This window comes from Tardiphaga sp. OK245 (genome assembly GCF_900108575.1).
In the GTDB taxonomy this organism is placed as follows: domain Bacteria; phylum Pseudomonadota; class Alphaproteobacteria; order Rhizobiales; family Xanthobacteraceae; genus Tardiphaga; species Tardiphaga robiniae.
The window spans coordinates 510,336-564,834 of the sequence record NZ_FNWZ01000003.1; the positions used below are offsets into that span (position 1 = coordinate 510,336).

Here is a 54,499-nt window from a genome sequence, read left to right on the forward strand (position 1 = left end):
TCGGCGAAATCGGGGAAATCGAGATGACAGTGACTATCGACAAGCATCGTTGAACTCAGGTCGCGGCGGCGGGCTCGACATAGCGCGGGAATACGCCGGTGGGTGTCGGCAGCTGCGTGCCCGGCCTAATGCGGGTCGCAATTGCCGTGAAGTCGCGCTCGCTTTCGGGGATCCCGAGCACGTCGAGCAGCTTCGCACATGACGCCGGCATTACCGGCTGCGCCAGGATCGCGACCTGCCGCACGACTTCGGCGGTCACGTAGAGCACCGTGGCCTGCTTCTTCGGATCGGTCTTGGCGAGCGCCCACGGCGCCTCGCCCGCAAAATAGCGGTTGGCTTCGGCGACCACGGCCCAGACCGCATTCAGCGCCTGATGGATCTGCTGCGTCGCCATCGCGGTACGCGCGAGCTCCAGCATTCCGTCCGCCTGCGTCAGGATCGCCTTGTCGTTCTCGCTGTAATCGCCGGGCTCCGGCAGCACGCCGCCATACTGCTTGGCGATCATCGACAGCGAGCGCTGCGCGAGATTGCCGAGATCGTTGGCAAGGTCGGCATTGGTCCGATTGACGATGGCTTCGTGATTGTAGCTGCCGTCCTGCCCGAACGAGACTTCGCGCATGAAGAAATAGCGCATCTGATCGACGCCATATTGCTGGGCCATGCCGATCGGGTCGACCACGTTGCCGACCGACTTCGACATCTTCTCACCGCGGTTGAGAAGAAATCCGTGACTGAAGACGCGATGCGGGACATCGACCCCCGCAGCCATCAGGAATGCAGGCCAGTAAACCGCGTGAAAGCGAACGATATCCTTGCCGATCACATGCAGGTTGGCAGGCCAGTAGCGCTTGAAGTCGTCGCCATCGACATCCGGATAGCCAGCTGCAGTGATATAGTTGGTGAGCGCATCGATCCAGACATACATCACATGACCGGGCGCGCCCGGCACCTTGATGCCCCAGTCGAACGTGGTCCGCGAAATCGACAGATCCTGCAGGCCGCCCTTCACAAAGCTCGTCACTTCGTTCAGCCGCTCGCGCGGCAACACGAAATCCGGAACGCGCGCGTATAGATCGAGCAGCTTGTCCTGATAGGCGGACAGCCGAAAGAAATAGGTTTCCTCTTCGGTCCACTCGACCGGCGAGCCGAGCGGCTCACGCCGGACACCATCGTCGCCGAGCGTCGTTTCCGCTTCGTCGAAATAGGCTTCCTGACGAACCGAGTACCAGCCGGCATATTTGTCGAGATAGATGGCGCCGGCCTTCTCGAGCGCGACCCACAGCGCCTGAACGGAGCGCTCATGGCGCTTCTCGGTGGTGCGAATGTAGTCGTCATAGGAAATGTTGAGCGCAGCATCCATCTCGCGGAAGCGCTCCGAATTCCGGTCAGCCAGTTCGAGCGGAGTCAGGCCTTCCTTGACGGCGGTCTGCTGCATCTTGAGACCATGCTCATCCGTTCCGGTCAGGAAACGGACGTCATAACCGTCGAGCCTCTGGAAGCGGGCAATCGTGTCGGTCGCCATGACCGTATAGGCATGACCGATATGCGGCACGCCATTGGGATAGAAGATCGGCGTTGTCAGAAAATACGCCGGTCGGGTTGCATCGGTTGCAGATGTCATGGCTGACTTTACGGACCTTGAATAAGACGATCTTGGTGAAGCGCGGATCGGCTGAAACCAGTCTCGCAGCGATCAGCGCGTTGCTTCCGCGAGCAGTCCAAACACCGAGAAAACCAGCGGTTTTCGCTCGAGATTGTAGGATTCGGTCTCGCGCGCGGCTCGGTTGATCTTTTCCCACACCTCCGCCAGCCGCGCAAGGCGGGGCAAATTGGCGTTGGCATTGGCATCGTCGGCCCGCATGCGCTCGCCGATCCAGCGGTCGACACTGTCGACAAAGGCGCCGAGCGCGACACGGTCACTGGTCCCCAGCGCATCCCCCAGCGCATGCAGCTCGCGCGGATCGACATGGGGCAGCGTGTTCAGGAGCGAGGCGGTGCGCTGGTGCAGTTTCAGCGCGCCGCCGCCCAGCAGATTCAGAGCGCGCGACACACTGCCTTCGGAGGCTTCAGCGACCTCTTTGAGCAAGGGATCGCCGGTTTCGATCTCGGCGGCCTGCGACGTAGCGCGGGTCACGTCGGCAACGGACAACGGACGCAGCGCCAGCTTGCGACAACGCGACTGGATGGTCGGCAATACGCGCGCCTGCGCATGTGTCACCAGCAGGAACAGCGAACGCAACGGCGGCTCTTCAAGCACCTTCAGCAGCGCGTTCGCGGCATTGGCGTTCAGCTCATCGACGGTGTCGACGATGCAGACGCGCCAGCCGTCAATAGCAGCGGTCGAGCCGAAGAACGACACGGTCTGCCGGGTCTCATCCACGGTGATCACCGTGCGCATCACGCCCTTGTCGTTGAGCGAACGTTCCAGTGTCAACAAACCGCCATGGGATTCGGCGGCGACCTGGCGCACGACCGGATGCATCGGATCGAGACCCAGCGATGTTGCGGATTGCACTTGCGGTGATGCGGGATCGCGATGCGCCAGTACGAAACGCGCCATGCGATAGGCCAAAGTCGCCTTGCCGATGCCCTGTGGGCCGCCGATCAGCCAGGCATGCGGAATGCGGCCGCCGCGATAGGCATTGAGCAGCGTGGCCTCGGCATCCTGATGACCGAACAGCGCGGTCGTCTCGCGCGGATGCGGAACCGAGATCGTTTGCTCGGACGACTTTGCGCTCATGCCGAAGTGACCTCGTGGTTCGACGGCGTTAGAAGGCGTCGGCGCAACACGCCCCAGATATTGTTCGATACGATCTTTGGATCTGCATTGGCGTCGATCAGTATGCAGCGTTGCGGTTCATCGGCTGCGATCTGCCGGAACGCGTCACGCAGCCCTTGATGAAAGGCGATGCCCTCGGCCTCGAATCTATCGGGCACATCATTGCCACGCCGCGCTGCTGCGCGCCGCATGCCGATCGAGACCGGGATATCGAGAATGACGGTGAGATCCGGTTTGAGCCGTCCGATGGTGACGCGCTCCATCGCATTGAGCAGTTCCGGCGAGACATGCCCGAGCCGGCCCTGATAGGCCCGCGTCGAATCCGAGAAGCGATCACACAGCACCCAGATGCCCTGCTCCAGCGCCGGCGCAATCACCGCATGAACATGGTCGTCGCGCGCCGCGGCAAACAGCAGCGTCTCGGCTTCGGGGCCGAGCAGTTTGCCCATGCCCGACAGCACCACATGACGGATGATCTCGGCGCCGGGCGAGCCGCCGGGCTCGCGGGTGACGATGACGCGCTTGCCTTCGGCCTCCAGCCGGTCAGCCAGAATCTTGATCTGGGTCGATTTGCCGGCGCCCTCGCCGCCCTCGAAACTGACGAAGCGACCGCGCGGCGGCGGTGTCGTGGGCGTGTCCGTCATGTCAGAGCTTCTCGGCGCCGGCGCGGAACAGTCCGATCACCAGCTCACCGGCGCCGTCGACGGCGCGCCGCATGGTCGATCCCGTGCCGACGGCGGCCGCCGTATAGAGCGGCGTTTCGACGGCGATATTGGCGCCGCGCCAGACCTTGATCACGCCGACCGGCTGACCGGGCTCGATGGGTGCACGCACGGGGCCTTTATAGACGACGCGAGCGATCAGCTTGTCGGTGCCGTTCTTCTGCACCATCACCTTCACCGGCTCCTTGGCCGAGAGCGCGACCGAGCGGCTCTCGCCGCCAAACACCTTGGCGAAGCCGACGGTCTGGTCGGCTGCGAACAGCGTGCGAGCCTCGAAATTCTTGAAACCCCACTCCAGCAGCTTCTTCGCCTCGGTCGCACGATCGTCCGGATCGTCCAGACCGTTGATCACCACGATCAGCCGCATGCCGTCGCGGATGGCCGAGCCGACCATGCCGTAGCCACCATCCTTGGTGTAGCCGGTCTTGAAACCGTCAGCGCCGTCCAGCGTCGCCAGCAACGGATTGCGGTTCTGCTGGCGGATCTTGTTCCAGGTGAATTCGCGCTCGCCGAACAGTTTGTAGAATTCGGGATAGGTGCGAACGATATGTCGGGCGAGCAGACCAAGCTCGCGCACCGTCATCTTGTTGCCAGGGTCCGGCAAACCATTGGAATTGGCGAAGGTGGATTTCGGCATGCCGAGCGCACGCGCCCGTGCCGTCATCTTCTCGGCGAACGCCGCCTCGCTGCCGGCGATGCCCTCGGCGAGGATCATGCAAGAGTCGTTGCCGCTCTGGATGATGGCGCCGCGCAAGAGATCGGCGACCGGCACACGGCTGTTGATGGCAGCGAACATGGTCGATGCGCCTGCCGGCGCGCCGCCCTTGCGCCAGGAATTCTCGCTGACGCGATATTCATCTGTGAGCTTGATGACGCCGCGGGTCAGCGCGTCAAACACCAGTTCGACGGTCATCAGCTTCATCATGCTGGAGGGCGCGCGGAGCTCATCCGCATTCTTCTCGAACAGCACGCTGCCAGAGCCAGCCTCGATCAGGATCGCGGTCGGCGCATCGGTGTCGTAACCGCCGTCCTCGACGACCTTCTTGGCGCCCTGCACGCTCTGGTTCGCAGCCTGCGCTGTTGGGCCGAGGACGACGCCAAACGCCACCAGCGCAGCCAGCAGCGTTCGCCAGCTCCGCGCGGCGAATTGCGATCGTTTCAAGGGAATGGAGCCAGATGCCATGTGCTGTCCTGAGTGCTCTGGTCTTAACAGGATCAACGGAGGCAAACAACGCGGCAAGGTGCAACGCGGATTAGGGCGCCATGCTGCACCCGTCTGGTGTCGGTCGTGAACGACGAACCGGCTTAGTAGAGACCGCGACCGGACAGGATCGCCTGGGCGCCACGCGCATCGACCGTGCCGTCATCCGGCTCGGCAGGCGCAGCATAAGCGGCGTTGCTCTCATAGGACACCGCGCGATGGTTCTCGCTCATCCGCGGCGCCGATGCCGTGCGCATGCGGCTGGACGCCGACATTTCCGACGTCGAACGGATCGACGCCACATCGGCCGAGGTATTGCCGAGCGAATACGGGCGGCCCTCCGGCAGAGGAACATCGCGCGAGACAACACGACCACCCTGCATGTCGGGCACGAAGGAGCGCGCCGAGGCGACACGTACCAGCGATGGCGACGGTGCCGGCTCACCGGTGCGCAGCGTGGCAACGAGCTGGCGATCGTCCGACCCTTCCAGCGGCGCACGCCCGACATATTCGACGCGAACCTTGGCGGTGCCGTTACCCTTGAATTCGAGCAGTTCGGCGGCCTTGTTCGAGACGTCGATTAGGCGGTTGCCGTGATACGGGCCACGATCATTGACGCGAACGATCAGCGACTTGCCGTTATAGACGTTGGTCACACGGGCATAGCTCGGGATCGGCAGCGTCGGATGGGCCGCCGTGAGCGAGGCCATGTCGAACACTTCGCCATTGGCTGTCAGACGGCCATGAAACGCGTCGCCATACCAGGAGGCGATGCCTTCAGCGCGGTAATTGATGTTTTCTTCCGGCACATAGAGTTTGCCGGCGACGGTGTAGGGCTTGCCGATACGGTAGGTGCCGCCGCCCTTGGGAACCGGCTCGCCCATCCCGACGACCCGAGGACTGCTCGAGACGCCATATTTCGGATCGAGGCGGCTGAAGCTGGTGGTGGAGGAGGAACAATTGGCCAGCGCCAGACAGGCGCTGATGGCCGCTGCTGCCTGAACAGCCTGGCCGAGTCGGTTTGACCCACGAATCCCCATACGCCCCAATACCATTCCAGCGGCCGCCTGCCCATCTCCGGGCATCCCCACGGCCAAAATCCCGATGCGGCCCACTTCCGCATCAAGTGGTGAATATATCGCAGCCGGATCGCGGCGGAAATGGGGAGAGCCCCCGTATGGTAAACAGAGGATGTCGTATTTTGGCCCGTACAACGGGTGATCATCTCGCGCTGCACACACCGCGCGGCGCGCGGTGTTCTCCCTCAAGTTGCGCCGTGCACGATCAATCGTACCACTCGCGGCGGATATAGGGGCCGTACAACACGTCCTGACGCCAGCGATAGACCTGCACCAGCAGGCCGCCGACACCGGCAACGACACTCAGCAACAACAAGGTCTCGATCACCACAAAGCCCCCGGCATTCTCGTTGGGCACAGCAATACATGATGATTTTTAAGATCCCCGCTGCGGTTTGTTTTGAATTTGCGGCCCGCCGCTAACGGAGATTAATTTCCGCAACTGGCTCCCCGTCCGTTTCAACTATTTGTTAGTTGAACGATCGCGCATGATTTGGATTTGATAGCGGAACGCGCTGACGCGATTCCTGGCGGGACTCTTGCGGCGGGATGTTGGGGATGGTGATGGACGTTTCAAGGACGGACTGCGGCGGGATCACCGGTGCGGGAGAGTACAGGTTTCGCGATGGCCACCTGATCGTGACGCTCTACCAGATCGCGATCTGGGCCGAACATCCCGAAGCCATCTTCACCGTCGTTACATCGCGCTTCCACAACAGCATGAAGCTCTATGTGCTCGGGTCGTGGCGCCTGCCGAATGCTGCAGCGTCGAGTGAGCAGCCACCTGTTCCCGCTAGTGCGGAAGGAATGTCGCTGCATTGATCACGGTGACGACCGCGAAAGCCATCACCCATAGCGGCCAGACGGGCGCCTGCGCCCGCGGGCGGAACTGTCGGGGAACGCCGAAATTGCGTGCCATTGCCTGCTCCATGCATCGACCGAACGACACTGAATGTGAGCATGCATTCTGTTAAAATTGCGTCGTGGCTTCGGCTATAATTTGTGCGTCCACGGCAAGCATAGCCTCGGCGCGCGGCGCTTCGTAATGACGCGGAGTGAGCTGGCAGCAAAGCGGGGCACCATCGCATCGTGACGATGGATAGCGACCAATTATCAGACGCACATGCTGCCGGTAAGGTTGATTGGTTAGGTTAAACCGGTAATTGCATTGACCGCACCTGCAGCCTTGCTCAATTGCCGGCATGATCGACGATGACGACAGCTATGAGTTGAATGACCAGGGCATCCGGGTGCTGATCGGGCTGACCGTGGAAGAGACTGCGGAATTCACCCGCCTTGACGGCACCATCGGTCACGGCCGCCCGCCTGGGATCTCGCTCGAACAATGGGCCCATGCCGAAGACCGGCGCTGGCTCGAACTCTATCAGAAGCACGAAAATGCGCGGCAGCCGTTCTTGCAGGCCGGCAAGACCAGGCACTGAGCGCACGGAAGCGCCATTCTCCGACACTACAAACTGGAAGCACTCGGCAAATTAAAAGCCGCGCCAACCCGAAGGTTGACGCGGCCATGGCCGTTCTGTTGCAAGGTGGACCTACCCCGAACGGTTACGCCGCGAGGCGCACTTCGTTCATGCGAACGTTATCGTTTGCATTTAGGTTTTGACCCGATAACGGCGGTATCATGCCGAGCACAATTCACAACTTCTTCGCGGCCATCGATCCTGTTTCGCCCCCGCCTGAGCAGCCCGTGCATTTCACCGTCCGGCGAAATCGACCTCACCTGGATGAGATCGCGAGCTAGCTGCTGAGGTGGAGGCGCCGGGTACTGCCCCCGGGTCTGCCCGCAGTCCATTGAGAGGTTCAGCGCCATCGTCTTGCGACGAACCAGATATAGGCGCGATCTCAGGCGAAATCTAGGCTCGGTCCGCCCTGCATTCCGGGCGGAATGCCGCTAGCCCTTCTTGGCGGAACTCTTTTTGGTGGCGGTCTTTTTGGCGGCGCCCTTGGCCGCTTCCGCCTTGGCCGGCTTTTCTTTAGGTGCCTTGGTCTTTGCAGGTTTGGCTTCGGCAACCGGAGCTTCGACCGGCAGCACTTCCGCAGCCTGAGGCCCTGAACCCTGCGTCTCGACCGCCGGAACCTCGACAGCCGCCTTCGCGGCAGCCACCTTCTTCGCCGCAGGCGCAGGCTTGCTCTCCGCGGGCGCGGCGGCCTTGCCGGCCTCCTTGATCAGCCGCTGCGCGGCTTCGAATTTGGCCTCGCGCATCGCACGCAAGGCGTCGGCGCGCGGTGTCGGGTTTGCCATGTTGCTCTCCGTCCTCAGAATCGTCAGGCTTTGCTTAGCACGCCCGGCGCCCGGCACCGACCGGCCCAAGGGAATCCCCGTGCCGATGATTTCAGCCCCGGACAGCCGCCCCGGCGCAATCCTCTCTTTCCCTCGGCAGGCCGCTTTGCTAAGCGCTGTCCCACGACGGAAAGGTGGCCGAGTGGTTTAAGGCAGCGGTCTTGAAAACCGCCGTGCCTGCAAGGGTACCGTGGGTTCGAATCCCACCCTTTCCGCCACCGCCGCATCATCCTCTGTCGGACGACATGATCGATCAATCCGAGCCAACGACGCCCGCTGAAACACTCGGCGCTCTCAAGCCGCCGCGCTGCGCGATGTGCCGGGCGCGGATGGCGTTGCTGCGAAGCGAGCCGGATCCCGGCGGCGGCGACAAGTGCACCTTCACCTGCCCGAAATGCGAATTCGTGAAGACCAAGGTCATCGGCGGGCCGCCCGATCTCAGCCGCCACAGGCCGCCCAAAAAAACACGACGGCCCCAGACACGTTAGGCCGCCTGAGGGATTACCGCGGCGGCTGTGTTGCTGCCGGGAGCGGAGCGCCGCCGACCGAGATGGCACCGGCGGGACGATCGGCTGGACGCTTGCGCGGCGCCGTGGGTGCCGGGCGCGCGGCCACTGGCGCAGCCGGAGCTGCGGCCATGGGCGCTGGCGCCGCAGCGGCTGGAGCCGGCGGGGAGAGAACGCCCCTGCCCTGCAGCGTATCGATCTTGGCGGTTAGTCCAACGACCTGGGTCGTGAGGCCCTGGATCTGATCGGACAAGCGCTTCAACTCCGTCTGCTGCGCCGTCAGCAATTCGGTAGCAGCCTGGATCGAGCTTCCGGTCTGCTGCTGGAACGCCGCGAAATCAGTCGCGCTGACGCCGCCCTCCGCCGCGCTGGCCAACACCGGGGCGCTATCTCTGGGACCAGTGCTTCCTGTCACTGCCTGTGCCATGTCGGTCAGTGCGTCGTGGTAGTTCAGCCAGAGATATCCACCGCCGCCAGCGAGGATCAACAGCACGGCGACAACTCCGAACGGGCCGAACGACCTGCGCTTGCGCAGCGGCACAGGGGGCGGCCCGACATTGATCTCGTTATTGAACGTATCGGCCACTGGAGATCCTCACTTGCGACGTCCGATCCTGCGGCTCGGGGAGCGAGACAACCGGCGCGATTCCTTGAAGCGTATGTAAGCAAAAAATCCACTGAGGTGAACTGCTGCGACTCGGTCATCCCCCATGTCGCCTCATCATGCCCGCGTTGATACGCCTTCAGCGCCCGTTAACCCTGCGCCGGGCTGGCATCGCCTCGCCGGCGCCGCATTGTCATCGCCGTTGCGCCGCGATCGCTCCTCGCAACCGCGTAAAATGTTGCAACGACGCATCACTACAGCTCCGAATGAAAAGCCGACCGCGAATCTCTTTGACTGTGCGGCCCCCCGTGCCGTCTGTAGTTCGCGGGGGAATAAGGACCACCACGATGATTGAGACCGTCACTGCACTCTTCGGATTTCTCAGCGCCGGCATTCTGGCCGCTCACGCCTATGACGGTTACCGCGCCCGCTTCTAAGCACGCGACGATTTCGCGACACCGCCGCTCAGCCATCTCGCAACTCAGCTAGTCGGTGCGCCTGCAGCCACTGCGCTGCCCTGATCGAGAGACACGGCTTCGATGAAAGCTGTCTCCGACGAAACAAGACTGAAACACGATTCTCCAGAACCGCTTTGAACGCGCCCGACGAGGGCAGCGACTGATGGGCAGGGACACAGCAAAGCGCTCGCGCGCCCACCCAATGGAGAAGATCTATGTTTCGCAAAGTAACCCTCGGACTGATCGCTGCAGCCTCGCTCGGTGCGGCCGCCCTCGCCCCCAGCGCTGCATCGGCCCATAGCTGGCATGTCGGTGGCTGGCACGGTGGATGGGGTGGCTACGGTCACCACGCCTTCTATGGCGGGCCCACCTTCTATGTCGGCGGCCTGACCGACGGCTGCCTGCAGCGCCGCGTGGTGGAAACCCGCCGTGGGCCGCGCGTCCGGACCGTCAACGTCTGCGCCTACTGATCGCATCACGTTACGGAAAGCCCGGCCGCCCAACGGCCGGGCTTTTTGCTGCCGTACTCAGGTATTGTTCTGCTTCTGTTGCCCCCCGGTGACAGCCAAGGTCAGCGTTTCCAGCTAAAGCTTGTGTCGAATTCGCTCAATATCTTCAGAGCGATGGAAGGTCCTGGATGCGAACGCTTTGGCTGGCCGCGATCATCGCAGCGTCGGGCGCGGTGAATGCCGCTGCTGCCGACCTGCAGCCGCGCGTCTGGACCAAGACGCCCGCGACGACCGAAGCAGGCTATAGCTGGGGCGGCTGGTATGTCGGCGGCAACGCCGGCGGTTCCTGGGGCCAGAGCAACGTCTCCAACGCTTTCGTCAATGGCGCCGCGCCGATCGCAAACCAGCAGGCAATTGCGGCTGCCTCGCCGCGGCTCAATCCCGATGGCTTCACCGGCGGCGGTCAGGTCGGCTACAATCATCAGGTGGACCGCTGGTTGTTTGGCGTCGAGGCCGACGCGAACTATTTCGGCCTGAAGCAGTCGCGCGGTTTCACTGCGCCTTTCCCGGCCGGCGGTTCGTTCACCACCACAAACTCCGTCACGAGTGATTGGCTGGTCACGCTGCGCCCGCGCGTTGGTTACACGGTCGATCGTACGCTTTTCTACGCAACCGGCGGCCTCGCGCTCACCGAGTTGAATTTCGCCTCCTCGCTAACCGACACGACTGGCCAGAACGAAACCGCGTCACTGTCAAAGACCGTGGCAGGTTGGACCATCGGCGCCGGTATCGAACACGCGTTCACCAAAAACTGGTCGGCGAAGGTCGAATATCTCCATACCGATTTCGGCAAGCAATCGGTCTCGGCTCCGACCTTCACCGGACCAGGCGCTGCAACCGGTATCATTGCCCACGATATCGACCTGAAGACCAATACGGTACGCGGCGGACTGAACTATCATTTCGGTGGCCCGTCGGTCGCGCGCTACTGATCGCTGCAGAACACATCCAAACAAAAAGCCCTCGCTAGCGAGGGCTTTTTGTTTGGATGTGCGCGCGCCGATCAACCGGTCATCGCCAGAACGCGGCTTTCGACCGGATACGGCTCCACGGTGATCGTCCAGCGCAGTGGCCAGCAGGTCAGATCGGGACGAACGGCGTGAACATAGCCGTTGACGAAAACGCTGTCGGCATCGTCGCTGAATCGCTCGTCGATCAACTCGCCATGAAGATGCGCCATCCGGCAGCGGCGCATCTGCGCGTATTTCGTCGTTTCGTATTTGGCCAAATCGGGCCTCCCCAACGTCGCAATGTCCCCATCGGGAACTCTGGGCGACTCGCGGTTAACAAAGCCTCAAGCGGATCCGCGACGGTATCGGGCTGGAGTGCGCGTATCAAAAATGCGCAAAGCCCCCGACTTTCGTCGATTCGATTCACGGCTGCTTCAAGAATGCAGAACAGTGTGGCGCCAATATTATTGGAGCGTCCCATGTTCATGATCGCGAGCATTCTGACGGTCGCTGCCGGTGTGTTTTACGCAGCGAGTATCAACAACAGCAGATGGGCGATGCAGGTGTGCCACTACGGCGACATATTCTGCATGAACCCGTCATGGCTTGTCATTGCCGCCGTCCTATCCATCATCTGGGCATTCTTTTTGCGCGTCGACCGACTGTAGTCGTTCGATCAGCAGACGACCTGGTCCGCAACGAGTTCAGCGGGCTTGAGGTGTTGCCGGCGCGGCGCCAAACGCAGCGATTTCGACGTGGCACAATGTGGACAGCCAAAGGTGCGAATTTCACCGCCCTCGTCGTCCGTCTCGATCTTGATCAGATAAACTTGGGTCCTGCAGCCCGAACATTTCAGATGTTCGGTGCGAATGTTATCGTTCAGATGAACTCTGCGGGTGCCGGACATCTGCAGTCTCCGAAAACCGATGACAGCCTGCCCAGACTATCGCGTTTTCACGCGTGCCGAGCGCCGAAGCAGACAACCTGTAATTGCTTAAAAGAAAATCTACGCCCTTAAGGAATCGGCGCCGTATTGAGCTACCTTGTTCCGGCAGGATTATCCAGATTGCGGGTTCCACGCGATACGTCTTTTCACGCAGTTTAGAGTACATCTAAATTCTTCGATTGCGGTTCATCGTCACACAACTATAGATATTGATGGATCGATCTGCTCGACGACCCTGGAATGTCGCAATGCACAAGCGATATCAGCCGCTCAATATCCCCATCGAGATCGTTCGCACTGTGGTGGCGATCGCGGAAACCGGCAGCCTGACCAAGGCCGCCGAACGGCTGGGCCTGAGCCAACCCGCTGTCAGTTCCCAGATCAAGCGCATTCAGACCATGGTGGGAGGCAACCTCTTCACCAAAACGGTCAACGGCACGACGGCTACCCAGCTCGGCAAGCTGGTGCTGCATCAGGCCAGACGGATTCTGGAAGCCAACGACCAGATGTTGCGGATTGGCGGCGTGGCCAATCTTCCGCAGCCGATCCGGTTTGGATTGAGCACCCTGTTCGTCCAGGATTTCTTCAGCCATCAGACCTCCCAAAGCCTGGCCGATCTGGTCATTCACACTGACAACTCGGTGGGCATCACCAAAGGCCTGATCGACGGCTATATCGATATCGCCTACATTCTCGAAAATCCGGAAATGAGCAGCGAGATATCGCACCTGATCGTCAACGAAGCCGATGAGGAGTTCGTGTGGGTGCGCGCAAAGGACTTCGTCCTCAGTCCGGGCGCACCGATCCCGATTCTGACCTGGCCGGGCGACGATCTGATGATCCGGACGCTGACGCGCCACGGCCTGTCTTACAAGATCGTATTCAACAGTCCCGATTATCACGCCAAGTTGGCGGCTGTGGAAAGCGGCATCGGCTTCACCGCGATTCCGAAGCGGATGATCCCGCCTGCACTTGTCTGGGCGCAGGAATATTATCTGCCACACCTGCCGCCCGTCAAAGCGTTGCTGTGCGCGCGTTCGAACCTGGAAACAATGCAGAGCACGGAATTGCTCAACGCGATCTCGTCACGCTTTTTCAAATCGCCGGCCATGGTGAACCTGTAGCTCAGCCATGATCGTGAGCCCGGCCGCAATCCTTATCAGCAGTCAGCGTGGCACGAGATAGTGTTCGTCCCATTCGCTACGCGGCACCTCGGTGCCAAGCTGATAGGCAAAGGATTTGACGTCGAGCCCGTCAGGAGTGGTCTCGCAGACGTAGGACAGCTTGTACCACTTGCCCCCGCTGCGGATGGCACCGCCCGGCGCTTTGATCTGGTTGCCTCGAATGACCGGATCGGCAAACGCGTAGGCAACGAACTCGTCCGGTTTGTATCCCTTGTGCTCGCGGCCCACGGAGCCCATCGCACGCGCATCGCAACGCTGCTCCAGACGGGTTTCCGGCGACAGTTTGAGCATCTGATCGGTCCGGGACGACGCTGCATGTAGGGGAGACTGCGCAGCGATGCAGGCAAGAGCCAAGATCGCGAATGCCATTTTTCTCATCGACTTAGGCCAATTACCTTATGTGAATTAGGAGGATTCTTCGGCGCGAACCTATCATGTTCGCACGTGCAAAAAACCCCGCTCGTGTTACCGGCGGGGTTTCAAATTTGGGATCGTCAGCCGATCCGTTTGAACGTCAGCAGTTGATGAAATTCCGAGGGCGAGAACCGGCGGCCGCCGAGACCAGAGATACTGACCCGCCACCCCGCATCATTGAGCGTCCGGGCCTGCGCGACGGCAACGTCCGGAATGATCCGGTGCGTCACCATGCTCTGATCATTGCGCGTCGCGTGGATGGTGAAGATATCGCCCCGCCGTGAAGCCGCAGGGATATCGGCTGCTTCAAGATCACTGTCAGAGAACACGGTCGCCAACGCCAGCCTCCATCATCAGTCAAAGCCCGATGTGATTGTGCAGCGCACGTGGTTAACTAATTATTACAACAGCGCACGCGCCGTCAGGATTTGAAGACGCCCGTGATCTTGTTCCAGAGCGATGAGCCGTCGTCGTTATCGTGTTTCGACCGGTCAGGCTGCGTCACACTCACAGGATCCGAAGCCGGGAAACTGTCCTTCAGGCCGGTCTTGAGTTCCTCAGACGTTTTGCGATCAGCACGCGCTGCCTCCTTCACGCCAACAGCGTATTTATCGTGGGGTGCGGGATCGAATTTCTCGGCCATGATCGTCTCCTTCATCTGATGAAGGAAAAACGTCCCCGTGGCCAAGAGGTTCCTCTCTGCGGCGATTAGTCGAGACCGCGCTCGCGGCTGAGGCCAACCATCTCCTGAATGAACAGCGCCTTCTGCTTGTCATCCAGCGTAGCGAATAGCGGCTCCGCGGCATCGGCAACGGCGCGCTGATCGACGGCCCGGTCGTTGAGGAACTGAGCCTCGTTGCGCATCTGCTCGATGATGTCATCCGGCGGATCGCGCTTGGCGCGGGCGATACGCAGTTTCAGGCGCTCCGCGCCGTTATTGCCGAGCGTATGCATGGCGTTGCTAAAACCAGCCCAGTTCTTTTCCTGCTCCGGCGTCAGGTTGAGCGACGTCTTGATACGGCTAGTGTTGGCGTCGCTACTCGCGACGATCTGCTCGGCGGTCAGTTCCGGCTCCGCCGCGGGTTGAGCGCCCTTCTTGCCCTTCTTGGCCGCCTTGGTTTGTTTGGCACTCGACTGCCCGCCCACGGGACCGCGAACATTGCTGTTCGAAGGCACACCCAGGACGCCGCCGACAACGCCCACGACGCCGCCGATCGCACCACCCAAAACGCCGCCAATCGGCCCGGCCGCACGATTGCCGTCTCTTGCACCCTGCTGCACGCCCTGTACCAGCCCCTGCGCATGGACCGCTGCGGAATTTCCGAGCAGCAGAACGGCGGCGACGCACAGCACATGGCGCAGTGGTCGATGCGTGCGCTTGGGCAAATTCATTCTGGTCATCATCGTCTCCTCACCGCAATTTCGCGGCGCAGCAAATCACTTGTGATCATCAGCAACCATAGTGGCTTCAACACGGCCAAGTCCACACACCACGTCTCCGCCAATGGTAGACCTCATCGAGCCAAGCCTGTAGATAACGCCCGCGCGGCCATTGGCAGGTGCGCAACAACGTAGAATGCTTCAAGGGGTGGAAATGGCGACCAACAAAAAGAAACTTCTGATCACCGAGTCGATGTCGACCCAGGGAATGGACCTGTTCAATGCACGCGATGACATCGAAGTGGTCAAGTTCAGCAATCTGATTTCCGCTGCCGACTACATCAAGCTGATTGAGCAACACGCACCGGTGCACGGCACCGCGCTCGGCGCCACGCGGTTCGGCGAGTCCGAACTCGAAGCCTGCAAGGACATGAAGGTGGTGGCGCGCATCGGCGTCGGCTACGACGCGGTCGATGTGCCGGCGCTGTCCAAGCGCAAGGTGCCGCTGATGATCGCTGGCACCGCCAACTCACCCTCGGTTGCGGAACAGGCGCTGTTCATGATGCTGACGCTCGCCAAGCGCGCAGTCGAACTGCACGCCATGGTCAAGGAAGGCAAATGGGCGTCGCGCTTCGGAGCGCTGCCATTCGACCTGTTCGGCAAGACTGTGCTGGTGGTCGGCTTTGGCCGCATTGGCACCCGCACCGCCAAGCGCTGCCAGGCGATGGAAATGAACGTGCTGATCTATGACCCCTATGTCTCGGCCGATACAATCAAGGCTGCCGGCTGCGAGCCTGTCAGCGATCTCGACGCGGCCCTGCCCCGTGCCGACTTTGTCAGCCTGCATTGCCCGAAGACTCCGGAGACGACCGGCCTGTTCAACGCTGCGCGGATCGCCCGCATGAAGCCGTCGGCCTATCTCATTAACACCGCGCGTGGCGGCATCATCGTCGAAGCCGCGCTGCATGACGCGCTGGTCTCGGGCAAGCTCGCCGGCGCTGGCCTCGACGTGTTCGAGGCGGAACCGCCGCCGCTCGGTCATGCGCTGTTCGAACTGCCGAACGTGATCATCGCGCCGCATGTCGCCGGCGTGACGCGTGAAGCGCTCGACCGCATGGGCGCGCAAACCGCTCGCAACATGCTCAGCGTGCTCGACGGCGAGCCGATCAAGCAAAATGCCGTCAACGCGGACGTGTTCGGCTGAACCGTCGATTGCTGGCGCGGATGATTGATCCGCGCTAGCACGTCCGCAGTCCTCACCAGAGTACCCCGCGATGGCATTCAAGGAATACGGCGATCACGACGCGCTCGGCCTTGCCGGGCTGGTGCGCAGCAAGCAGGTCAGCCCGCGCGAACTGCTCGATGAGGCGGTGGCGCGCACCGAGCGCGTCAATCCCCGGATCAACGCTGTCGTGGTGCGCCATGAGGACTATGCGCGGCGCCAGATCGACGAGGGGTTGCCCGACGGGCCGTTCACCGGCGTGCCATTCCTGCTGAAGGATCTCGAACTCCTCGACGGCACGCGCACGACCTTCGGGGCCAGCCTCTACAAGGACTTCGTCGCCGATCACACCGGCACCCTCGCCCAGCGTTTCCTCAAGGCCGGCCTGACGATATTCGGCAAGAGCGCGAGCCCCGAATTCGGGCTGATGCCGACGACCGAATGCCGGCTGCACGGGCCGACGCGCAATCCGTGGAATACCGATCATGCATCGGGCGGCTCATCCGGGGGCGCAGCCGCTGCCGTGGCTGCACGGATCCTGCCGGTCGCCCATGCCAGCGATGGCGGCGGTTCGATCCGTATTCCAGCCTCGGCCTGCGGCGTGTTCGGTCTGAAGCCGACCCGCGCTCGCAATCCGACGGGTCCTGACAAGGCCGAAGGCTGGGGCGGCTTTTCCTGCGGCCACGTCGTCAGCATCAGCGTACGCGACAGCGCCGCGATGCTCGATGCTGTTCACGGGCCTGAACTGACCAGCCCCTATATGGCGCCCGCACCGGAACGTCCCTTCCTCGATGAAGTCAGCCGTGGTCCCGGCAGGCTGCGCATCTTCTTCACCGACAAGTCGCCCTATGGCGATGCAATCGATCCCGAAGTCGCCGCCGCCGTCCGCGATGTCGCCAGGTTACTCGAAGCACAGGGGCATCATGTCGAAGAACGCGCGCCGGCGTTGCCGCTGGACCCTGCACAAGTGATTGCGGCGATCGTGTCGGCCAATACGGCGGTTACCGTGCAGTTCGCGGAGAAGAAGTTCGGCCGCCCGATGACCTCGGATGATTTCGAGAAACTCACACTCGGCAGCGCACACAATGGCCGCAAGGCAAGCGCAGTCGACTACGTGACAGCACTGCAGAACGCATTCCAGATCTCCCGCAGTGTCACCGAATTCTTTACCGGCTGCGACATCTTCCTGTCGCCGACGCTCTGCACGCCGCCGATCAGGATCGGCGAGATCGATACGATGTCGGACGATCTCAGCCATGTCGCGCCTTTGCTGCGCCGCTACATGCCAGGCACCAGTATGGCCAATATGACCGGCCAGCCGTCCATGTCGGTGCCCCTGGCCTGGAGCAGTAAAGGCCTGCCGATCGGTATGATGTTCACGGCGCATTTCGGCGACGAGGCCATGCTGTTCCGTCTGGCCGGGCAACTCGAGCAGATCCGGCCCTGGAAAGACAGGCGTCCGCCGATCTCTGCCTAAAAACAGCCACAGCGATTACCAAAATGAAACCACAGCCGATTAGATTATCGGCGGTATGTGGACGTTGCGTAATTACGGGGAGGCGCATTTCAATGACCCAGAACGATCCGACCGATCACGCCCTCGCGGCCATTGCGAGCATTCTCGACCGCAAGGAAGCGGAATCGCAGGTGGCCGAACACGGCGACACCGAGCCCGCTTCGATTACCGTCGTCACTGAAACCGTGGTCACCGAGACTGTATCCGTCATGGTCGCCGCCGAACCCGAAGCGCCGCTCGTCGAACACGAGTCGCCCTCCACGGTTCCAGAGGCCCTCGAGGTCGATGGCTACTCTCGTCTCGGCCCCGGTCCGCTCGATGCCATCCGCTTTCGCTGGACCGCACGCCGCGACGACGATGGCCAGTATTTCGTCGATGAAACCATCGGCAGTTCACGGCCGATTTCGTCAGGCCCGATGCCGCGAGACGAAATCATCGATTTCATCGATGGGCGCGAGCGCGCCGCCCGCGATCGTTTCGAGACGCTGAAGAGCCAGATGACCGTGGGCAGCAGCGCCTCGCGTTACAGCGACTACTGACGAAAGCCAGGCTTCAGGCGACGCCGCCGTCCAGCGGCGGCGTTGGGGCCTATCACGCTGCCTCAAACGGAAGATGTCCGGCGCAGGATTGAACCACTTCTTCAGTCGGCGCCACACACCAAAGCAATTGCAATTCCCCCTGAGTGACGCGGATCAAGCGTTCGGGCGCATCCGCGGCTCGGTTCAGGGTCAGGATTTCAACCGCTTTGGAGGACACATGAAGCCGCTCTTCGCCCTCGCCGCCATCCTGCTGACCAGCACCGCCGCTCAGGCCGGCGACAGCTACTCGTTCGACATCGGTGGCCGCACCATTACCATCGAAGCGCCAAGCGACTGCAACTCGACGGACTGCATCTCGGTGTCCATTCCCGGCGTCTACGAATATGGCACCAAGCGCAGCAAGCGCGAGCGTGACCGCGAGACGCGCGAGCAGGCCCCCAACACTCCGCGATCCGAACAGACGGCCAAGCCTGTGGAGACGCAGAAGCCTGTCGTCGCCCCAAAGGAGGCGGCAACTCCGGCGACACCTGTCACGCCATCCGTCGCGGTGGCCCCGCAGCCTGCCCCGGCTCCCGCGCCTGCCGAGAAATCTGCGCCCTCTACGGTCATCGCCAACGCACCGCCCACAGATCCAGTCAACAAGCAGGATGCGCCCGCACCGGTTACGCCCGCCGCCGCGGCAACGCCGCTCGGCATCTGGATGACCGAGAAGAAGGAAGGCAAGGTTCGCATCGAACAATGCGGCGCCAATCTGTGCGGCTATTCGATGAATGCCAAGACCGAGGCCAATGGGGAGAAGGTGCTGATCAACATGAAGCCCGGCAACAACAAATGGGCGGGAAAGATCTTCGATCCGAACAGCGGCAGCACTTATGATTCGACTATCGCGCTCAAAGATAGTGACACGCTGCGCGTCCAGGGCTGTGCCTTCGGCGGCATGTTCTGCGGCGGCCAGACCTGGACGCGGGTGAACTGATCCCAGCGACGCTGCTCATCGATTGAAAGGTCCAACATCCCCTGTAAGCTGATCGTAACGCGGTGCGCCCCTGAACGGTGCGCTTCGCGATACAAACGGGGGAGACGTCATGATCCGGATCACCGCCGCCTGGCTTGCGGCCTGCCTGCTGCTTGCCGCGCCCTTGCATGCACAGACGCCAGTTGCTGCGCCCTCACCGTCCCGCCTCGACGATATCATCGCCCGGGGGACGCTGCGTGTTGGATTGACCGGCGACTACATGCCGTTCAGCGCGTTCGATCCGACTACGACATCGTTCAAGGGCTTCGACGTGGAGATGGCGGAGGCGCTCGGAAAGGCGCTCGACGTCAAGGTCGACTATGTGAAGACCAGCTGGCCAAAACTGTCGGCGGACTTTGCGGCAGACCGGTTCGACATGGTGATGGGCGGCGTGTCGATCACCCTCGACCGGCAGAAGAAGGGTGTGTTCTCGATCCCGATCATGCGCGAGGGCAAGACGCCGATCGCGCGCTGCGCCGATGCAGGGAAATTCGGCACCCTCGCTGAGATCGATCGGCCAGGTATCAAGGTGATCGTGAATCCGGGCGGCACCAATGAGCGCTTTGCACGGGCGCATATCAAATCAGCCGAGATCACCGTCTTCAACGACAATACCCGTATCTTCGACGAGATCGCACTGGGCCGTGCCGACCTGATGATGACCGATGCGTCAGAGACCCGCTATCAGCAGAAGCTGCATCACGGTGTGCTGTGCGCCGTGCATCCCGACACGCCGTTCGATTTTGCCGAGAAGGCCTATTGGCTCCAGCGCGATGTGGCGCTGAAGGCCTTCGTCGATCAGTGGCTGCACATCATGCAGGAAGACGGCAGTTTCCGCGCGACCGTCAACCGCTGGTTCGAGTGACCGGAGGCAATCGGCGCGCCGGCTGCAAAGCCGGCGCACGCGATGTGACAGCCTCTATCCATTACGGAACGCGTAGCCATATCCATTCAGCGCCGGCGCGCCGCCGAGATGTGCATAGAGCACCTTGGATCCTTCAGGGAAGTAACCCTTCTGCACGAGGTCGATCATCCCCTGCATCGATTTTCCTTCATAGACAGGGTCGGTGATCATGCCCTCCAGACGCGCGCAGAGACGGATGGCGTCCTTAGTCTCTTCCGATGGCACGCCATAGACGGGATAGGCGTAGTCCTCGATCAGCACCACATCATCCGCGACGAGGTCTTTGCCTAATTTGACCAGCTTGGCGGTGTTCTGCGCAATCTCAAGTACCTGCGCCTTGGTCTGGACCGGCGTGAAAGATGCGTCGATACCAATGACCCTGCGCTGGCGGTCGTCCTTGGCGAAGCCCACCAACATGCCGGCATGGGTCGAGCCGGTCACGGTGCAGACGACAATGTAGTCGAACGCGAAGCCGAGTTCCTTCTCCTGCGCCCGGACTTCTTCGGCAAAGCCGACATAGCCGAGCCCACCGAATTTGTGCACGGAGGCACCAGCCGGAATGGCGTAGGGTTTGCCGCCCTTAGCCTTCACATCCTCGATCGCCTCTTCCCAGCTATGGCGGATGCCGATGTCAAAGCCTTCGTCAACGAGCTGCACATCCGCGCCCATGATCCGGCTGAGCATGATATTGCCGACACGGTCGTAGACGGCGTCCTCATGCGGCACCCAGCTCTCCTGCACCAGCCGGCACTTCATACCGATCTTGGCTGCAACGGCCGCGACCATGCGCGTGTGATTGGACTGTACGCCGCCGATCGATACCAGCGTATCGGCGTTCGACGCGATGGCATCGGGGATGATGTATTCGAGCTTGCGCAGCTTGTTGCCGCCATAGGCTAGCCCGGAATTGCAGTCCTCGCGCTTGGCGTAGAGTTCGACCTTGCCGCCGAGATGGGCCGAGAGCTTCTCCAGCTTCTCGATATAGGTGGGTCCAAAGGTGAGCGGATAGCGTTCGAAGCCTTCGAGCATGTGACACCTGTTGTCGTGAAAACTGGCGCTACAGCTAGCATGTTCGGTGCGGAAGGTGCTTTCAAAGATATGGCTGTGATCTGCTATATATCGTATCATACCAATCAAAACTGGAAGTAAGACGCATTAAGTTCCAAAAATTCGGAAGATTCTTTCATGGCAGAAAATCTGGATAAAATCGGACTTCGCATGCTGCATTTGCTGCAGAAAGACGGGCGTTTGAGCAATGCCGATCTGGCGGCGAAGGTGAATGTCAGTCCCGCCACCTGTCATCGCCGCACGCAGCAGCTGTTTGACGAAGGCTATATCAGGAACACACGTGCCATCATTGCGCCCGAGAAGGTCAACCGCGGCGCGCTGGTCATGGTCGGAGTCGTGCTCGATCGCTCGACGCCGGAAAGCTTTGCAGTGTTTGAAAAGGCGGTGGCCAAACTGAAATTCGTTCTCGATTGCCACCTGGTCGCCGGCGACTTCGACTATTTCCTAAAAATCCGCGTCGGCGACATGGCCGATTTCAATCGTATCCACGGCACGCAGCTCATCGCACTGCCCGGCGTCCGTCAGACCCGGACCTTTTTCGTCATGAAAGAGGTGGTGGACAATGCGCCGCTAGACTTTTGAACCCAGCGTCGTCCTCGTACCCGGCAATGCCTAGCCGTGCTAGCCGACCGGCTTCGCATATTGTTCGTCGCTGACCTTTTCCATCCAATCCGCGGTCTTGCCGTCGAGCGCTTCCTGCATGGCGATATGGGTCATGCCAGTGGTCGGCGCCGCGCCGTGCCAGTGTTTCTCGCCCGGTGGAATCCAGACGGTGTCGCCCGGCTTGATCTCGACGACCGGCTCGCCCTCGGTCTGAAAGCGCCCAACGCCCGCGATGACATAGAGCGTCTGCCCGAACGGATGGGTGTGCCAGGCGGTGCGTGCGCCGGGCTCAAAGCTGACGCGGAATGTCACCAGCCGCGCCGGCGCTTCGGCGACAATGACCGGGTCCTGCCAGACCGTGCCCGTGAAGTATTCCTCTGGCGCCCTTTTGGTCGGGCGCGAACCTGCGGGGAAAAGCTTCATGGCACGGTCTCCAATCTCTGGCCCTCATGGTGAGGAGGCGCGCAGCGCCGTCTCGAACCATGAGGGATGAACACTCCCTCGCCCTTCGAGACGCGGCCAAGCGGCCGCTCCTCAGGATGAGGGTATTGAGTTGGTTGATTACTTCTTCGACGCGGCGTAGCGCGCCTTGGTCTCGGCATTCATCGGATACAGGCCGGGCAGCGTGGCGCCGTTGTTCACCTCGTTGACGATCCAGGCTTCCATGCGCTCCTGCTCGGCGCCTTCGGCGAGGATGAGATCGAGGAAGGCCTTCGGGATCACGACAGCGCCGTCCTGGTCGGCGACGATGACGTCGTCCGGGAAGATGGCAACGCCGCCGCAGCCGATCGGTTCACCCCAGCCGACAAAGGTCAGGCCGGCAACCGACGGCGGAGCAGCATAGCCGTCGCACCAGACCGGCAGATTGGTGCCGAGCACGCCCTCGATGTCACGCACCACGCCGTCGGTGATCAGCGCAGCGACGCCGCGCTTCTGCATGCGGGCGCAGAGGATGTCGCCGAAGATGCCGGCGTCGGTGATGCCCATGGCGTCGACCACGGCGATGCAGCCTTCCGGCATGGCTTCGATGGCGGTGCGGGTCGAGATCGGCGACGACCACGATTCCGGGGTCGCGAGATCCTCGCGCGCCGGCACAAAACGCAGCGTAAAGGCCGGACCGACGAGACGGGGCTGACCGGGGCGCAGCGGCTTGGCGCCGCGCAGCCAGACATTGCGCAGGCCCTTCTTCAGGAGAACGGTGGTGATGGTCGCGGTGGTGACCTTCGACAGGGTGGCAATGGCTTCGGGTGTCAGGGACATACGCAGGGCTCTTCAGGTCAGAGGGTGCAGGACGTTGGACTTACGGCGGCGCATCTTGCGGTGGAATGCCAGCGCGTCAAGGGCTGCTGCTTCAAAGCGCCATGCAATGTGATGAAACCTCTGCGATCAGTACGGCTTATCGCCAACATGCGTATTAATTTATTGAAGATGCACGGCTATTTTCAGATTGCGAATTCCACTCGCTGGTAAAACGCGCTATGCATGATTGTCCAATACTGACGTTGTGAGGCCATGGTCGCAGCTCTCTCCCCGCCCCGCATCCTCCCCAGTGGCGATGCTGCCATCACCGTCGAATTCAGCCGCACCATCGACGAGGAAGCCAACCGCCGGGTGCTGGCGCTCGACAAACTCGTCGCGTCGGCCGGCCTTGCTGCCGTCACCGAAACGGTCCCGACCTATCGTTCGCTGCTGGTGCATTACGATCCCTTGCAGATCGGCTTCGACGCTTTGGGCGAGAAGCTGACCGAACTGGCACTGCAGCCGCTACCCGAGGCCAAGGCGGCCCGGCGCTGGCGCATCCCGGTCGCCTATGGCGGCGAAAACGGCATCGATCTCGAAGACGTCGCGAAGGCGCTCAACATAACGCCGGACGAAGTGGTCGCGCGCCATGTGGGCGGAGACTACAAAGTGGCGATGATCGGCTTCACGCCGGGCTGGTCCTATTTGAGCGGGCTGCCGGGTTCGATGCAGATGTCACGCCGGCAGAATCCCCGGCTGCTGACGCCGCCCGGAACGATCTCCATCGGTGGCATCCAGACCGGCGTGCAATGCCTTGCCGGCCCCAGCGGTTGGCATCTGCTCGGACGGACCGCCGTGCGCACCTATCAGCTCGGCCGCGATCCCATCTTCCTGCTTGAACCCGGCGACGCCATCACCTTCGCCGCTGTCGACGAGAAGACATTTGCCGAGCAGGACCGCGCGGCCGAAGCCGGTGCATTCGTCGCGGAGCTGATCGCGTCATGAGCAAGCTCATCGTCACATCAGTCAGTCCCGGCACATCCGTGCAGGATGTCGGCCGCTTCGGCGCACAGCGCTATGGCCTGGTGCCATCGGGCGCCGTCGATCGACTGGCGATGGCCGCCGCCAATGCCCTGCTCGGCAACACGCTGTTCGCCGCCACCATTGAACTCGGCCCGCTCAATTCAGTCTTCACCGCCAAAGGCGGCGCCGTGCGTGTGTCGCTGACCGGCGCGACACGGCCGGCCGATATCGCGGGCACCCCCTTCAACGTCAATACATCCGTCACGCTGGCTGATGGCGAGAGCCTCAATCTCGGCGTCGCCCGCGCCGGCACCTTCGGCTATCTCGCCATCGAAGGCGGCGTGCGCGGCGAACCGATGTTCGGCAGTCTCGCCGTGAATGCCCGCGCCGGTCTCGGCAGTCCCTATCCGCGCCCGCTGCAAGCCGGTGACGAATTGCTGGTGGCGGCTGCAAGCAGCGCCAACGAGAAGCGCATCGATTTGCCTGCGCCGGCCGAAGGTCCAATCCGCGTGGTGCTTGGACCGCAAGATGACGAATTCGGTGACGCCAAGGACCTGTTCCTCAGCAGCGAGTGGAAGATCTCCGCGACCAGCGATCGCATGGGCTATCGCCTTGAAGGCCCCGTCATCAAACATCTGCACGGGCACAACATCGTTTCCGACGGCACAGTCAATGGCAGCATCCAGGTCCCCGGCAACGGCCAGCCCATCGTGCTGATGCCCGACCGTGGCACATCAGGCGGCTATCCGAAAATCGCGACCGTGATCTCGACGGATCTCGGCCGGTTCGGCCAGACCCAGCCGGGCCGCGCTTTCCGCTTTAAAGCCATCTCCATGGCCGAAGCGCAGGCGGAATACCGCGCCTTCGCAGAATTGCTGCAGAGCCTGCCCGGTCGTGTCCATGATTCCAACATCCTGATGTTGGACATCAAGGCGCTGCTGTCGGCCAATGTCGCTGGCACCGCAGTCAGCGCGATCGACGTCGAGACGTGGCAGGCGCCGCAGCCGGCAGACGCGCAAGACTGATTTCGAATCCTACTCACGAAAGAGCACGACCATGGCGACCATCGATCTGAACTGCGACCTCGGCGAAAGCTTCGGCATGTGGGAGATGGGCAACGACGCCGCGATGATCGACCTCGCGTCCTCGGTCAATATCGCCTGCGGTTATCATGCCGGCGATGCCGACGTGATGCGCAAGACCGTGCAGCTTGCGAAGGCACGCAATGTGAGGATCGGCGCCCATCCCGGCTATCGCGATCTGCACGGCTTCGGCCGCCGCCCCATCGTCGGTCTCACCGCGCTCGAGATCGAGAACCTGATCGCGTACCAGATCGGCGCCTTGCAAGCGATCGCGGCCATGGAAGGCTACAAGGTCACCCATGTGAAAGCGCACGGCGCGATCTCCAACGTGGCCTGCGAGGACGACATGACCGCCCGCGCCATCGCCGCCGGCATCAAGGCCGTCGACCGCAATCTGACCTTCGTGGTGCTGGCGAATTCCAAGCTCGTGACCGCAGGCGAAGCCGCCGGCCTCCCCTTGGCACATGAAGTGTTCGCCGACCGCGCCTATGAGGACAACGGCAATCTCGTCTCGCGCAAGAAGCCCGGCGCGGTGCTGCATGATCCGGTGATGGTTGCTGATCGTGTGGTGAAGATGGCACAGACCGGCGAAGTCATCTCGATCACTGGCAAGGTGATCAAGATGAAGATGGACACAGTGTGCATTCACGGCGACACGCCGGGAGCCGTCGAACTTGGCCGCCATGTACGAGATGGGCTGAAGGCGGCGGGGATCGATGTGGCGCCGTTCAAGACGGCGCTTTAGAACTCCACCGTCATTCCGGGGCGCGTGCGACTTCGCGCGCGACCCCGGAATCAAAATGTTCATCACCTCTAACATGACGGGGGCGGACAGTGGGGACTCATCTTGAGATTCCGGGTTCGCATGCGCAAAGATGCGCACGCGCCCCGGAATGACAGTGAATTCATCACCGATCGTTCAACATCCCCTCATGCGGCAGTCCCTCGATCGGGCATTCCTCGACACCGACCGTCGGCCGCGTGAAGGCTTCGACATTCTCCCGCGCCTTGTCGGGATTGTTGACCCAGTTCGCATAGAAATCGAACGGGCACGCCGCGACACCCTTGTTGCTTTCGCCGGAATTGATCGTGCCGGTATAGCCGCGATGCAGCAGCTTGAAGAGATGGTTCTCCGACTGTCCAGTGCGGCGCGCATCGCGGATCAATGATTTCGACAGCGCCGCATATTGAATGCCGTAATCCTCTTCGCCGCATTCGCCGAGCGTGCGGCCATCGAAACCGATGATCGCCGAATGGCCGAAATACGAATAGACGCCGTCGAAGCCTGAGGCATTGGCAACGGCAACATAAGTGTTGTTGGCCCAGGCCATCGCCTTGGCCATCAGCACCTGCTGGTCTTTCGCCGGATACATGTAGCCCTGGCAACGCACGATCAGTTCGGCGCCCTTCATGGCGCAGTCGCGCCAGATTTCGGGATAGTTGCCGTCGTCACAGATGATCAGCGAAATCTTCAGGCCCTTCGGCCCCTCGGAGACATAAGTGCAATTGCCGGGATACCAGCCTTCGATGGGCACCCATGGCATGATCTTGCGATATTTTTGAACGATCTCGCCCTTGTCGTTCATCAGGATCAGCGTGTTGTACGGCGCCTTGTGCGGATGCTGCTCGTGTCGCTCGCCGGTCAGCGAGAACACGCCCCAGACCTTGGCCTTGCGGCAGGCCTCCGCGAAAATCTCGGTTTCCTCGCCGGGTACGATCGAGGCGGTCTCGTACATTTCCTTGGAGTCGTACATGATGCCCTGGGTCGAATATTCCGGGAACACCACCAGATCCATGCCGGGCAGACCGATCTTCATGCCGACGATCATGTCGGCGATCTTCTGCGCATTGGCCAACACCTCGGCCTTCGTGTGAAGCCGCGGCATCTTGTAATTCACGACGGCGACGCCGACCGCGTCCTTGCTGGATGAAATATCGCCGTGATGCATCTGCGCTGGTCTCCGTTGCCGGGCGATGGTGGGCCGACGGAGGGAGACCGGGAATACGTGGATTTACGGATGTGGGTGGTGCGGCAATCTCCGCCTGTCGTCCCCGCGAAGGCGGGGACCCATAGACACCACTGTCGCGATCGGAACACTGCGGAGAATGCCAGCTTAAGCTACGGACTCGGAGGCTATGGGTCCCCGCCTTCGCGAGGACGACGGTCAAGAGTGCAGAGGGATGCTACAGCCCCGCACCCTTCCCGATGGCATCGTTGAACGATCGATCCACGATCGCATTGGCATCGAGCTTCTGCTTGATCAGTCCGCTGCGCAAATAGAGATCGATGGTCTTCTGCTCATCCGCGGCGACGCCATCGTCGATCGGTGCGATGCGGATTTTTGCACGTGTCAGCCAGTTCAGCGGCACCGACGGCGCCACGTTCATCAGCTTGCCCCAGGTCTGCGCGTAAGCATCCGCGTTCTTCAGCGCCCAGGCGCGCGCCGCAGTGAGGCGGCGGAGATAGTCCTCGAGTTCGGCATGCTTGTCGCGGATCGCATTCGGCGTCGCCACGACAAAGCTCAGCCCCGATGTCAGGCCCTCGGCATTCAGCAGGACGCGCGACTGGAACAGCACCTCTTCCTGGCTCACATAGGGCTCCCAGGTCGACCACGCATCGACTGAGCCACGGGTATAAGCGACCTTGGCATCCGACGGAGCGAGGAACACGATCTGCACATCGCTCGCCGTCCAGCCCTTTTGTTCCAGCGCGGCGAGAATGAGCTGATGCCCGATCGAGCCGCGGCCGGTGGCGATTTTCTTGCCCTTCAGATCGTCGAAGCTCTTGATCGTCGAGTCCTTCGGTACCAGCACGGCGAGGCCGTCGCCGGTCTGCCGGATCGCACCGATTGCCTTGACCGGCACATTGGCCGCTGCGGCAAAGGTGAAGGGCGCATCGCCGACCAGCCCGCTATCGAGTGCGCCGGCACCGAGCGCTTCCAGCAGCGGCGCTGCCGCGGCGAACTCCTTCCACTCGATCTTGTAAGGCACGTCCTTCAGCACGCCGGATGCTTCCATCACGGCGCGCGCATTGCCCTTCTGGTCGCCGACAATCAGTGTCGTCTCAGCGCGAGCGGAAGTTGCGAAGGCCGCGAGGATCAGGCCGGCGGCGAGGATGAGCCGTTTCATGCTGCGACAACTCCCTTGGCGGCGTCACGCGCCGCAATCAGCTCACGGGTGCGCGGGATCAGTTCGCGGCCGTAATCGATGGCGTCGATCAGGGGATCGAAGCCGCGGATCAGGAAGTGGCTGACGCCAAGATCGTAATAGTCGGCGAACACTTCGGCGACCTGTTCGGGCGTGCCGACCAGCGCAGTGGTGTTGCTGTTCGCGCCGGTGAGCGCCGCCATCTCAGTCCACAGCCGCTTGTCGATGCGGGTGCCCTGCTCGGCCAGCGCCAGCAGACGCTTCGCGCCGGCGGTAGCGTGGCCATCGGCCGGCTTGCGATAGCCGGTCTTGTCCTGCAGCGCGGTGGCGCGGGCGAGAATGTCATCGGCCTTGGCCCAGGCTTTCTCCTCGGTGTCGGCAATGATCGGGCGCACCGACAGGCTGAAGCGCGGTGCCGGACGGCCGTATTTCGCAGCAGCAGCGCGTACGCGGCCAGTGACGTCGCGCACCTGCGCATAGGATTCACCCCACAGCGCGAACGTATCGGCATGCTTGCCCGACACGTCGATGGCCGCATCCGACGCGCCGCCGACGAACACGTGGATCGGCACGGTCGGCTTCACCTGCGAGAACCCGCCCTCGACCTGATAGTATTTGCCGGCATAGTCGAACGGCTTGTCGCTCGTCCACTCCTGCTTGATGATGTCGAGCCATTCGCCGGTGCGGGCGTAACGCTCGTCCTTGTCGTCGAGCGTATTGCCGTCCTGCCGCAGCTCCTTGGCATTGCCGCCGGTGATGACATGCAGCGAGACGCGGCCATGGTGGAAATTCTCGATGGTGGCGAGCTGGCGCGCCAGCACCGTCGGTGCGGTGAAACCCGGACGCTGCGCGATCATCACCTTCAGCTTTTCGGTGACACCGAGCGCATGCTGGGCAACCTGCAGGCCGTCCGGCGAGGTCGAATGGAAGGCGAGCAGCGCGCGGTCGAAGCCCGCGAGCTCATGCGCCTTCGCGACGGTTTCGATATAGCTGGGATCGAGCACCGGGCCGGAGCGGACGCGGGTTTCGGATGCGTCATTGTTGGTGATGAAGCCGATGAATTCGACGGACATGGGTCTCTCCACTTCCTGCTGTTGTTCAGATGCCGAGCGCGATGCGTCCGGCGGAAATCCTGGTGCTGTCGTCTTGCGGCGTGTGCACGCGGCCACACAGCACGTCGCGATAATGCCGCTCCAGCGGATTGGCGCGGGTGAGACCGTGATTGCTGGTCAACGACAGCGCGTCTTCGACGACAGCCACGGCATTGTTGGTGACGGTCAGTTTGAGGATGTTCGCCTCGATCGGCGTCAGTGCGACGCCGTCATCGATGTCCCGTGCGAAAGTGTCGAGCAGGCGCGCATTGACTGCGAGCTTTGCCTCGATGCCGCCCACGATCTCCTGCGCCCGCGGCAGAGTCGCCAGCGGCGCGCCGAGGCTTGAGGGCGTGCGGGTCTTGAGAAAGTCGATCAGCCAGTCGCGAGCAGCGCGTGCAACGCCGTCATAGACGGCGCCCACCAGCACAGCCTGGATGGTCGCCTGCGACACATCCGGCGCACCCCAATCACTGGGACGGCGCAGATCCACTTCATGGTCGAGCGGAATGAGCACGTCGTCGAACACGACGTCGTGGCTGCCGCTGGCGCGCAGACCGAGATGATCCCAGGTCTCGACGATCTCGGTGCCCGGCAGACCCGCCGGCACCAGAAAGACGCCGACCCGTACGTCGGGCTCGTCCGTCTTGGCCCATACAGTGTACCATTTGAGGATCGGCGAACCCGTGGAATAGATCTTGCGGCCGGTCATGCGCCAGCCTTCAGCCGTGCGCTTCGCGGTGGTTTGAGGCAGACCACCACGGGATGGCGATCCCTGATCGGGCTCGACGCGCAACGCGTTGATCAGCGCCAGACCATTCACGGCGTCGCGCGACACGCGCTGCGCCAGATGCGCAGGCCAGTTGCCATTCCGCGTGATGACCAGATGGTGGATATAGTGCATGGCCAATACAAGCGCGGTCGCGGCATCAGCCTTACCGACCGCGTTCACGACGCGCGCAGCCTCGCGCACCCCGGCGCCCGCGCCGCCCAGCGCCTTTGGCACCGGCAGCGCCAAAAGGCCCGCCTCTGACAGTTCTTGAAAATTCTCGAATGGAAAACTTGCCGCACGATCATGCAATGGCGCACGTTCCGCAAAGCCCGGAACGAGCAAATTAACTCTGTCGACAATGCTGGGAACCGCGTCCATATCGTATTGCTTTCGGCTTCTCTAACTCTAGAGAATGCCGTTCGGCAGGCGTTACAAGCGGTACCCGGAAATAACGACAGCGGGACTGATGGGCATCAGAGCCACAGGTGAAAATTCTCTCCGGTGACCTCAAGCGAGAATTTTATTCGCGCGTTTTTGAAGCCAGATTCAGGAATCTGCCGCCTTGCCCCGACTGCCGGCGATATGGCTGGTGAGCTTCTGCGTCACCTCGCGCCGCAACGCGTTGAATTCAGGCGATGCGACGTCGCGCGGGCGCGGAAGGTCGACCTCGATTTCGCAATCGATCCGGCCCGGCCCCGCCGACATCACGATCACGCGATCCGCTAACATCACCGCCTCTTCGACCGAATGCGTCACAAAGATCACCGTAAGGCCGGTGGTGCGCCAGATCTCAACGAGTTCTTCCTGCAGCTTGCTGCGCGTCAGCGCATCCAGCGCGCCGAACGGCTCATCCATCAGCAGCACGTCGGTGTCGTTGCTCAGCACGCGCGCGATGGCGACGCGTTGTTTCATGCCGCCGGAGAGCTGGTGCGGGTAGCGATCGGCAAAGGCCGTCAGCCCGACCATGGCCATGAACTTGTCAGTGAGCTCGCTCACGAGTTTGGTGGCGAGACGACGATGCTTCGGCCCGAAGCCGATATTGTCGCGCACGGTCAGCCACGGAAACAACGCGTAATCCTGAAACACCATGCCGCGATCCGGGCCCGGCTTGTCGACGGGAAAGCCATACATGGTCACGGAACCCATCGTCGCCGTCTCAAAGCCGGCGACGATGCGCAGCAAGGTGGACTTGCCGCAACCGGACGCGCCGAGCAGGCAAACGAACTCGCCCTTGCGGATGGTGAGATTGACACTGCGCAGCGCTTCAACCGGGCCGTTGGAGGCCTGATAGATTTTCCCGACGTCGCTGACCTCGAGGATATCAGGCGCAATTGTGGTTGGTCGATCAAGCATGATGCTGTGGGCTCCAACGAAGGAAGTAGTTGCTGAGCATCAGCAGGATGCGATCCGACACGAAGCCGGTGATGCCGATGATGATCATGCCGGTGATCACGAGATCGGTGCGCGACAGTGTGCGGCCATCCATGATGACAGCGCCGAGCCCTTCGGGCACGCCGGTCATTTCGCCCACCACGATCAGTATCCAAGCGAAACCGGCACCGAGACGAAGGCCGTTGAAGATGCTCGGTAGCGCTGCCGGTAAAACGACGGAGCGGAACTGCTGCGCGCCGCTGCAGCCGAGCATTTCCGCAGCCTCGAACAGCCTGACATCGACGGATCGCACCCCGAAAACCGTATTGAGCAGGATCGGAAAGAACGCGCCGAGAAACACCAGGAAGATAGCCGCGCGCGGACCGAGACCAAAGAAGATCATCGACAGCGGCAGCCATGCCGTCACCGGGATCGGTCGCAGCAATGACAGCGTCGGATCAAGTAATTTGCGCAGCAGTGGCATGCGCCCGATCATCAGGCCGAGCGGAATGCCGATCGCCGCCGCACAGAGAAAGCCGCCATAGACACGCTGCACGCTTTTCCAGAAATGGATCGGCAGGCTGGCGCTGTAGGCGTCGTCATAGATTCCGCCGAAAGCGAAATCCCACATCATGATCGCGACGCCATATGGTGACGGCACCAGCCGCGTGCCGGTCCAGCGCACCATGACGTCCCAAATCACCATCAAGCAGACCGGCACGATCAGCGCGAGCGCAACTGTGCGCGCCCGCTGCACGCCCTGCCCGCGCTTCCCGGCCGCAGGCAACGGCGGGATTTCCGCTGCCGGCGCAAGCTGTACGCTGTTGGACGTATCGTCCATCGTGCTTTGCAGGCTCACAACGCGCTCACGTGGCCGCCAGCGCCTTCACGAAGCTCGCATCGATGAAGGTCTTGTAGTCAGGCAACTGCCGGATCTGCTTCTTGGACAGCATCTGGCCGCCGTAATATTCCGCCTGCTTCATGAACTGGTCGTCGATATTCCAGGTCAGCTCCACATTCGGTGCGGCCTTCTCGATCGACGGCTTCTGCTGGCCGAGCTTCTGCATGGCGATGGCGATAAAGGCCTCGCGGTCTTTCATGGCATATTCGCTGGCCAGGCGGTGGGTCTTGAGCAGCGCCTTGATCAGTTCCGGATCTTTCTCGATCAGTTCGCGGCGCGTGGCCAGCACCATGTTCAGCGAACCGGTCGGCGTGGTGTAGGGATATTCGACGATCTGGCCGACGCCATTGGCGAGGCTGATGCCCGGACCGGGCTCGGCGCCCACATAGGCGTCGATGTCGCCGCGGGCGAGCGCCGGCGCCATGTCGCTGAACGACAGACGCACGGACTCGACGTCCTTCACCGTCATGCCTTCGGCGGAGAGACGATCGAGGATCACGACTTCCTGGGTCGAGCCCGGCAGGATCGCGACTTTCTTGCCCTTCAGGTCCTTGATTGTATTGATCCCGGAATCCTTCTTGGCGACGACCGCCATGCCACGATTGCAGGCAGATGCGATGACGACGACCGGCTCACCATTGGCGCCGCCGAGCGTCGCCGCGGCAAAACCGAAGATGCCGAAATCGACAGTGCCGGTGACGACGGCGTTCTTGCCGTCGGTCGGGGTTTCAAACGGGATCACCTCGAACTTGACGCCATCAGGCGCAAATTTGTCGTAGAAATACGGCGTGACGCCGTGAATGAGCTTCAGCGTTCCGATCTTGACCACGCGGTCGGCGGCAAACGCCTTGATGCTGGTCGTGGACAGCGCCGCGGCAATGGCCGTCAGGCGGATGAAATCACGTCGGTTGGTGCTGTACATGTCGTTCCCTTGGGCTGAACCGTGTGCCAGCCCAAAAGGAATGCAATAACCATGCCTCGTATACAGCTATCGGTGGAGCGTGCCCTCGCCCGCAACGGACCATATTCGGGACGAGCTCACCACGTCGCGTCCAGCCCGAGCAGTCCCAGGATCTGCCGTCGCAGCTCGGCCAGATGCGGATCGCCGCGATGGCGCGGATAGGGCCGGTCGACCGTGATATCCGCCGTCACCCGCGCGGGACGATCGCTGAACACGATGACGCGGTTGGCGAGAAACAACGCCTCCTCCACGTCATGGGTCACCAGCAGTGCCGTGAAGCCGTTGCGTTGCCAGAGCGACACCAGCTCGGCCTGCATGGTGATGCGTGTCAGCGAATCCAGTTTGCCGAGCGGCTCGTCGAGCACGAGGATGCGGGGATCGTTCGCCAGCGCCCGCGCCAATGCCACGCGCTGCGCCATGCCGCCCGAGAGCTGATGCGGATAGGCTTTCTTGAATGCGCCGAGACCGACGAGATCGATGGCTGCATCGACACGGTGACGCTGTGTCTTCAGTACCCCCTGCGCTTCCAGCCCGAGCGCGACATTGTCCCACACCGTCCGCCACGGAAACAGTGTCGGGTCCTGAAACACGACGACGCGGGATGGATACGGCCCGGTGATGGCCACGCCATCCTCATCCAGCGTGCCGGCACGCGGCGGCTCGAGACCCGCCACCAATCGGAGCAGCGTGGACTTGCCGCAGCCGGAGGGGCCGAGCAGTGCTACGAATTCTCCGGGCGCAACGCTGATGCTGACGTTGTCGAGCACCGGCAGCACGTTGCCATCGATATCGAAGGCATGGCTGACGGCCTTGACGTCGAGCGACGCGCCCGTCGCTGCGGGCTGAAACGGCTTTGCCAGCGCTACCATTTGACGACACCCTTCTGCCAGACCAGCAGCCGGTCACGCACCTTGAACAGCAGCGTGATCGCGCCGGAGCAGAGCAGCGACATCACGATCAGCGCCGCATACATGTTGTTGTAGGACGCCCAGCCCTGCGCCCATTGCAGATAGAAGCCAAGCCCGGCCTTGACGCCGATCATCTCGGCCACGACCAGCACCGCGAAGGACGCACCGAGCCCCATGAACAGGCCGACGAACACATGCGGGAGTGCTGCGGGGATTGCGACCTTGGTCACCAGGAAAGACGGTTTTGCGCCGAGCGTTCGTGCGACGTCGTAATAGGCTGTGCTGACGCTGGCCACGCCCGACCAGGTCAGCACTGTCACCGGAAAGCCGGTGGCCAGCGCGATCAGGAACGTGCTGGCGCTCCAGGCGGACGGGAACGTGAAGAACGCAATCGGCAGCCAGGCCGTCGCCGGCAATGGTCCGATGAAGCGCAGGATCGGATGCACCCAGTAACCCGCGAGCCGCGACCAGCCGATGGAGACGCCGGTGAGGAAGCCTACGGCGGCGCCGATGAAGTAGCCGCCAAGCTGCAGCTTCACCGAGGCGAAGGCGCTGTCCAGCAGTTTCGGCAGGTCGTCGGTATAGACCTCGACGATCGACTGCGGCGGCGGAAAGAACGGCAGCGGCAGCCAGCCGAATTTTGCCGTGGAAAGCTCCCACAGCGTCAGGAACGCTCCCAAGGCAAACAGCCAGGGCGCGCGTCGCTGCACGCCGTCGCCGAACTTGCCGAGCGCTGCCTGCGCTGTGGTTGCAATCGCGATGCCGCCAGCAATCGCGAATGCCGTATAGGCCACTGCTTCGGTGCGTGGCCAGTCGCCGATATCCGGCCATCGCAGGCACGACAGGCCGAAAGCCAGCCAGGCGAGCCCTGCCCCGATCCCCGTGATGCTGAAACGAAGCTTGTTGACGAATTGAAGTCCACCATCGCCAGCAATAAGCGCGGTCTCGCGGTCACCGCCAAGCGATGAGATCTCAGACGCGGAATACGTCGGCATAGATGCGCTCCGCGAATTTGGTGGTGTCGGTTGACGGCTTGAACACGGAAACCGTCTTGAGATCGTCGGCGTAGGATTTCAGCTCACGCTTCAGTGCATCGCCCACGGGGTGATGATGATGGGTGTGATACTTCACCATACCCAGCAGATCTTCGACGGTGGCATTCTTCGGCGCATAGGGCTGGAACGACTTTGCAGCTTTCTCCGGATTTTGCGATGCGAACATCGCAGCATCGAGCAGTGCCTGCGTCAGACCGCGTGCCACCAGTGGATCGTCACGCAGCAGGCTGCCGCGCACGCCGACGATGCAGCAGCTGATATCCTTGTAGGGGCCATCGAGGTTGGAGCCGACTTCCTTCAGCTCCCCATCCTTGAGCCAAAGATAGGCCAGCGGATCGGATGCCAGTCCGATCTGTGCCTCGCCCTTTTCCACGGCGAGCCGCACCAGGTTGCCGGGATATTGCCGCCACTCGACGTCCTTGTCCGGATTGAGTCCGGCTTTCGCGAGCTGGATCGAGAAGAAGTTCTTGTCCGGACCGGCCATATCGCCGACGGCGATGGTCTTGCCCTTGAAATCCGCGACGCTCTTCACCTCCGACTTCGCCGGCGCCAGCGCGCGCAGGCAGCCGCCATGGGTGCCGGCGACGATCTTGACGTCGAAGCCTTGCTCGAGCGGCTTCAGCCAGCGCAGCGCCATACCCAGGCCCGCATCGGATTTCCCCGTGGCGATGGCTTCGAGAAGCTGGTCCGTCGAACCGCTATAGTTCACCAGCTCGACGTCAAGGTTCTGCTTCTGGAAGAAGCCATGATCAATGGCGACCGGCAGCGGCGCAAGGCAGACCGCGCCGGCATTCCAGGAGAGCTTCAATTTGCGCGGTGCACCGGTGAGCACGGGCGCCTCCGATGCGGTCCTGCAGATCGGAAATTCGGAAAAATCGATGGGTGGCGCCTGCCGAAACGGAAACGCCTGCGCGCCCCATACGCCGAGTGGCGCGGCCAGTGCGGCTGCAGCGCCGCCGCGCAGCAACGACCGGCGATCCATCAGCGGCTTGCGGTTGTGATCATCGTTCGACATCTGGTCTCCTTGCGATCGGCGCAGCGCTGCCCATGGCCGCAACGCATGGTGTTGCAGCTCGCGCTGATGCGATGATCAATGTGTTGAGTGGAAGCTCAGCCGTGAGAGTCCGACGACTCCCGTCCCTGTGATTTCAATGGTACGAGGATGCGCAGCGCGGCGGCTTCGGTCAATAAAATGGAATTTTGAATGTCGCGCAGGATGGAGAGATTATCTCCAACGAAAGCAGCGCCGGGAGAGAACGCAATTTATCGCTGAGGAAGCGTTCTACTGATGACGCAGTTGAAGCAAAACAGTTCTCTCGCAAACGCGCGCTCCCCTCATGGTGAGGAGGCGCGAAGCGCCGTCTCGAACCATGAGATGCCGGCGCTTCAAGTCTGCGGCCATCCTTCGAGACGCCCGCTAACGGCGGGCTCCTCAGGATGAGGGGTAGAGATATCAATATACGTCGAGCTGAAAACGTCCCTTCTTCTTCAGCTCGCTGACGAACATCACCGCTTCATCAGTCGATCGCGCGCCATGCTGGGCGGCGATATCGACCAGAGCCCTCTCCACATCCTTCGCCATGCGCTTGGCATCGCCGCAGACATAGACATGGGCGCCTTCGGCGAGCCAGGTCCAGACGTCGCGGCCGACCTCGCGCATGCGGTCCTGCACGTAGAACTTCTCGCCCGCGTCGCGCGACCAGGCCAGCGATAACCGTGTGAGGAAGCCTTCGGCCTTCATGCCATTGAGTTCGTCGGCATAGAAGAAATCCGACCCGCTGCGCTGGTGACCGAAGAACAGCCAGTTCTTGCCCGGTGCCTTGGTGGCCTTGCGATCGTGCAGGAACGCCCTGAACGGCGCGACGCCGGTGCCCGGCCCTACCATGATGATCGGCGTCTCCGGATTGTCCGGCAGCGCAAAACCATGCGCCTTCTGGACATAGACCTTGAGTTCGTCGCCGGGCTGGATGCGATCGGCCAGGAAACTCGAGGCCAGACCGTGGCGCTTGCGCTTGCCGACCATGTAACGAACGATATCGACGGTAAGTGACAGTTTTCCGGGCGTCGCATTGTGCGATGACGAGATCGAGTAGAGCCGCGGCTGCAGCGGCTCAAGCGCCTCGATGAAAGCTTCCGGATGCGGACGCACGCGGGAGAATTTCTGCAGCGCCGCCATCACGTCGAGCGTCGCGGCATCGCCATCGGGATCTTCGCCCTGCGCCAACGCGCGTGCCTTGGCGCGTTGCGCCCCGCCAGTGAGATAGGACATCAGCTCGAACAGCGAGTCCGGTGCCGGGGCCAGTGAGACGTCGTATTGCAACACCTCACGCAGCGTCTTGCCGCACACTTCCGTCGTATGCGACGCGCCGAGCAGAGCGATGATCTGGTCGACGTGACCGAGATCGTTCGATGCAAAGATGCCGAAACTGTCGCCGACCACGTAATCGAGGCCGCAGCCCGACAGATCGAAATCGATATGCCAGGTCTCCTTCTCGGAGCCTTTGCCATTGAGCAGGCGGCGACCGAGAAACACGGCGGGGGCGGGATTGTCACGCGAGCGGCCGAGCGTCGAGGGATCCGGCGCAGCAGCTTCGACCGGCTCCGCAGCAGCAGGCGTCGCTGCTGCCGCGGGCGCAGCCCCGGCCGGTGCCATGTCGAGCTCCTCATAGAGCGACTTCAGCATCCGCGCGGTCTCCTTGCCGCCGGGCACGCAGAGATTCAGCCGCGCCTCGGCCTTGGAGGCAATCGCGTCGGAATAGTCATTGCAGTTATAGCCGCACTGGCCGCAATCCTGCTGCGCCATCGCCGCCATCATCTTGCGACGAACCGGCTTGCCTTCGGCGAGCTTCATGCGATCGGCGATCGGCATGGTCTGGTCATGCCACGGCGCGCCGTCGTCCTCTTCCATGATGGCGGCGCCCTGCTCTGCAGAGAGCGGCGTCGCCGGTGCGTCGGACAGCAGGCCGGCGAAGAAGCCGTTCAGCCAGGAGCGTTGCGCTTCCGAGAACGGCGCGGAGGCCGGAATGATCTCGAGTTTGGGCGGCGGCGTCATCTGGTTCATGCGGACACCTGTTCATCAGCGAGCTTGCGCAACGTAGCCGCATCATGACGGCGCGAGAATGTGAGGAAGGTCTCATCGGGCGACGCGCGGTTGGCGAGATAGGCTTTCAGCAGACGCTCGACGACGACAGGCGCGTCTTCGGACTTGACGTTCTGATAGATCTCCTGCCCCACATCGGCCTGCGGGCCAAAGCCGCCGCCAGTGAAGATGTGGAAGCCGTCCAGCGTATCGTCGCTGTCATCGACGGGGATACGCGCGCCGATCATGCCGATGTCGCTGATATAATGCTGCGCGCAGGAATGATGGCAGCCGGTGAGATGGATGTTGACCGGCGTATCGACCTCGACGCGGGTATCACACCATTCGGCGATGTTCGTTGCCGTGCGTTTGGTATCCGCATTGCCGAATTTGCAACCGGCGCGGCCGGTGCAGGCGATCAGGCCGGCGCGTATCTCGGTGGTCTTGATGGCAAGGCCGAGGGCTTCGATGGCCGCAGTCGCCAGCGCGACATTCGCGTCTTTCACACCAGGAATGAGCAGGTTCTGCCACACTGTCAGGCGGATATCGCCGTCGCCGAGATCGGCCGCAATCTTCGAAAGCCCCCGCATCTGATCGGTCGTCACCTTGCCCAGCGGCAACACGACGCCGATCCAGTTCAGGCCATCCTGCTTCTGCTTGTGCACGCCGATATGCGCTGTGCGGTCGAAGCTTGGGCGCGGCAGCAACGCGTCCGCCGGAACGCGGGTAAACGGCGCGCCGAGCTTCTCCTCGACGATGGTCAGAAACTTCTCCATGCCCATGCCGTCGATCACATACTTCAACCGCGCTTTAAGCCGGTTGGTGCGGTCGCCGAGATCGATGAAAACGCGCACGATGGCGTCGGACACCTTGGTGGAGTCCTCCGGTCTCACGATGACGCCGGTATCGGTGGCGAAATCCTTGTGGCCAGTGATGCCGCCGATGCCGAGCTTGAACCAGACGCCGGGCGCGGCGCCGAAACCATCTTTCACTTCGACTGCCTGGAAGGCGATGTCGTTGGTGTCCTCCAGCACGGCGATCTTGCCGGCGCCGTCGAAGGCAACGTTGAACTTGCGCGGCAGGCCGGTGAGCGTGCGGTCATTGAGGATGTGATAGTGCCACTCGCGCGCATAGGGGCGCGTGTCCAGCAGTTCCTGCGGATCGATGCCCGCGGTCGGCGTGCCCGTGACGTTGCGGATGTTGTCGGCCCCGGAGCCGCGTGAGCACAGACCGAGATCCTGGATACCCTCGATCAGTTTCACCGCATTTTTCGGCGGAATCTCGCGCACCTGCAGATTGGCGCGCGTGGTCACATGCGAGAACGGACCGCACAACTCGTCACTAAGATCGGCAAGACCCGCAAGCTGCCAGTGCTTCATGATGCCGTTCGGGATCCGAAGCCGGCACATATAGAAGTCCTGCGTCGGACCCACATAGAAGATGCCGTAATAGCGCCACCGAAAATTGTCCGCCGGCGATGGCCGCGCATCGATCGCGGCCTGATCGCGCAGCCGCGGATAAGCGTCGAACGGATGTTCCTCGCGCTTCCATTTCTCCTGCTCGACCAGCTTCTTGCCCGATGCAATCGTGCGATCCTGCGCCCTGATATGCGGCGCATCCGGTCCGGTCGGCTCCGCATTGGCTTTGGCTGATGCGCCGCCGCCGAGACCCTTGCCGACACGGTTGATCTGCAGCCCCGTCGAGAAGCCTTCGAGGTAGCGCTTCTGTTCGTCAGTAAAGTCGATGGAGAGCGTTTCAATTTTCATGCGGGACGAAGCTCCTGCGGGCCACAGCGTGGCTTCAACGGGGATAAGGATCGCGGACCGCACAGGCTCAGGTCAGCGCGTCGCGCCGGCTTGAAGTCTGGAAGCGATCCGATCAGCCTCGTTGCTGCGGAAATCCATCTGAACTGGCCGGCGGGCATCAGCGAACGCCGGTTGACTAAAGACATTCAAGTCTCGTGCCAGATCGCCATCGGAGGAAAAACGTCAAGAAATCAGGGGATTGAGGTCGAGATCGGGCCGAACCCGGCCGTTTGGTGCCAGCGTTTGTGCACCGCACGCTCAATAATTAGACGGTGGGAACGTCAATGGCAGCTCGTTGCGAAGGCCCCGCGCGACGAAGCCATCCAGCCTGGGCTCGTGGCCATTCGGATTGCCGCCTCGGTAAGAGGAAAGCTGGCGAACCAGCTTTCCTTGACCTCATCATGAGGTGCAAAAGTGAGCGCGGGCCTAAGCCGTTAGACCGCCTCGAACGCCGCCAGATCAGCGGTTCCGTCGTCCAGCACTTGCGTCTGCCGCAGCATGTCCTCGATGCCATCTATCGCGCGACCCACATCGACCGTCGACGTGTCGATCCGCAGCTCGACCGTCTCCGGCGCCTGATAGTCGTTGGCGATACCGGTGAAGCCCGGCAGGTCGCCGGCGCGGGCCTTGGCGTAATGCCCCTTGGGATCGCGCTGCTCGCAGATCTCTGCCGGAGTCGCGACATAGATCTCGCGAAATGCGGTATCGACCGCGCTGCGGGCCTCGGCGCGGTCGCCGCGCGAGGGTGAGACAGCCGCAACGATGGCAATATGACCGTTGCGGGCGAGATGGCCGGCCATCTCCGCCAGTCGCCGGACATTCTCGCTGCGATCGGCGGCGGAGAAGCCGAGGTCGCGATTGAGTCCGGCGCGCAGCGTGTCGCCGTCGAGCAGGATCGGCGAACCGCCTTTGGCGAACAGACGGTGCTCCAGCGCCCGCGCCAGCGTCGACTTGCCCGATCCCGGCAATCCCGTGAACCACACAACTGCGCCTTGATGGCGATAGCGCGCCGAACGTTCCTCAGGCTGCAGTGCCGACTGCACCGGCACGATGTCCGATGACACGACGCCTTGGGCAGCATCGATGGACAGGACGAGACCGCCACCGGCGATCCGGCCGCCGACCTCGATCACGAGACGTCCGGTGCGCGGATTGTCGACATAGCGATCGGCGGCGACCGGTTGCGACAGTGCGATCTCGATTTCACCGACGTGGTTGCGGGCGATCTGCTTGGTCTCGACACTGGCCAGTTCACCGGGATCGATCGCCTTCTCGATCGCGACCACACGGCCGCGCACTTCGCGCACGCCGAGCCGCACCAGGATCGACGATCCCGCTGTCAGCGGCTGATCGTGCAGCCAGAAGATCCGCGCCCGCAGTCGTCGTGTATCCGACGGCACTGCGCCCACATGCGCAATCACGTCGCCGCGCTCGACGAACAGTTCGCGGTCGAGCGTGATACCGACGGATCGCCCCGCCCCGTGCTCGCCTTCCAGCGGCGTCGCCGACCAGCGCTCCACGCTCTTGATCTTTGCTCGCTTGCCGGCGGGCATGATCACCACGTCGTCGCCGACAGCCAGATGCCCGGCCTCGATACGCCCGGCCACGATGCGGCGGTCGTCGAACTTGTAGATCGCCTGTACCGGTAGCCGCAGCGGCAATTCATCAAGCGCGAGTGCCGGCTTCAGCGCATCGAGCGCCCCCACGACGGTCGGCCCGCGATACCAGCCAATACGGTCGGTATGGGTGGCGACGCCATCGCCATCCCGCGCCGAAATCGGAATCACCGCAGCAGGCGTGACGCCGAGTTCGATGAGATGCGCCGAAATTTCATCGCTGATCGCCTGGAAGCGCACAGCGCTGAAATCGACGCGATCCATCTTGTTGACGACGACGGCGACCTGCTTCACGCCCAGCAGATGCAGCAGATAGGCATGGCGCCGGGTCTGATCGCGAACGCCTTCCAGCGCATCGACGATCAGCACGGCGCCATCGGCCTGCGATGCACCGGTGATCATGTTACGCAGAAACTCGGCGTGGCCGGGCGCGTCGATCAGAATGACGTCGCGCAATTTGGTGCGGAAGCGGATCTGCGTGGTATCGATGGTGATGCCCTGGTCGCGCTCGGTCTGCAGTGCATCGAGCAGGAACGACCATTCGAACGGCATGCCGCGCCGGGCGCTAACCGCCTTCAGCATCTCCAGCTTGCCATCCGGCAAGCCGCCGGTCTCGTGCAGCAGGCGACCGACCAGCGTCGACTTGCCATGGTCCACATGGCCGACGATGACGATGCGCAATTGCGGGCGCGTGGTGCCGTTGGGCATTCCGAGCGAGGTCGGATTGACGGGTTTGGTCATGGCATCACCTCTACAGATAGCCGGCGACGCGCAGTCGCTCGAAGGCGTCTTCGGTCTCGTGATCGAGTGCGCGGCCGGCGCGCTCGGGAATCGTGGTGCCGTCGAGCTCAACCAGGATTTCGGCGATCGTGCTGGCGGTGGATGCGACGGGATTGGTGATGTCGGCATCGCCCAGCGAGCGGTAGCGCTTGCCGTCCTTGGCCAGATAGAGCGGGATGATCGGGATGTTTTCGCGCGCCGTGTAGGCCCAGATGTCGGCTTCGGTCCAATGCAGGATCGGATGAATGCGCAGATGCGCACCGGGCGGCGGCGAGGCGTTGAACTGGTCCCAGAATTCTGGTGGCTGGTCGCGCACGTCCCATCCGCCCTCGACACCGCGCGGCGAAAACACACGCTCCTTGGCGCGGGTCGCCTCTTCGTCCCGCCGAATGCCGGCGATCAATCCGTCGAAGCCGTGCTTCGCCAACGCAAGTTTGAGACCTTCGGTCTTGCGCGCTGCGGAGCGCGCCGCTGGCGGCAGTGTCGGATCGACACTATCGATCGACGGGCAATATTCGACGGTGAGGTCGAGTCCCCACTCCTTCGAATAGTGATCGCGGAATGCGTACATCTCCGGAAACTTCTTGCCGGTATCGACATGCAGCGCGGGGAACGGTACGTGGCCGAAGAACGCCTTGCGCGCCAGCCAGATCATGACATTGGAGTCCTTGCCGAGCGACCACAGCAAGGCCAGCTTCTTCAGCCGGGCGAAGCCCTCGCGCAGGATGTAGATGCTCTGCGCTTCCAGTTGATCGAGGTGGTCCATCGATACCACGTCCGATCGGACGCGTTCGAGATTGGTCGACGTCATACGCCTTCTCCAGGTCCTCAAAACCGCCGTGAGATTCGCCGTTGCTCACGAAGCGGATACGCTCGGAGAAAGTGCATCTCTGGAACTCGATTTATGGGGTCAAAAAATCTAAACTGCGCTTCTCAAATAGAAAGAATATTTTTCTATTAAGTGGCGACAAACAACTGATATATAGAATCTTATTCCAGTCAAGCTGGATGTGTTGAGGAGTTCGAGATGTTGTTGCCCAGAGCAGTCGCAAGTGCTGTCCAATACGATCAAGCGCTGCAATCCGCCTCGCCCGCCGAGGTGATTGCCGCGGCGCTCGATGTCGTGGGCCGCGATGGACTCGCGCTGGTATCGTCGTTTGGCACGGAGTCCGCGGCGTTGCTGAAGGTGATGGCCGATGTCGATCCCGCCATCCCCGTACTGTTTCTCGACACCGGCTGGATGTTCGAGGAGACACTCGCCTATCGCGACCAATTGATCCTGACGCTGGGCCTGCGCGACGTGCGAACGATCCGCCCCGCAGTAGATGCGCTTGCCGCTCACGACAGCGATGGGGATTTGTGGTCGTCCGATCCCGACACCTGCTGCCGGATCCGGAAGGTCGAGCCGCTGGCGCAGGCACTCACCCCGTTCAGCGCGTGGATCAACGGCCGCAAACGATTTCAGGGCGCATCGCGCGCCGTCATTCCCGTCGTCGAGGACGATGGTTCAAAATTGAAATTCAATCCATTCGCCAATGTCACGCCGGACGAGATCGGGCTGATCTATGCGTCGGCGAAGCTGCCGCCGCATCCGCTCATAGCCTCAGGCTTTGCATCGGTCGGCTGCATGCCCTGCACGTCCCGCACCGCGCCTGGCGAGGACCCCCGCGCCGGCCGCTGGCGCGGCCGCGCCAAAACGGAATGCGGCATCCACACATAGGCGAACTGACGCCGCCGCTACGACTTCATATGCGCGATTTCGAACGCGGCGAGATGGGCAGCGATGTTGCTCGGATCGAATGGCGGTCCAGCGAAGGCGCCAACCGCGTCGGGCACATCAGTCAGAGCGCTCCCGGTGATACCGAGCGCGGCATCGTAGAGGTCGGGGCGGAACACACCCTGTGCGATCTTCAGCGCCTCGGGGCTGATCGCGGCCTGTCCCCAGCGCACCATCTGGGCATAGAGCCAGGCGGCCTGAACCGGATCAGGACGCCCGGCTCCTTCGCGGCCGACCAGCAGATAGCGCCCGCTCTCGCGGATGGTGCCATCCGGTGAAATCTTCAGCCGGCCATCCAGCGTCCGCAGCAGGACCTCCGGCGAGACGCCGATATATTGGGGCTTGGCGAGAATCGCGGCAATCTCATTGCGGTTCTCCGGGGCCTCGATGAAGGCAGCCGCGCTCACATGCGCCCGGGTGAGTGCCGCCACGGTGTCCGGGTTCTTCTCCGCCCAGTTCTGCCTCATCGCCAGCACCTTTTCGGCAGCGCGCAGCAGGATGTCGGAGACGAAATGCAGGATATGGCCGACGCCGAGATCGACCGCGACAGAATTCCAGGGCGCGCCGACACAGAACGCATCGACGTGACCGTTGGCGAGGCTGTCGACCATGTAAGGCGGCGGCAACACCACGAGGCGGACGTCCTCATCGGGATCGACGCCGCCGGCGGCCATCCAGAAACGGAGCTGGTAATTATGCGTCGAGAACGGAAAAGTCATGCCGAAGGTCAGGGGATCGGCGCCGGCACGGGCACGCGCGACGACCACGCGGCGGAGCGCCTGCGCGGTGGCCATCGGATCGGTCGGGTCACCGTCGAGTTCCGACATCAGCGCCGCATGTAGCGCCGGCGAGACGGTAATGGCATTGCCGTTGATGCCGAGATTGAACGACGCCACGATCGGCACTTTCACATGCCCGAGCCCGAGGCTGGACGCGATGGCAACGGGCGCCAGCAGATGCGCCGCTTCGAACAAGCCGATATTCAGCTTGTCGCGGACATTCGACCACGACACTTCCCGGACCAATTCGACGTTCAGCCCCTCGGCCTTCGTGAACCCCTTGTCGACCGCGACAATCAGGGCGGCAGCGTCGGCCAGCGGAATGAAACCGATGCGAAGCGGGTGGTCGATCATTTCAGCAACTCCGCTGCGGTGATGATCGACTGCGCGATCTCGCCGATTTTCTTCTTTTCACGCATCGCCGTGGATCGCAGCAATACGTAGGCCTCTTCTTCATTGAGGCCCTTGAGCTTCATCACGATGCCCTTGGCGCGGTCGATGATCTTGCGCTCCTCCAGCGCCGACTTGGTGCGCTCAAGCTCGTCCTGCAGTTTGGAGAAGGCGTTGAAACGGGAGATGCAGAGATCGAGGATCGGCTTGATCCGCTCTTTCTTCAGCCCGTCCACGATGTAAGAGGATACCCCCGCCTCGACCGACGCCCGCGCCGACTCGGCGTCGCTCTGGTCGACGAACATGGCGACTGGCCGGCGCACCGCGCGGGACACCTGGAACATTTGTTCCAGCACGTCGCGGCTGGGATTTTCGAGGTCGATGACGATGACGTCAGGGTCCAGGGCGTAGATCCGGGCCAGCAGGTTATGCATCTCCCGGATATGCTGGACGTCCACATAGCCAGCCTCCCGCAGCCCTTCCTCCAGGATCGCGGCCCGGATCGGGCTTTCGTCGACAATGACAATTTTGGGCGACTGGTCGGCAGGCATCGGGCACTCACATGGATGCAGCATACCCATAGCACGCCCGCGCACGGCTTAAAGCCTTGTAATTATGGGCAAATGGGACTACCTGCTGCCTCTCAATCAGGCAGATCGAATATGCAACAGGCCGCCGCGCCCAAAATCTCCTTTGTCTCGCTGGGATGCCCGAAGGCCCTGGTGGATTCCGAGCGCATCATCACGCGCCTGCGGGCCGAAGGTTACGAACTCGCCCGCAAGCACGACGGCGCCGACATCGTCATCGTCAACACCTGCGGCTTTCTCGACAGCGCCAAGGCGGAGTCGCTAGGCGCCATTGGCGAAGCCATGGCGCAGAACGGCAAGGTCATTGTCACCGGCTGCATGGGCGCCGAGCCCGAGCAGATCGAAGCCGCCTATCCCAACCTGCTGTCGATCACCGGGCCGCAGCAATACGAAAGCGTGCTCGACGCCGTGCATCGTGCGCTGCCGCCGGTGCACAATCCGCACATCGATCTGGTACCCCCGCAGGGCATCAAGCTGACGCCGCGGCACTACGCCTATCTGAAAATTTCCGAAGGCTGCAACAACCGCTGCACCTTCTGCATCATTCCGAAGCTGCGCGGCGATCTCGTCTCACGTCCGGCCAACGAAGTCCTGTTAGAGGCAGAGAAGCTGGTGAAGGCCGGCGTCAAGGAATTGCTGGTCGTGTCGCAGGACACCTCGGCTTACGGCGTCGATATCAAATATGCGACGAGCCCGTGGAAGGATCGCGAGGTCCGCGCCAAGTTCTACGATCTGGCGAAAGAGCTCGGCGAACTCGGGGCATGGGTGCGGCTGCAATATGTTTACCCGTATCCGCATGTCGACGAAGTCATCGGGTTGATGAATGCCAACAAGAATGTGCTGCCCTATCTCGATATCCCGTTCCAGCATGCCGCTCCGGACGTGCTCAAGGCGATGAAGCGCCCGGCGGCGCAGGACAAGACGCTCGCCCGCATCAAGAAGTGGCGCGAGGAATGCCCCGATCTCACACTGCGCTCGACCTTCATCGTCGGCTTCCCCGGCGAGACCGAGAGCGATTTCCAGTATCTGCTCGACTGGCTCGAGGAAGCGCAGATCGATCGCGTCGGCGCGTTCAAATACGAGTCCGTAGCGGGCGCGACCTCCAACGCCATCGCCAATGCGGTGCCGGAAGAGATCAAGCAGCAGCGCTGGAATGCGCTGATGGAGCGTCAGCAGAAGATTTCCGCGCGCCGTCTGAAGCGCAAGGTCGGAACGCGCCAGCAGATCATCATCGACGAGGTCGGCCCGACCGTGTCGAAGGGCCGCTCGAAGGCGGACGCTCCCGATATCGACGGTTCGGTCTACATCACGGCACGCCGGCCGCTGAAGGTCGGCGAGATCGTCACGGCCAAGATCGAACGCGCGGATGCGTATGATCTGCACGGGACGGTGGCAGGGTTCTGAACGCGTAACTAAAACACCGCCATGCCCGGGCTTGTCCCGGGCATCCACGTCTCTACTTCCTGGTGGCCAAGACGTAGATGGCCGGGACATCTAGCGAAGCCGCGCTTTGCCCGGCCATGACGAACGTTAGCAATGAGACTGTGGCAAAGCCACCCGCCTCACACCTTCAAGATCACCGCGCCGGTGGTCTTGCGTGCTTCCAGATCCACATGCGCCTTGGCCGCATCCTTCAGCGCATAGGCGTGATTGATCGGCACATGCAGCTTGCCGTCGATCACAGCCGAGAACAGCGTGTCGGCGCCCTCCAGCAATTCAGATCGCTTGGCGACATAGTCGTTCAGCTTCGGGCGCGTCGCGAACAGCGAGCCGTGATTGTTGAGTTCGGCGATTGCGAATGGCGGCACCGGGCCTGAAGCATTGCCGAACGACACCCACATGCCACGCGGCTTCAGGCATGACAGCGACCCCGGATAGGTGGTCTTGCCAACGCCGTCATAGACGACATCGCAGAGTTCGTTACGGCTGATCTGCTTCACGCGATCGACGAAGTTCTCTTCGTTATAATAGATGACGTGATCGCAGCCATTGGCCAGCGCCAACTCGCCCTTCTCCTTCGAGCCGACAGTGCCGATCACATGCGCGCCCATGGCCTTGGCCCACTGGCAGGCGAGCAGACCAATGCCGCCCGCTGCGGCATGGATCAGCACGCGGTGATGCGGCTCGACCTTGAAAGTCTTGTGCAGCAGATACCAGACCGTGAGGCCCTTCAGCATCAGCACGGCACCCTGCTCGTGAGTGATACGATCGGGCAGCTTCACCAGCCGATCAGCGGCAAATACGCGCTCGGTCGCATAGCTGCCGAGGGCCGAATAATAGGCGACGCGGTCGCCGGGATGAAAGCCGGTGACGCCCGGACCGACCTCGATCACTTCGCCGGATGCTTCATTACCGGCGATGAACGGCAGCTGCGGCGCCTTGTAGAGGCCGCTGCGGAAGTACGTATCGATAAAATTGACACCAATGGCATGCTGGCGGATGCGCACCTCGCCCGCAGCCGGTGCCGGGACCTGCACGTCTTCATAAATGAGGACTTCGGGTCCACCGATCTCGTGGACGCGGACGGCTTTGGTCATCGTTCAATCTCCCTGAGTGACTTTGGTCTCAAGCGATAACCGACAGTCGCGTGATGTCAACCTGTGCCCGGCTGGGCCCGCTTTCGGCGGTTGCGCTTCGCCAGTACGTTGAACAACTCGACCGCCGCCGAGAACAGGATGGCGAAATAGATGTAGCCGCGCGGGATGTGGAATTTAAATCCATCCGCCATCAGTGAGACGCCGATCAACACCAGGAAGGCCAGCGCCAGCATCTTGGTGGTCGGATATTGCGCTACGAAGCGCGCCACGGGTCCGGACGATACATACATCACCGCACAGGCGATGATGACGGCGGCAACCATGATCTCGATATCCTGCGCCATGCCGATCGCCGTGATGATGGAGTCGAGCGAGAACACGAGATCAACGACGATAACCTGCAGGATCACCCAGGCAAAGGCGTTCGGTGCCGGCTTCTCGTTGCCGGGTCCCTCGCGCGCCTCGACCTCGGCATGAATCTCGTGCGTTGCCTTGGCGATCAGGAACAGACCGCCACCGATCAGGATCAGATCGCGCCAGGAGAATGCGAGGCCTCTCACCGTGATGACGGGTTCGGTCAGGCCGATCAGCCAGACGAGGACACTCAGCAGAATAATGCGGAACACCAGCGCCAGCGCGAGACCGATCTGGCGTGCGCGGGTGGCCTGCGGCTCCGGCAACCGCGACACCAGCACCGACAGGAAAATCACATTGTCGATACCGAGTACGATTTCGAGCGCGGTCAGCGTCAAGAGCGCGGCCCAGGCTTCGGGGCTGGAAAACAGTTCGATCATGATTTGGAGGGCCTCATGAGGCGGATGACGGCGTCACCGCAGACAATGTAAAAAGCGATCGCTGAGAGAGCGACCGTAATAGGCAAAGCAACAGCGAAGTTCTGTATCAGCGTGATGACGGCCAACACAGCCCAGATCGCCATCAGCGACAGGTTCAATCGGCGCAGGCGCGTCACGCGAACGGGATGCAGCACATGCACCGGCACAAAGGTCAGGACGATCAGCGCCAGCATTGAGAGGCTCGCGATGACGGGCGATGGTTGCAGCAGGAACAGATAGAACGCCGCCCCGTTCCACAGCGCCGGAAAACCGCGAAAGTGGTTGTCGTCGGTCTTCATGCGCTTGTCGGCAAAATATAGTGCGCTGGTGATGACGATCCCGGCACCGAGCAACACCGCCGTCCACGGCACCAACAGACCGGAGGCCGCGATCGCATAGGCCGGCACGAACACGTAGGTGAGGAAGTCGACCACGAAATCGAGCGCATCGCCCGACCAATCCGGCAACACGCGGCCGACGTCGAAGTGGCGGGCGATCGGGCCATCGAGCCCGTCGATGATCAGCGCCAAACCGAGCCAGCCGAACATCACAGCCCATTCGCCGCGCACGGCGCTCATCATGGCGATGAGTGCCACACCGGCACCGAGCGCAGTAAAGATGTGAACCGAGAACGCCGCCGCGCGCGCGGATCGTGACGACGACGGGAGTTGGTCCGGACTCGAAGCGGTCATGTGCCGGGAATTGCTAGCAGGAATCCGCCCGATTTGCACAGGCACCGATGCGGCACTCGGCCGCCCGATCACGCGGGAACGATTCCGCGGCGCGTAACGGCTTGAAAATACCGGGCCAAAGGCCGATGGTCCGGCCATGACCGAGACCCCTGTTTCCACCTCCATCTATGATGTCGCCGTTGTCGGCGGCGGTCCTGCCGGCCTTGCTGCAGCCCTCGCGCTGGCCGAAACCGGCGCCCGTACCGCCCTCGTCGCCCGCCGCGTCCCCTACGGCGACAACCGCACCACCGCGCTGCTGGGCGGCTCCGTCGCGTTTCTGGAAAGCCTCGACGTCTGGCGCCGCTGCGCCGACAAGGCGGCCGCGCTGACGACCATGCGGCTGGTGGACGACACGGGCCGGCTGATCCGTGCGCCCGAAGTCAAATTCGTCTGCAGCGAGATCGGCCTCGAAACCTTCGGCTACAATATCGAGAACCGCGAATTGATGATCGCGCTCGAAGCGCGCGCTGCGGAATTGACCAATCTCATTCGCATCGATGATGAAGCCGATACGGTCTCGCCGGACGAGATGCAGGTTCAGGTCCGCACGCGGCAAGGCCAGGTCCTGGTGGCGCGGCTGATCGTCGGCGCCGATGGCCGCCAGTCCCTGTGCCGCGAGGCCGCAGGCATTTCAGTCAAGCGACGCGCGCTTGACCAGACCGCGCTGACCTTCAACATCGCGCATAGCCGGCCGCACAAGAACATGTCGACGGAGTTTCACACCCCCGCCGGTCCCTGCGTGTTCGTGCCCCTGCCCGGCAATCGCTCCAGCGTCGTCTGGGTCAACAAGCCCTGGGATGCCGAGCGCCTGATGGCATTGAGCGACGAGGCATTGTCGGACGCCGCCGAGAAACAATCGCATTCGATCCTCGGCCGGGTTCAGGTCGAGCCCGGCAGGCATGTGTTTCCATTGGCAATCGAGCAGCCCGCACAGCTGGCGAAGAACCGCATCGTACTGGTCGGCGAAGCCGCGCATGTGGTGCCGCCGATCGGTGCGCAGGGTCTCAATCTTGGCCTGCGCGACGCCGGCGATATCGCTGACGTCGTTCGCGATGCCGGCATGAATGGCGCGGATATCGGGGCAGCGCCGGTGCTGGCGCGTTTCGAGCAGATACGCCGCAGCGATATCTCCTCGCGCACCTTTGCTATCGACATGGCCAATCGCTCGCTGCTGAGCGATCTCCTGCCGATGCAGGTGATCCGCGCGGCCGGCATGCATGCGATGGGGTCTATAGGCCCGTTGCGCCGCCTTGCGATGCGCGAGGGCCTGTCGCCATCGTGGCGGAAGAGTGCTTCCTAGAAATCTCGCGCGTCCTAAGGAAACGCGATCTGGCCGGTCTTCAGGAAATACATCACCGACGTCAGCGTCAGCACGGACACGAAGGTGCCGAGCAGCACCGCGACCGATGCAGGCTCGATCCAGCTGTCATATTGCCGCGCGATCACGAACACGTTCAGCGCGGGCGGCAATGACGCGAGCAGCACGGCCGTCGCGGCCCATACCGGCGGGAACGGTCCGAGCAACAACATCAAGCCGAACACGATTAGCGGATGAATGAGCAGCTTGATGAAGATCAGACCAGGCACCTCCCACGGCACGCGCCCCAGCGGCCGCAAGGCAACCGTCACGCCGAGTGCGAAGAGCGCAACGGGCGCAGCAGAATTCTGCAGGAACAGCAGCATGCCGTCGATGGCGACCGGCATCTGGATGTGAAACGCCGCGACGAAGGCGCCGAGATAGGCTGCGACGATCAGCGGATGCAGCACGATGTGCTTGATGACGATGCCGATGGTCGGCAGCAGCGGACGCTTGTCGCCTGAGGTCAGCGCCATCATCAGCGGCGCGATCGAGAACAGGAAGATGCTGTCGAAACAGAACACCAGTGCAGTCGGAACTGCCGCCTTGGGGCCGAGCACCGCCAGCGCCAGCCCCGGTCCCATATAGCCGATATTGCCATAGCCGCCGGCGAGCCCCGCCATCCCGGCCTCGCGCATGGTCAGCCGGCCCAGGAATTTACCGGTGCCCACCGACAGAAAGAACGCCGTTGCAGTCGCCAGCGTGGTCCCGATCACGAAGGGCAGATTGTTGAGTTCCTCGAACGGCGTCTTGGCCATGATCCGGAAGAACAGTGCCGGCAGCGACACATAAAGGAGGAAGAAATTCATCCAGGCGAGGCCCGTTTCGGGCAGGTTCTTCACCTTGCCGCAGGCGAAGCCGATGAAGATCAGCCCGAAATACGGCAGTGCAAGATTGAGGACTTCCATCATGTCGAGCGTGTTTTTCTTGGTTCTTGGCCCGGCGGGCGGGATAGCGGGGAGCGGCTTGCGGCTGTCTTAATTCCGTCGTTTGCCTCTAGCATCGGCCACAATCCTGGTCTATTCGACCAGAATGATTAAAGCGCGGACCGCCAAATTCCAGATTGGACAGATCGTCCGCCACCGGATCTTTTCGTTCCGGGGGGTGGTGTTCGACATCGATCCGGAATTCAACAACACCGAAGAATGGTGGCTGTCGATCCCCGAAGACGTTCGTCCGAACAAGGACCAGCCATTTTACCACCTGCTGGCCGAGAATTCTGAGTCGGAATACGTCGCTTATGTCTCCGAGCAGAACCTGCTCCCCGATGAATCCGGCGAGCCGATCCGGCACTCCCAAGTCGCCGAGATCTTCATCAAGGACAAGTCCGGCAGCTACCGGCCACGCAATCCGTCGCTGAATTAGCCCGCTTAACGTTTCACGCCTCTCCCTCGTCCGTTATTGCGAGGAGCACTTGCGACGAAGCAATCCAGCTTTTGGCTTGCTGGATTGCTTCGCTGCGCTCGCAATGACGTGGATGGGTCAACACCTCAACCCAACAAAAAAGGCGCTCATTTCTGAGCGCCTTTTCGTTTGTCTGTTGAACCAGCTTACTTCGCGGCCGGATTGGCCGGGGCCGCCGGTGCTGCACCAGCTGCCGGCTGCTGGGCTTCGAGCTTGGCGCGGGCTTCCGCAGCGCGCTTCTGCAGCTCTTCCTGCAGCTTCTTCTGGGTTTCTTCGAACACCTTCGGATCGGTCGGCGGGCCGTCATAGGCCTTGGCGAATTCGGCCAGCGGCAGCGGCAGCGTCAGCGGTGCGCCGTTGGAGTTGATCGCCTGCACGATCAGGTTCTGGCCCTTCTTCAGATTGGCCAGCAGCTCCGGAGTGACTTCGTAATCGGACATGCAGCCGTTGGCGAAGCAGATCACATAGGGGCTCTGTGCCGGGGCATTGCTGTCCACGATCACGCGGGTGCCGTGCACGAGCTGCATGCCGAGCGGCAGCGTCACGCGCAGGATCTTCTTCGGTTCGCCTTCCGGCTCGATGATGACGGCGGCGATGACGGGCTGGCCCGACTCGATGCGGCCGTCCTTGCCGGTGAAGCAGACCTGCTTGGCATTGGCGTCCTGGCCCTTGAGGCAGAACTTGGTCCAGGGCGCGTAGATCAGCTGAACCTGCTGATCCGCCGGCGGCGCGCCTGCGGCCGGCGCCTGGGCGGCGGGAGCGGCCGGAGCAGCAGCCTTCGGAGCGGCCTTCGGGGCAGCCTTAGGCGCAGCAGCCTTCGGTGCCGCGGCCGGCGGCGCAGCAGGCGCGGGAGCCTGCGCATGTGCAACCGGAGCGATCATCGTGGCGGTCAAGGCCGTCGCCGCCAGAAGCGCGAAGCCCCGCCCGCGCGGCAGAACCGACGCAGCCAAGAGACGGAAATTCATTTCGGAAAACCCTTTCTGAACGGAGGCGCTCATATCCCGGAGGCGGCGCTGACAGTCACCCGTTGGCGGGTGTCTCGGTGCCAATTAAGGCCGTTACGTGACAGGCCGCGCCGTCCTCGTCAATTGTCCGCTTTCAATACAGCGGCCGACGAAAAGATCAATGGCGCCAGCCCTATTTGATGCATGGCACAGGTTCGGGGTGGGCAGCCATGGTAAAGTTCCTCTGTGAAATCAACCGAATCAAATCGCACGCATGCACGGGGTCTTTCGACCCTGTCCAAGGTGATCGCGGCGCTGGCCTGCTGGACGGCTCTGGCTGGCCCAGTGGTGGATTCCGCACAGGCCGATTCCGGCCACGCGATCGCCATGCACGGCGCCCCGGCCCTCCCACCCGATTTCAGGCAGATG

At 62.3% G+C, this 54,499-nt stretch carries 60 protein-coding genes, 1 tRNA gene and 1 other RNA gene (2 of these 62 only partly in view); 22 read left to right on the forward strand and 40 right to left on the reverse strand.

Going from position 1 to position 54,499, the window contains the following annotated elements; translation table 11 throughout:
• The 7 genes from BLW80_RS15035 to BLW80_RS30345 all read right to left on the reverse strand — a co-directional run.
• Positions 1–47 carry the beginning of a TatD family hydrolase gene (locus tag BLW80_RS15035; RefSeq protein WP_093758579.1) on the reverse strand. Its footprint begins 760 nt before the window's first position, so the window shows 47 of its 807 coding nt (coding positions 1–47); it begins with the start codon at positions 45–47; its stop codon lies off the left edge, out of view.
• Between the two features lie 8 nt (positions 48–55).
• Positions 56–1,621, reverse strand: a complete 1,566-nt coding sequence (metG, locus tag BLW80_RS15040) for a methionine--tRNA ligase (RefSeq protein ID WP_093758580.1) — start codon at positions 1,619–1,621, stop codon at positions 56–58.
• A 72-nt stretch (positions 1,622–1,693) separates the two neighbouring features.
• Positions 1,694–2,740 carry a DNA polymerase III subunit delta' gene (locus tag BLW80_RS15045; protein ID WP_093758581.1) on the reverse strand — a complete coding sequence of 349 codons (1,047 nt, stop codon included), beginning with the start codon at positions 2,738–2,740 and terminating at the stop codon, positions 1,694–1,696.
• Positions 2,737–3,423: a dTMP kinase gene (gene tmk, locus BLW80_RS15050; protein WP_089264334.1), complete on the reverse strand. Its 687-nt coding sequence runs from the start codon at positions 3,421–3,423 to the stop codon at positions 2,737–2,739. Before tmk ends, BLW80_RS15045 begins: the two co-directional genes overlap by 4 nt.
• A 1-nt stretch (position 3,424) precedes the next feature.
• On the reverse strand, positions 3,425–4,684 hold the full coding sequence (locus BLW80_RS15055) for a D-alanyl-D-alanine carboxypeptidase family protein (protein WP_093758582.1): 1,260 nt from the start codon (positions 4,682–4,684) through the stop codon (positions 3,425–3,427).
• A 122-nt stretch (positions 4,685–4,806) separates the two neighbouring features.
• The gene (locus BLW80_RS15060) at positions 4,807–5,742 is read right to left on the reverse strand and encodes a septal ring lytic transglycosylase RlpA family protein (RefSeq protein WP_092143009.1); all 936 of its coding nucleotides are present in this window, start codon (positions 5,740–5,742) and stop codon (positions 4,807–4,809) included.
• Positions 5,743–5,986: 244 nt separating this feature from the next.
• The gene (locus BLW80_RS30345) at positions 5,987–6,139 is read right to left on the reverse strand and encodes a hypothetical protein (RefSeq protein ID WP_158596799.1); all 153 of its coding nucleotides are present in this window, start codon (positions 6,137–6,139) and stop codon (positions 5,987–5,989) included.
• Positions 6,140–6,345: 206 nt separating this feature from the next.
• Between BLW80_RS30345 and BLW80_RS15065 the strand changes: the two genes are divergently transcribed.
• Positions 6,346–6,603, forward strand: a complete 258-nt coding sequence (locus BLW80_RS15065; RefSeq protein ID WP_139285837.1) for a hypothetical protein — start codon at positions 6,346–6,348, stop codon at positions 6,601–6,603.
• 380 nt (positions 6,604–6,983) lie between these two features.
• Positions 6,984–7,223: a hypothetical protein gene (locus BLW80_RS15070; RefSeq protein WP_068731765.1), complete on the forward strand. Its 240-nt coding sequence runs from the start codon at positions 6,984–6,986 to the stop codon at positions 7,221–7,223.
• An 82-nt stretch (positions 7,224–7,305) separates the two neighbouring features.
• On the opposite strand, the gene ssrA is transcribed toward BLW80_RS15070, so the two are convergent.
• Positions 7,306–7,662, reverse strand: a transfer-messenger RNA (tmRNA) gene (gene ssrA, locus BLW80_RS15075).
• Between the two features lie 31 nt (positions 7,663–7,693).
• Positions 7,694–8,044 carry a hypothetical protein gene (locus tag BLW80_RS15080; protein WP_093758584.1) on the reverse strand — a complete coding sequence of 117 codons (351 nt, stop codon included), beginning with the start codon at positions 8,042–8,044 and terminating at the stop codon, positions 7,694–7,696.
• A gap of 167 nt (positions 8,045–8,211) precedes the next feature.
• Here BLW80_RS15080 and BLW80_RS15085 point away from each other — a divergent pair.
• Together BLW80_RS15085 and BLW80_RS15090 are read left to right on the forward strand one after the other, a co-directional pair.
• A tRNA-Ser gene (locus BLW80_RS15085) sits at positions 8,212–8,301 on the forward strand.
• 27 nt (positions 8,302–8,328) lie between these two features.
• Complete coding sequence (locus BLW80_RS15090; RefSeq protein WP_093758585.1) at positions 8,329–8,571, forward strand: hypothetical protein; 243 nt, start codon at positions 8,329–8,331, stop codon at positions 8,569–8,571.
• 13 nt (positions 8,572–8,584) lie between these two features.
• On the opposite strand, the gene BLW80_RS15095 is transcribed toward BLW80_RS15090, so the two are convergent.
• Positions 8,585–9,175: a hypothetical protein gene (locus BLW80_RS15095; RefSeq protein WP_093758586.1), complete on the reverse strand. Its 591-nt coding sequence runs from the start codon at positions 9,173–9,175 to the stop codon at positions 8,585–8,587.
• A 691-nt stretch (positions 9,176–9,866) separates the two neighbouring features.
• On the opposite strand from BLW80_RS15095, the gene BLW80_RS15100 reads away from it, so the two are divergent.
• Both BLW80_RS15100 and BLW80_RS15105 read left to right on the forward strand, forming a co-directional pair.
• Complete coding sequence (locus BLW80_RS15100) at positions 9,867–10,121, forward strand: hypothetical protein (protein WP_068731748.1); 255 nt, start codon at positions 9,867–9,869, stop codon at positions 10,119–10,121.
• 167 nt (positions 10,122–10,288) lie between these two features.
• The gene (locus BLW80_RS15105; protein WP_093758587.1) at positions 10,289–11,092 is read left to right on the forward strand and encodes an outer membrane protein; all 804 of its coding nucleotides are present in this window, start codon (positions 10,289–10,291) and stop codon (positions 11,090–11,092) included.
• 71 nt (positions 11,093–11,163) lie between these two features.
• Here the strand turns inward: BLW80_RS15105 and BLW80_RS15110 are convergent, their stop codons facing one another.
• Positions 11,164–11,388: a hypothetical protein gene (locus tag BLW80_RS15110; RefSeq protein WP_068731744.1), complete on the reverse strand. Its 225-nt coding sequence runs from the start codon at positions 11,386–11,388 to the stop codon at positions 11,164–11,166.
• 201 nt (positions 11,389–11,589) lie between these two features.
• On the opposite strand from BLW80_RS15110, the gene BLW80_RS15115 reads away from it, so the two are divergent.
• Positions 11,590–11,778: a hypothetical protein gene (locus BLW80_RS15115; protein ID WP_092142869.1), complete on the forward strand. Its 189-nt coding sequence runs from the start codon at positions 11,590–11,592 to the stop codon at positions 11,776–11,778.
• 8 nt (positions 11,779–11,786) lie between these two features.
• Here BLW80_RS15115 and BLW80_RS15120 read toward each other — a convergent pair whose 3' ends face one another.
• Positions 11,787–12,017: a hypothetical protein gene (locus tag BLW80_RS15120; RefSeq protein ID WP_093758589.1), complete on the reverse strand. Its 231-nt coding sequence runs from the start codon at positions 12,015–12,017 to the stop codon at positions 11,787–11,789.
• Positions 12,018–12,304: 287 nt separating this feature from the next.
• Here BLW80_RS15120 and BLW80_RS15125 point away from each other — a divergent pair, with 287 nt between their 5' ends.
• A complete protein-coding gene (locus BLW80_RS15125) occupies positions 12,305–13,180 on the forward strand; it encodes a LysR family transcriptional regulator (RefSeq protein ID WP_093758590.1) in 876 nt (291 codons plus the stop codon).
• A 42-nt stretch (positions 13,181–13,222) separates the two neighbouring features.
• Here the strand turns inward: BLW80_RS15125 and BLW80_RS15130 are convergent, their stop codons facing one another.
• The 4 genes from BLW80_RS15130 to BLW80_RS15145 form a co-directional block, all read right to left on the reverse strand.
• Positions 13,223–13,531, reverse strand: a complete 309-nt coding sequence (locus BLW80_RS15130) for a DUF930 domain-containing protein (RefSeq protein ID WP_093759105.1) — start codon at positions 13,529–13,531, stop codon at positions 13,223–13,225.
• 203 nt (positions 13,532–13,734) lie between these two features.
• Positions 13,735–13,992 (reverse strand): hypothetical protein, encoded by a 258-nt coding sequence (locus BLW80_RS15135; protein WP_089264353.1) that lies wholly within the window; start codon positions 13,990–13,992, stop codon positions 13,735–13,737.
• An 83-nt stretch (positions 13,993–14,075) separates the two neighbouring features.
• On the reverse strand, positions 14,076–14,297 hold the full coding sequence (locus BLW80_RS15140; protein WP_089264703.1) for a hypothetical protein: 222 nt from the start codon (positions 14,295–14,297) through the stop codon (positions 14,076–14,078).
• A gap of 65 nt (positions 14,298–14,362) precedes the next feature.
• A complete protein-coding gene (locus BLW80_RS15145; RefSeq protein WP_086937017.1) occupies positions 14,363–15,046 on the reverse strand; it encodes a Spy/CpxP family protein refolding chaperone in 684 nt (227 codons plus the stop codon).
• A 202-nt stretch (positions 15,047–15,248) separates the two neighbouring features.
• Between BLW80_RS15145 and BLW80_RS15150 the strand changes: the two genes are divergently transcribed.
• The 5 genes from BLW80_RS15150 to BLW80_RS15170 all read left to right on the forward strand — a co-directional run bounded on the left by BLW80_RS15150 (position 15,249) and on the right by BLW80_RS15170 (position 20,191).
• On the forward strand, positions 15,249–16,238 hold the full coding sequence (locus tag BLW80_RS15150; RefSeq protein ID WP_093758591.1) for a hydroxyacid dehydrogenase: 990 nt from the start codon (positions 15,249–15,251) through the stop codon (positions 16,236–16,238).
• Between the two features lie 70 nt (positions 16,239–16,308).
• Entirely contained in the window at positions 16,309–17,733 is a 1,425-nt protein-coding gene (locus tag BLW80_RS15155; protein ID WP_093758592.1) for an amidase, read from the forward strand.
• 92 nt (positions 17,734–17,825) lie between these two features.
• Positions 17,826–18,311, forward strand: coding sequence for a hypothetical protein (locus BLW80_RS15160; protein ID WP_093758593.1), 486 nt, complete (start codon positions 17,826–17,828; stop codon positions 18,309–18,311).
• 217 nt (positions 18,312–18,528) lie between these two features.
• Positions 18,529–19,287 carry a DUF2147 domain-containing protein gene (locus BLW80_RS15165; RefSeq protein WP_093758594.1) on the forward strand — a complete coding sequence of 253 codons (759 nt, stop codon included), beginning with the start codon at positions 18,529–18,531 and terminating at the stop codon, positions 19,285–19,287.
• A gap of 109 nt (positions 19,288–19,396) precedes the next feature.
• Positions 19,397–20,191: a transporter substrate-binding domain-containing protein gene (locus BLW80_RS15170; protein ID WP_093758595.1), complete on the forward strand. Its 795-nt coding sequence runs from the start codon at positions 19,397–19,399 to the stop codon at positions 20,189–20,191.
• A 54-nt stretch (positions 20,192–20,245) separates the two neighbouring features.
• On the opposite strand, the gene BLW80_RS15175 is transcribed toward BLW80_RS15170, so the two are convergent.
• Entirely contained in the window at positions 20,246–21,259 is a 1,014-nt protein-coding gene (locus BLW80_RS15175; RefSeq protein ID WP_093758596.1) for a 1-aminocyclopropane-1-carboxylate deaminase, read from the reverse strand.
• A gap of 156 nt (positions 21,260–21,415) precedes the next feature.
• Here BLW80_RS15175 and BLW80_RS15180 point away from each other — a divergent pair, with 156 nt between their 5' ends.
• A complete protein-coding gene (locus tag BLW80_RS15180) occupies positions 21,416–21,880 on the forward strand; it encodes an Lrp/AsnC family transcriptional regulator (RefSeq protein WP_089264361.1) in 465 nt (154 codons plus the stop codon).
• A gap of 39 nt (positions 21,881–21,919) precedes the next feature.
• On the opposite strand, the gene BLW80_RS15185 is transcribed toward BLW80_RS15180, so the two are convergent.
• Positions 21,920–22,324 carry a (R)-mandelonitrile lyase gene (locus BLW80_RS15185; protein ID WP_089264362.1) on the reverse strand — a complete coding sequence of 135 codons (405 nt, stop codon included), beginning with the start codon at positions 22,322–22,324 and terminating at the stop codon, positions 21,920–21,922.
• A 138-nt stretch (positions 22,325–22,462) separates the two neighbouring features.
• Positions 22,463–23,161 (reverse strand): ribonuclease activity regulator RraA, encoded by a 699-nt coding sequence (locus tag BLW80_RS15190; protein WP_089264363.1) that lies wholly within the window; start codon positions 23,159–23,161, stop codon positions 22,463–22,465.
• 252 nt (positions 23,162–23,413) lie between these two features.
• On the opposite strand from BLW80_RS15190, the gene pxpB reads away from it, so the two are divergent.
• The 3 genes from pxpB to BLW80_RS15205 are packed head-to-tail and all read left to right on the forward strand — an operon-like array spanning position 23,414 to position 25,990.
• Positions 23,414–24,145, forward strand: a complete 732-nt coding sequence (gene pxpB / locus BLW80_RS15195; RefSeq protein ID WP_093758597.1) for a 5-oxoprolinase subunit PxpB — start codon at positions 23,414–23,416, stop codon at positions 24,143–24,145.
• Positions 24,142–25,188, forward strand: coding sequence for a 5-oxoprolinase subunit C family protein (locus BLW80_RS15200; protein ID WP_093758598.1), 1,047 nt, complete (start codon positions 24,142–24,144; stop codon positions 25,186–25,188). Before pxpB ends, BLW80_RS15200 begins: the two co-directional genes overlap by 4 nt.
• 31 nt (positions 25,189–25,219) lie before the next feature.
• On the forward strand, positions 25,220–25,990 hold the full coding sequence (locus BLW80_RS15205) for a LamB/YcsF family protein (RefSeq protein WP_068731711.1): 771 nt from the start codon (positions 25,220–25,222) through the stop codon (positions 25,988–25,990).
• Positions 25,991–26,153: 163 nt separating this feature from the next.
• On the opposite strand, the gene BLW80_RS15210 is transcribed toward BLW80_RS15205, so the two are convergent.
• The 14 genes from BLW80_RS15210 to cysD form a co-directional block, all read right to left on the reverse strand.
• Positions 26,154–27,194 (reverse strand): aliphatic amidase, encoded by a 1,041-nt coding sequence (locus BLW80_RS15210; RefSeq protein WP_093758599.1) that lies wholly within the window; start codon positions 27,192–27,194, stop codon positions 26,154–26,156.
• Between the two features lie 235 nt (positions 27,195–27,429).
• Complete coding sequence (locus tag BLW80_RS15215) at positions 27,430–28,374, reverse strand: ABC transporter substrate-binding protein (RefSeq protein WP_093758600.1); 945 nt, start codon at positions 28,372–28,374, stop codon at positions 27,430–27,432.
• Positions 28,371–29,465, reverse strand: a complete 1,095-nt coding sequence (locus tag BLW80_RS15220) for an LLM class flavin-dependent oxidoreductase (RefSeq protein WP_093758601.1) — start codon at positions 29,463–29,465, stop codon at positions 28,371–28,373. Before BLW80_RS15220 ends, BLW80_RS15215 begins: the two co-directional genes overlap by 4 nt.
• Positions 29,466–29,490: 25 nt before the next feature.
• The gene (locus BLW80_RS15225) at positions 29,491–30,633 is read right to left on the reverse strand and encodes an acyl-CoA dehydrogenase family protein (RefSeq protein WP_093758602.1); all 1,143 of its coding nucleotides are present in this window, start codon (positions 30,631–30,633) and stop codon (positions 29,491–29,493) included.
• A gap of 168 nt (positions 30,634–30,801) precedes the next feature.
• Positions 30,802–31,608 carry an ABC transporter ATP-binding protein gene (locus tag BLW80_RS15230; RefSeq protein WP_093758603.1) on the reverse strand — a complete coding sequence of 269 codons (807 nt, stop codon included), beginning with the start codon at positions 31,606–31,608 and terminating at the stop codon, positions 30,802–30,804.
• On the reverse strand, positions 31,601–32,467 hold the full coding sequence (locus BLW80_RS15235) for an ABC transporter permease (protein ID WP_093758604.1): 867 nt from the start codon (positions 32,465–32,467) through the stop codon (positions 31,601–31,603). Before BLW80_RS15235 ends, BLW80_RS15230 begins: the two co-directional genes overlap by 8 nt.
• 25 nt (positions 32,468–32,492) lie before the next feature.
• Positions 32,493–33,449, reverse strand: a complete 957-nt coding sequence (locus BLW80_RS15240) for an ABC transporter substrate-binding protein (protein WP_093758605.1) — start codon at positions 33,447–33,449, stop codon at positions 32,493–32,495.
• A 116-nt stretch (positions 33,450–33,565) separates the two neighbouring features.
• Positions 33,566–34,357, reverse strand: a complete 792-nt coding sequence (locus tag BLW80_RS15245) for an ABC transporter ATP-binding protein (RefSeq protein ID WP_093758606.1) — start codon at positions 34,355–34,357, stop codon at positions 33,566–33,568.
• Positions 34,351–35,391: an ABC transporter permease gene (locus BLW80_RS15250; protein ID WP_093758607.1), complete on the reverse strand. Its 1,041-nt coding sequence runs from the start codon at positions 35,389–35,391 to the stop codon at positions 34,351–34,353. The genes BLW80_RS15245 and BLW80_RS15250 overlap by 7 nt, the downstream gene beginning before the upstream one ends.
• Positions 35,369–36,466 carry an ABC transporter substrate-binding protein gene (locus BLW80_RS15255; protein WP_093758608.1) on the reverse strand — a complete coding sequence of 366 codons (1,098 nt, stop codon included), beginning with the start codon at positions 36,464–36,466 and terminating at the stop codon, positions 35,369–35,371. Before BLW80_RS15255 ends, BLW80_RS15250 begins: the two co-directional genes overlap by 23 nt.
• Positions 36,467–36,904: 438 nt before the next feature.
• Positions 36,905–38,512 (reverse strand): sulfite reductase subunit alpha, encoded by a 1,608-nt coding sequence (locus BLW80_RS15260; RefSeq protein ID WP_093758609.1) that lies wholly within the window; start codon positions 38,510–38,512, stop codon positions 36,905–36,907.
• Positions 38,509–40,296: a NirA family protein gene (locus BLW80_RS15265; RefSeq protein WP_093758610.1), complete on the reverse strand. Its 1,788-nt coding sequence runs from the start codon at positions 40,294–40,296 to the stop codon at positions 38,509–38,511. Before BLW80_RS15265 ends, BLW80_RS15260 begins: the two co-directional genes overlap by 4 nt.
• 473 nt (positions 40,297–40,769) lie before the next feature.
• On the reverse strand, positions 40,770–42,692 hold the full coding sequence (gene cysC / locus BLW80_RS15270; protein ID WP_093758611.1) for an adenylyl-sulfate kinase: 1,923 nt from the start codon (positions 42,690–42,692) through the stop codon (positions 40,770–40,772).
• Positions 42,693–42,702: 10 nt separating this feature from the next.
• Positions 42,703–43,542 carry a sulfate adenylyltransferase subunit CysD gene (gene cysD / locus BLW80_RS15275; protein WP_068731681.1) on the reverse strand — a complete coding sequence of 280 codons (840 nt, stop codon included), beginning with the start codon at positions 43,540–43,542 and terminating at the stop codon, positions 42,703–42,705.
• Positions 43,543–43,758: 216 nt separating this feature from the next.
• Between cysD and BLW80_RS15280 the strand changes: the two genes are divergently transcribed.
• Complete coding sequence (locus tag BLW80_RS15280; protein WP_093758612.1) at positions 43,759–44,451, forward strand: phosphoadenylyl-sulfate reductase; 693 nt, start codon at positions 43,759–43,761, stop codon at positions 44,449–44,451.
• 17 nt (positions 44,452–44,468) lie between these two features.
• Here BLW80_RS15280 and BLW80_RS15285 read toward each other — a convergent pair whose 3' ends face one another.
• Positions 44,469–45,638, reverse strand: a complete 1,170-nt coding sequence (locus tag BLW80_RS15285; protein WP_093759106.1) for a CmpA/NrtA family ABC transporter substrate-binding protein — start codon at positions 45,636–45,638, stop codon at positions 44,469–44,471.
• Entirely contained in the window at positions 45,638–46,228 is a 591-nt protein-coding gene (locus BLW80_RS15290; RefSeq protein WP_089264382.1) for an ANTAR domain-containing response regulator, read from the reverse strand. Before BLW80_RS15290 ends, BLW80_RS15285 begins: the two co-directional genes overlap by 1 nt.
• A gap of 111 nt (positions 46,229–46,339) precedes the next feature.
• Between BLW80_RS15290 and rimO the strand changes: the two genes are divergently transcribed.
• The gene (rimO, locus tag BLW80_RS15295) at positions 46,340–47,668 is read left to right on the forward strand and encodes a 30S ribosomal protein S12 methylthiotransferase RimO (RefSeq protein ID WP_093758613.1); all 1,329 of its coding nucleotides are present in this window, start codon (positions 46,340–46,342) and stop codon (positions 47,666–47,668) included.
• A 158-nt stretch (positions 47,669–47,826) separates the two neighbouring features.
• On the opposite strand, the gene BLW80_RS15300 is transcribed toward rimO, so the two are convergent.
• From BLW80_RS15300 to pcsA, 3 genes are read right to left on the reverse strand one after another with little or no spacing between them, the layout of a single operon-like run.
• Positions 47,827–48,801, reverse strand: coding sequence for a quinone oxidoreductase family protein (locus tag BLW80_RS15300; protein WP_093758614.1), 975 nt, complete (start codon positions 48,799–48,801; stop codon positions 47,827–47,829).
• A 56-nt stretch (positions 48,802–48,857) separates the two neighbouring features.
• Positions 48,858–49,595: a TerC family protein gene (locus tag BLW80_RS15305; RefSeq protein ID WP_089264384.1), complete on the reverse strand. Its 738-nt coding sequence runs from the start codon at positions 49,593–49,595 to the stop codon at positions 48,858–48,860.
• Entirely contained in the window at positions 49,592–50,326 is a 735-nt protein-coding gene (pcsA, locus tag BLW80_RS15310; protein WP_093758615.1) for a phosphatidylcholine synthase, read from the reverse strand. The genes BLW80_RS15305 and pcsA overlap by 4 nt, the downstream gene beginning before the upstream one ends.
• A gap of 136 nt (positions 50,327–50,462) precedes the next feature.
• On the opposite strand from pcsA, the gene BLW80_RS15315 reads away from it, so the two are divergent.
• A complete protein-coding gene (locus BLW80_RS15315) occupies positions 50,463–51,665 on the forward strand; it encodes a UbiH/UbiF family hydroxylase (RefSeq protein ID WP_093758616.1) in 1,203 nt (400 codons plus the stop codon).
• 14 nt (positions 51,666–51,679) lie between these two features.
• Here the strand turns inward: BLW80_RS15315 and BLW80_RS15320 are convergent, their stop codons facing one another.
• The gene (locus BLW80_RS15320; protein ID WP_093758617.1) at positions 51,680–52,633 is read right to left on the reverse strand and encodes an AEC family transporter; all 954 of its coding nucleotides are present in this window, start codon (positions 52,631–52,633) and stop codon (positions 51,680–51,682) included.
• 121 nt (positions 52,634–52,754) lie between these two features.
• Between BLW80_RS15320 and hspQ the strand changes: the two genes are divergently transcribed.
• Complete coding sequence (gene hspQ, locus BLW80_RS15325; RefSeq protein WP_089264388.1) at positions 52,755–53,087, forward strand: heat shock protein HspQ; 333 nt, start codon at positions 52,755–52,757, stop codon at positions 53,085–53,087.
• Between the two features lie 185 nt (positions 53,088–53,272).
• Here the strand turns inward: hspQ and BLW80_RS15330 are convergent, their stop codons facing one another.
• On the reverse strand, positions 53,273–54,091 hold the full coding sequence (locus tag BLW80_RS15330) for an invasion associated locus B family protein (RefSeq protein ID WP_093758618.1): 819 nt from the start codon (positions 54,089–54,091) through the stop codon (positions 53,273–53,275).
• A 366-nt stretch (positions 54,092–54,457) separates the two neighbouring features.
• Between BLW80_RS15330 and BLW80_RS15335 the strand changes: the two genes are divergently transcribed.
• Positions 54,458–54,499, forward strand: partial view of an extracellular solute-binding protein gene (locus BLW80_RS15335; protein WP_093759107.1) — the 5' portion only. It continues 1,686 nt past the right edge of the window; only the first 42 of its 1,728 coding nucleotides appear in the window; it begins with the start codon at positions 54,458–54,460; its stop codon lies off the right edge, out of view.

Excerpts from the sequence above, each read along its gene's own strand:
- BLW80_RS15115 (WP_092142869.1), top strand. The coding sequence starts at position 11,590 with ATGTTCATGATCGCGAGCATTCTGACGGTCGCTGCCGGTGTGTTTTAC.
- BLW80_RS15220 (WP_093758601.1), bottom strand. The coding sequence starts at position 29,465 with ATGTCCGTCGAATTCATCGGCTTCATCACCAACAATGACGCATCCGAA.
- BLW80_RS15060 (WP_092143009.1), bottom strand. The coding sequence starts at position 5,742 with ATGGGGATTCGTGGGTCAAACCGACTCGGCCAGGCTGTTCAGGCAGCA.
- BLW80_RS15160 (WP_093758593.1), top strand. The coding sequence starts at position 17,826 with ATGACCCAGAACGATCCGACCGATCACGCCCTCGCGGCCATTGCGAGC.
- pxpB (WP_093758597.1), top strand. The coding sequence starts at position 23,414 with ATGGTCGCAGCTCTCTCCCCGCCCCGCATCCTCCCCAGTGGCGATGCT.
- BLW80_RS15210 (WP_093758599.1), bottom strand. The coding sequence starts at position 27,194 with ATGCATCACGGCGATATTTCATCCAGCAAGGACGCGGTCGGCGTCGCC.
- BLW80_RS15250 (WP_093758607.1), bottom strand. The coding sequence starts at position 35,391 with ATGCCGACGTATTCCGCGTCTGAGATCTCATCGCTTGGCGGTGACCGC.
- BLW80_RS15100 (WP_068731748.1), top strand. The coding sequence starts at position 9,867 with ATGTTTCGCAAAGTAACCCTCGGACTGATCGCTGCAGCCTCGCTCGGT.
- rimO (WP_093758613.1), top strand. The coding sequence starts at position 46,340 with ATGCAACAGGCCGCCGCGCCCAAAATCTCCTTTGTCTCGCTGGGATGC.
- BLW80_RS15090 (WP_093758585.1), top strand. The coding sequence starts at position 8,329 with ATGATCGATCAATCCGAGCCAACGACGCCCGCTGAAACACTCGGCGCT.
- BLW80_RS15120 (WP_093758589.1), bottom strand. The coding sequence starts at position 12,017 with ATGTCCGGCACCCGCAGAGTTCATCTGAACGATAACATTCGCACCGAA.
- BLW80_RS15175 (WP_093758596.1), bottom strand. The coding sequence starts at position 21,259 with ATGCTCGAAGGCTTCGAACGCTATCCGCTCACCTTTGGACCCACCTAT.
- hspQ (WP_089264388.1), top strand. The coding sequence starts at position 52,755 with ATGATTAAAGCGCGGACCGCCAAATTCCAGATTGGACAGATCGTCCGC.
- BLW80_RS15150 (WP_093758591.1), top strand. The coding sequence starts at position 15,249 with ATGGCGACCAACAAAAAGAAACTTCTGATCACCGAGTCGATGTCGACC.
- BLW80_RS15225 (WP_093758602.1), bottom strand. The coding sequence starts at position 30,633 with ATGGACGCGGTTCCCAGCATTGTCGACAGAGTTAATTTGCTCGTTCCG.
- BLW80_RS15265 (WP_093758610.1), bottom strand. The coding sequence starts at position 40,296 with ATGAAAATTGAAACGCTCTCCATCGACTTTACTGACGAACAGAAGCGC.
- BLW80_RS15255 (WP_093758608.1), bottom strand. The coding sequence starts at position 36,466 with ATGTCGAACGATGATCACAACCGCAAGCCGCTGATGGATCGCCGGTCG.
- BLW80_RS15080 (WP_093758584.1), bottom strand. The coding sequence starts at position 8,044 with ATGGCAAACCCGACACCGCGCGCCGACGCCTTGCGTGCGATGCGCGAG.
- BLW80_RS15055 (WP_093758582.1), bottom strand. The coding sequence starts at position 4,684 with ATGGCATCTGGCTCCATTCCCTTGAAACGATCGCAATTCGCCGCGCGG.
- BLW80_RS15205 (WP_068731711.1), top strand. The coding sequence starts at position 25,220 with ATGGCGACCATCGATCTGAACTGCGACCTCGGCGAAAGCTTCGGCATG.
- BLW80_RS15330 (WP_093758618.1), bottom strand. The coding sequence starts at position 54,091 with ATGAATTTCCGTCTCTTGGCTGCGTCGGTTCTGCCGCGCGGGCGGGGC.
- BLW80_RS15190 (WP_089264363.1), bottom strand. The coding sequence starts at position 23,161 with ATGTCCCTGACACCCGAAGCCATTGCCACCCTGTCGAAGGTCACCACC.
- cysC (WP_093758611.1), bottom strand. The coding sequence starts at position 42,692 with ATGACCAAACCCGTCAATCCGACCTCGCTCGGAATGCCCAACGGCACC.
- cysD (WP_068731681.1), bottom strand. The coding sequence starts at position 43,542 with ATGACGTCGACCAATCTCGAACGCGTCCGATCGGACGTGGTATCGATG.
- BLW80_RS15140 (WP_089264703.1), bottom strand. The coding sequence starts at position 14,297 with ATGGCCGAGAAATTCGATCCCGCACCCCACGATAAATACGCTGTTGGC.
- BLW80_RS15105 (WP_093758587.1), top strand. The coding sequence starts at position 10,289 with ATGCGAACGCTTTGGCTGGCCGCGATCATCGCAGCGTCGGGCGCGGTG.
- BLW80_RS15155 (WP_093758592.1), top strand. The coding sequence starts at position 16,309 with ATGGCATTCAAGGAATACGGCGATCACGACGCGCTCGGCCTTGCCGGG.
- BLW80_RS15290 (WP_089264382.1), bottom strand. The coding sequence starts at position 46,228 with ATGCCTGCCGACCAGTCGCCCAAAATTGTCATTGTCGACGAAAGCCCG.
- BLW80_RS15305 (WP_089264384.1), bottom strand. The coding sequence starts at position 49,595 with ATGATCGAACTGTTTTCCAGCCCCGAAGCCTGGGCCGCGCTCTTGACG.
- BLW80_RS15125 (WP_093758590.1), top strand. The coding sequence starts at position 12,305 with ATGCACAAGCGATATCAGCCGCTCAATATCCCCATCGAGATCGTTCGC.
- BLW80_RS15070 (WP_068731765.1), top strand. The coding sequence starts at position 6,984 with ATGATCGACGATGACGACAGCTATGAGTTGAATGACCAGGGCATCCGG.
- BLW80_RS15315 (WP_093758616.1), top strand. The coding sequence starts at position 50,463 with ATGACCGAGACCCCTGTTTCCACCTCCATCTATGATGTCGCCGTTGTC.
- tmk (WP_089264334.1), bottom strand. The coding sequence starts at position 3,423 with ATGACGGACACGCCCACGACACCGCCGCCGCGCGGTCGCTTCGTCAGT.
- BLW80_RS15300 (WP_093758614.1), bottom strand. The coding sequence starts at position 48,801 with ATGACCAAAGCCGTCCGCGTCCACGAGATCGGTGGACCCGAAGTCCTC.
- BLW80_RS15260 (WP_093758609.1), bottom strand. The coding sequence starts at position 38,512 with ATGAACCAGATGACGCCGCCGCCCAAACTCGAGATCATTCCGGCCTCC.
- metG (WP_093758580.1), bottom strand. The coding sequence starts at position 1,621 with ATGACATCTGCAACCGATGCAACCCGACCGGCGTATTTTCTGACAACG.
- BLW80_RS15045 (WP_093758581.1), bottom strand. The coding sequence starts at position 2,740 with ATGAGCGCAAAGTCGTCCGAGCAAACGATCTCGGTTCCGCATCCGCGC.
- pcsA (WP_093758615.1), bottom strand. The coding sequence starts at position 50,326 with ATGACCGCTTCGAGTCCGGACCAACTCCCGTCGTCGTCACGATCCGCG.
- BLW80_RS15165 (WP_093758594.1), top strand. The coding sequence starts at position 18,529 with ATGAAGCCGCTCTTCGCCCTCGCCGCCATCCTGCTGACCAGCACCGCC.
- BLW80_RS15215 (WP_093758600.1), bottom strand. The coding sequence starts at position 28,374 with ATGAAACGGCTCATCCTCGCCGCCGGCCTGATCCTCGCGGCCTTCGCA.
- BLW80_RS15180 (WP_089264361.1), top strand. The coding sequence starts at position 21,416 with ATGGCAGAAAATCTGGATAAAATCGGACTTCGCATGCTGCATTTGCTG.
- BLW80_RS15245 (WP_093758606.1), bottom strand. The coding sequence starts at position 34,357 with ATGGTAGCGCTGGCAAAGCCGTTTCAGCCCGCAGCGACGGGCGCGTCG.
- BLW80_RS15200 (WP_093758598.1), top strand. The coding sequence starts at position 24,142 with ATGAGCAAGCTCATCGTCACATCAGTCAGTCCCGGCACATCCGTGCAG.
- BLW80_RS15185 (WP_089264362.1), bottom strand. The coding sequence starts at position 22,324 with ATGAAGCTTTTCCCCGCAGGTTCGCGCCCGACCAAAAGGGCGCCAGAG.
- BLW80_RS15235 (WP_093758604.1), bottom strand. The coding sequence starts at position 32,467 with ATGGACGATACGTCCAACAGCGTACAGCTTGCGCCGGCAGCGGAAATC.
- BLW80_RS15130 (WP_093759105.1), bottom strand. The coding sequence starts at position 13,531 with ATGCTCAAACTGTCGCCGGAAACCCGTCTGGAGCAGCGTTGCGATGCG.
- BLW80_RS15145 (WP_086937017.1), bottom strand. The coding sequence starts at position 15,046 with ATGAATTTGCCCAAGCGCACGCATCGACCACTGCGCCATGTGCTGTGC.
- BLW80_RS15065 (WP_139285837.1), top strand. The coding sequence starts at position 6,346 with ATGGACGTTTCAAGGACGGACTGCGGCGGGATCACCGGTGCGGGAGAG.
- BLW80_RS15320 (WP_093758617.1), bottom strand. The coding sequence starts at position 52,633 with ATGATGGAAGTCCTCAATCTTGCACTGCCGTATTTCGGGCTGATCTTC.
- BLW80_RS15170 (WP_093758595.1), top strand. The coding sequence starts at position 19,397 with ATGATCCGGATCACCGCCGCCTGGCTTGCGGCCTGCCTGCTGCTTGCC.
- BLW80_RS15230 (WP_093758603.1), bottom strand. The coding sequence starts at position 31,608 with ATGCTTGATCGACCAACCACAATTGCGCCTGATATCCTCGAGGTCAGC.
- BLW80_RS15240 (WP_093758605.1), bottom strand. The coding sequence starts at position 33,449 with ATGTACAGCACCAACCGACGTGATTTCATCCGCCTGACGGCCATTGCC.
- BLW80_RS15280 (WP_093758612.1), top strand. The coding sequence starts at position 43,759 with ATGTTGTTGCCCAGAGCAGTCGCAAGTGCTGTCCAATACGATCAAGCG.